This window comes from Marinobacter sp. C1S70, from assembly GCF_000475355.1.
GTDB lineage: Bacteria > Pseudomonadota > Gammaproteobacteria > Pseudomonadales > Oleiphilaceae > Marinobacter > Marinobacter nauticus.
On the sequence record NZ_AXBW01000034.1, the window covers coordinates 1 to 56,798 of the forward strand.

Sequence of the window (56,798 nt, forward strand, 5' to 3'; positions counted from 1 at the left end):
GAGCGGAGTCACTGATTCAGGAATCTGGCCAACGCTGAATTCCGGATCTGACATGTCCCCCTGAATGGGCAGATTAACTTCGATCACGCCGTCACGATCCGTGAGCAGAGCCAGACCCAGTTTGACCGGAGCGTTAATGGCCTGTTCGCTGGCCACCGCAGAGCCCAGTTGCATTCGATCCAGGATCACTTCGTTGGATGCCTCAAGCCGGGTACCGGTTATCTGGTAGTCCAGTGCCATTTCCAGCTTGCCGCTGTCGACTGAATAACCCAGATAGCGGCCAAAATAGGGCGATAGTAATGGCAACGCCATGTCTCTCATGGTGAGTTTCAGGTTACTGGGCTCTTCGGTACCCAGAGCACCCAAAGTACCGTCAAACCGCACCGGTGCCACACCCGCCAGCTGGCCGCTTATCGCCACCCGGCCCTGTTGCGGAGGAACATTGCTGATGCCGGTTACCGACCCGGTCAGTTCCCGGAACGCGGTGCTGAAGGCCGGCTCCAGCGTGCGGTCGGTATAGGCCATGGAACCTTGTTCCACCACCAGTTCACCAATGCGGAAAATAAAGCCCGGCTCGGAGGCTTCCGACGACTCGGTTGGGCTGGTTTCTGCCTCGGAGGCCCCGCCATCCTGAATAATCTGCTGCAGATTGTGCAGTCCGTCGGCGGCCCGGATGACATTAACCGCCGGGCTGTTCAGGGTCACGGTGCCGATTTCCAGCCGGGCGGGATTAAGGTTGAACTCCACCGGGGCCAGGCGCAGCAACTCCCAGGACACCAGCTCCCCGCCATTGCCCGGTAGCCGCGTGGCCAACCCGGCAATTTCAGCCGTGCCGCTGAAGGTGCCGGTCAGGGGGTCATCCTGGCCATCCAGATCCAGATTGCCATCGAAACCCAGGCGCCCGTCCACCAGCTCCAGGTTTGCGGCATCGGCAACATAGGGTTGGATAACGGGCAACAGGATTTCGCTGCCGGACAACGCGCCCTCAAAGGTAAACGGCGCCGGAGTCATCTGGCCAATGGCGGTAATCCGGCCACCGGCGCCGAGTTCCGCGGAGACATCGTAGGAAACCGGTTCATCCAGGCGGTGGGAGAGGCCACCCATGGTAATGGCCAGATTATTCACGGCAATGTCGGCGTCCTTTTCCGGCACCTGATCCCACCAGCGCACCTGGCCACCGGAAAGCTCGACGCCTTGAACCGACCAGCGGAATGGCTCGCCCGAACCAGATGCCGGCTCCGAAGCTTCGGATTGATCGGTTCCAGCGGTTGCCAGAGACGCCTGCCAATCCACCTCGCCCTCGGCATTCCGGGACGCAGCCAGCGACGGTTGCTGGATCGACACCATACCAACGGTGGCCTCGCGGGCCGTCAGGTCGAAGCCAATGCCCTGAATGGCAATCGTCTCTGTAGCAAGGGCGGGCTGGTCATCGGAAGGCGAGAGCGCCAGCGCCAGTTGCTGGATAGTGAGGTTGCCATCGGAGGTGATCAGTTCAAAGCGATCGCCACCGGCCAGTTCATAGCGGGATTCCAGGGTCACGGTGCCAGCGCGCAGCTGCCACGGCAGATAGGGAGCCAGGAAGTGGGCGAGGGTATCGTGACGAAGCCCTGAAAGCCGGAGCCGGCCTGCGGAGTACAGCGGGGTAACGCTCAGATCCCCCTCCCATTCAATCACCTGCTCACCCAGAGCAGCCATCACGGAATACTGACTGTCGCTGCCATCCCGGGGCCAGGTGGCCAGATCGTTCAGGGTAAGATCCAGCGGCGCAACCCGAAACTCGGCAGGGTCGCCACCCTGGGAGAAGTCACGGAACAGCAGCTCACCACCATCGATGGTCACCTGCTGGAAATACAACCTGGGCGGATTACTCGACTCAGCGGTTTCAGGCCGGGTCGTGTCCTCTTTCTCGGGATTGGCACTGCGCCAGTCCCGGGCAAAATTGATGTCATGGTCCTGCAGCAAATCCAGGCGAACGTCCGGCTCCACCAGACGGATTTCCTCAAACCCGATGATACCGCGGAGCAAACTGAGGAAACTGAGATTCACCCGCAGGTGATCAAACGACGTCACCGGCTCCCCATCCGCATCCTCTGCGGAAAAGGCGTCTGCTTCCAGGCTGAACGCAAACGGGTTGAACCGAACATTCTCCACCTCGGCCTGCCAGCCCATGCGCTGGTTCAGCTGTTCCGGCAGCGACCGTTCCAGCCACCAGGGCAGAATCAGGAAGCCGGCCAGGGCATACAGGCCCAGTAGCACCCCCAGTGCGATCAGCAGGTTCCTGACCAGGTGGCTCTTCCGGCGACTCGCTACTCGGTGGCTTGCTACCTGGTTATTCTCTGCCTCTTTCTCTGCCACAAGACTCTCCCTCTATCTGCCCACGGCGCCGTGGCCGGCCATGGTGCAAGCATAGCGCCCGTGTACGGTGTTTGTCAGCGAATTCACCAGACCGCACACGAAACCTGACAGCGGCCACCGAACCCGATATGCTCCGCTGACGTATGACTCCCTGTGTTGATCAACGGAGACGAGCAGTATGGATATCGGCGATATGCGTCGGGATTTCGAAAGCGAAGGGTTGGACCGGGAACACCTGAACGATGATCCGGTGCAGCAGTTCCAGGCCTGGTTTGAGGATGCCAGAACGGCGGGCATTCTGGAGCCCAATGCCATGTCACTGGCCACCACCGGTGCCGATGGCATGCCCGATCTCAGAACCGTGCTGCTGAAGTATTTCGACAACCAGGGCTTTGTGTTTTACACCAATTACGGCAGCCGCAAGGCTCAGGAGCTTCAGGAGAACCCCCGGGCGGCCCTGCTGTTTCCGTGGATTGGCCTGAACCGCCAGGTGCGTATTCAGGGTGCGGTAGAAAAGGTCAGCAAGGCGGAATCCCTGCGCTACTTTTCCTCCCGACCCCGGGGCAGCCAGATTGGCGCCTGGGTCTCGGAGCAAAGCCAGGTGATTACTTCGCGAGGCCTGCTGGAGCAAAAAGTCGCAGAGATGAAACGAAAATTCAGTTCCGGAGAAATTCCGCTCCCCAGTTTCTGGGGCGGGTACCGGGTGGTTCCGGAGCGAATCGAATTCTGGCAGGGAAGGCCGAGCCGGCTTCACGATCGATTTGAGTACGTGAGAGAAGGCGATGGCTGGACAATCCAACGACTGCAACCCTGACCGGCCGGCGATCTGGCTATGCCACCAGATCAACCGGAACCTGTCCCAGGCTCCGGCCTGGATGACAGCCGGTGAGGGCGAAACCCTGGCGCGCCTGGAAGGGCCCAGGCGACAGGAATACCTGACCAGCCGCTGGCTGATCCGCCAGGCTCTGGCCCGGGCCAGTGGCGAGACTCCGGAAAGCTGTCGCCCGGTACCGGGACGGCCGGTTGCCTCCGCCAGCCCGCAGGGTTGGCACCTGTCCCTTAGCCACAGCCAGGGGCTGACTGCCTGTGCCACCGGCCGGAGCGCCCTGGGGATTGATCTTGAACCGAGCCAGCGCCGGGCAGACTGGGCCAGAGTGACAACACGCTGGTTCACCGCCGTTGAACAGGAGTGGTTGCTAAGGGCGGACGATCCTTTCAGTTTCCTCAAGGTCTGGACTCTGAAAGAGGCCTGGCTCAAAGCGACCGGACGGGGCATCGCCGGCAACCTGCAAACTCTGGAAGTGCGCAAGAATTTCGAGCTGTACGGGGATCAGCCAGACCGACACTGGCAGGCCAGTTGTCTGTATGCCGAGGGCTTTCTGGTCACCCTGGTTTATCCCTGCGATGGCAGCCCGGATAACACCAGTCTCTGGCCGGAGATCACCTTGCTGGAACCACCGCCGGATGACTACAATCTGGAGCCGGCTCCCAGCCTCGACCTTACCTGGGAGCCACTGTTTCACCGGCTGATCAGAGCCCGACCCTAGCGAGGCCACCATGCCCCAGACCACCGGCCGTTGCCCCTGGTGCGGCACCGATCCACTGTACGTGCACTACCACGATACTGTCTGGGGGCGCCCCGAATACGACGATCAGGCGCTGTTCGAGAAACTCTGCCTGGACGGACAGCAAGCCGGTCTAAGCTGGATTACCATCCTTCGCAAGCAGGAAAGCTATCGTCAGGCCTACGCCGGATTTGATCCGGAGCAGATCGTCCGCTTTGATGATGAAGATATCGACCGCCTGCTGGCAGACCCCGGAATCATCCGGAATCGCCTGAAAGTCCATTCCATTATCCGCAATGCCCGAGGCTTCCTGGCTCTGCGGGATCAGGGCATCTCGTTCTCGGAGTTTCTCTGGCAATTCGTCGACGGCCGGCCGATCCAGAATCGGTGGCAGGCACTGGCCGAGGTCCCCGTCACCACCCCGGAATCTGAAGCCATGTCCAAGGCCCTGAAGAAAGCGGGCTTTAATTTTGTGGGCCCCACCATTGTCTACGCCTTCATGCAGGCCACCGGCATGGTCAATGATCATCTGGTGACCTGCCATGCCCACGCCGAGTGCCAACAACTGGCACAATGATCTTACCGGGCCGGTTGGTCGTAAGTTCCCCAGACACGCCATTTCGGGAGCTTTACGGTGCGCATTACCCTCGACGAACTCAAAAACCTGGAACAACCGGTGATCGACCTTCTGGAGATCCTCTCCCTGGAGGGGCAGCAATACATGGCACGGCTACACGGCCCGGAAGGCATGAAGGTGCTGTCCGATCATAAGGGGCAGACCCGGCTGTTCCGAAGTGCCTGGCAGATTCAGGACACGCTTTCTGGCTACACCATCCGGGAAACCCAGGTGGTGCATCCCTCGGCGTACCACGAAATGGTTGGTATGGCGCCGGCAGACATCGAACCCATGCGGATACAGGTACAGAGGCAGAAGTCGTGATCTCAGTTGCTCGCCTGGCCGTTCTGGTCGGCATTGCCGGCCTGATTCCATTCATTCTTGGCACCGCTGGCCTGTTCCTGATGCCAGCCAACAGCGTTGCCATTCTGGCGTGGTTCTATATTTACAGCGCCGGTATTCTCGCTTTTATGGGCGGAATCTACTGGACCATTGCCATGCAGCTGGAAAACCGCTCCTACCCGCAATCGCCCCTGGTGACCATGCTGCTGAGCCAGTTGTTCTTCGTTGCCGCCGGTATCGGGCTATTACTGCAGACGCCACAGAAAATCCCGCTCTACATCGTCGCGTTCCTGTTGCTGTATCTGGTGGACGCCCGCTGGATGCGTACCTACTGGCCGGCCTGGTATCTGAAGATGCGATTGGTGCTGACCACCGTGGTACTGGCCTGCCAGCTAACGGTCGCTGCCTGGTTTTTCCTGCTGCACGGTGCCTGATTCAGGCACCGTCAGGATCTGTTCCAAACAGCGCCTGCAGTTTTCTCAGGGCCCCTTTCTCGATCTGTCGCACACGCTCCCGGCTCAGGCCCATCTGCTCCGAGATGGTTTGCAGAGTCTCGGGTTCAATCAAGCCAAGCCCGTAACGCCGGGTCAGGATATCCCGCTCCCGGTCCGACAGTTCCCCCATCATGCGCTCCAGCCGAATCATCCGGTCCCGCGCCCGAAACGGCTGATCCGGGCGGGTATCGGCACCCGCATCGAGACTGTCGGCCAGGGTCACCGATCCGTCTTCAACCAGCGGAACATCGGTCGACACTTCCCTGGACGCCAGGGCTCTCAGTTCGCCAATCCTGGAGGGTGTGGCCTCCATTTCCCGAGCCAGCTCGGACTGGGTAGGCTCCCGGCCAAGGGAGTGATGCAAGCGCATGGACACCTTCTGCAACTGGCGGATCTCCTCCACCACATTCTCCGGCGTATGCACCACACGCACACCCCGCTGCAGGCAGCGGCGCACTTCTTCACTGATCCACCAGTAGGCATAGGTGGAGAACCGGAAGCCCTTGCCCGGGTCGTAGCGCTCCACAGCCTTGATCAGACCAACATTGGCATCCTGAATCAGATCCGACATGGGAATACCATGGTGGCCGTAGCGCCGGGCAATGTGCACCGCCAGTCTCAGGTTGCTCTGGATCAGGCGGTGACGGCAGGCCATGGCAAGGTGATAGGCCCGGCGACAGCGGGCCGAAAAGGCGCAGGCATCGCCCAGGCTACCCACCACATCCCGCAGGGTTTGTGGTGTATCCTCGGGTAATGCCAGTTCGGTATGAATCACCTTTAGCGACCGGATCAGCTTTCTGGCCAGACGCCGTTCATCGGTTTCGCTAAGGAGGTCATGCCGGGACGCATCCCTGAAATACAACCCGACCAGGGAATCCCTTTCACCATCGTTGGGCAGCGTCGGAAGCGGTCCCGGCCGGCTCTGTATCTGCATGGCTCGGTACCGGTTTGATATTTACAGGGAATACGCAGATCAGGCAGGCATGGATTCCCCTGCAAACAGCGGGAAACCGAAATACGGAAAGGCAGATATGACAGTGAGAGGAAGGGATCGGTCACGCCCGGCCATGAAACCTCACAGGTTGTGAGACGGCCGACCGGGCGCCCGATCTGGAGGCAAGACTCCTCCATTACCCACAGACGAAGCGACCGGTTCCGCCTGTGGGTAATTCCTAGCCGGCGGTGGTTGATGCCGCCACGATGGCATATTCGTGGTTATGGGGTTCAATCAGCGCCCCGTGCAGGGCCACAATCGCCTGGTCGTATTTGTCTTCATCAACCACGAACTGGATATCCACCTGGCGCATGCACTGGTGGATCGCCAGCACGCTGATGTCATTATCAGCCAGTGATTTTACCGAACGGGCAAGAATGCCCGGCACCTTCATATCACTGCCAATGGCAGACACCAGGGCCACTTTGCGGGTACTGATTTCGGCATTGGGGAACTCTTCCTCCAGTGCCTTGACCACCCGCTTCACGTGCTTGAGCGTGGTATCCACGTAGTGGGTAATGGTATTGGCATTGGTGTCCTTGGACATGAACCGCACTTTAAAACGGCTCAGTACATCCAGGATACGGCGGTCGGAACCCGGCTCGCCCTGCATGTCCTGGTCGAACACCTCAATGGCAAATACGCCTTTGGCACCTGCCACGATCTCCACCTGGGGTTTTTCACTGACGTAGTCGCCAGTGATCAGCGTACCAGTGTGCTCCGGCTCGAAGGTGTTCATCACCCGCAGCGGAATCTCGTTCTGGCGCAGACCTTTACCCGCACGGGGGTGAATCGCTTCCATCCCCAGGTTGGCCAACTGGTCGGCGACGTCGTAGTTGGTACGCCCTAACGGAACCACCTTGTCTTCGCCAACAATGTTCGGATCGGCAGAGCTCAAATGGTATTCCTTATGGATGATCGCTTCCCGGGCGTTGGTGATCACCGCCGTGCGGCTGAACGTCATCTCACTGTAGCCCCGGTCGAAGGTACGCATCAGACCTTCCTTGCACTGGGCATAACCGGTCACGATTGGCAGTTCCCGGCTCAGGTCGATGGCATCGAAGGCCTGCTTGAGCTTTTCATCCAGCGGCAGCAATTCACTGTCGCGCCAGCCGGTGAGATCGACAAAGCGGGCGTTAATACCTTCCTGCTGCAGCTTCAGGGCGGTATTGAAAGCACTGTGGGCCTCGCCAATCCCCGCCAGCATCTCCCGCACGGTAAGCAGATGCTCTTCAAGCTGGAACTGGCCATAGGAACACAGGCGCTGCAGGTCGATCAGGCAACCCCGGACACCTTCAATGCGATCAGTAATGAACTGGTCCGCCTGCTGCTTGAGCATCGGATCGGCAAACAGCTCACCGTTGATGTCCGTCAGCAGTTGAATCAGCTTGGTAAGGTCGTCGCCCCAGGCCCAGTCGGATTCGGCATCGGCAAACAGGGCATAGACCCCCGGCTCGCCGGTTTTCTTGTGCTCCAGCAGTTCATTGGTCACGCCGCCGTAGGCAGAGACCACAAAAATCCGCTGGTAGAGGTCGCTCTTCTTGCGCTTGCCAATAATGATATTGTCGCGCACGGCCTCATAGTTACTCATGGAAGTACCGCCGATTTTCTCGACGGTATGTTGTGCCGTTGTCATGTCGTTGCCTTTGCTATCCTGCGGAATGTAAGTGTGGGATGGCGGGCGTCTTACGACGCCTCGCTAACACCTTCCTGCATGATCTCATCGACACTCTCGGCCAGGATTTTCACACCCAGGCGCAGATCATCTTCGCTGGTGGTCAGCGGCATCAGGCACTTGATCACCTCATCGTTCGGGCCACTGGTCTCGATGATCAGACCGTGCTCGAAAGCACGCTTGGTGATCGGCCCGGTCAGATCTGCATGCTTGGCCTCGATGCCGCGCATCAGGCCCCGGCCTTTCATCTTGAACTCACCCGGATACTTGTCGCAGATGGCCTGCAGGGCATCACCCAGCACCTTGGTCTTGGCCTTCACTTCGTTGGCAAAGGTGTCGTCCTTCCAGTAGGTTTCAATGGCGGCACGGGCAGTGACAAACGCCATGTTGTTACCACGGAAGGTACCGTTGTGCTCACCGGATTCCCACACGTCCAGTTCCGGCTTGAACAGCACCAGTGCCATCGGCAGACCATAGCCGCTCAGGGACTTGGACACGGTCACAATGTCCGGCTTGATGCCGGCGAACTCAAAGCTGAAGAACTCGCCGGTACGGCCGTTGCCCGCCTGGATATCATCCACAATCAGCAGAATATCGTGCTTCTGGCACAGCTCGGACAGACCTTTGAGCCACTCGGCACGGGCGGCGTTCAGACCACCTTCGCCCTGCACGGCTTCAACAATGACGGCAGCCGGCAGCTCAACGCCGGAAGAGCTGTCTGACAGCACCTTGTCCATGATAGCCAGGGTATCAACGTCTTCGCCCAGGTAGCCGTCGTAGAACATGAAGTCGACATGCCCCAGAGGAATACCTACGCCACCACGGTGATGCTCGTTACCAGTGGCTGCTACCGCACCGGTAGTGACACCGTGAAAACCGTTGGTGAAGGAAATGATGTTGGTACGGCCTTTCACCTTACGGGCCAGCTTCATGGCCGCTTCCACACAGTTGGTACCGGTGGGACCGGTAAACTGCATCTTGTAGTCCAGACCGCGGGGATCGAGGATGTGCTTTTTGTACGATTCCATGAAGTCGTGCTTGGCGGTGGTGAACAGGTCCAGGCCCTGGCTCACACCGTCCGCTTCAATGTACTCAAGCAGCGCTTTCTTCAGGATGTCGTTATTGTGGCCGTAGTTCAGGGAACCGGCACCGGCCAGAAAGTCCAGGTATTCCTTGCCATCTTCGGTGTACAGATGCGCGTTCTTGGCGCGGTTGAAAATCACCGGAAAAGCACGGGAATAAACGCGAACTTCAGATTCAGTAGACTTGAAAATTTCCATTGTCTTGCCTCTTAGCATGTCAGGTTCGAGGTAAATGCGCGGGAGCCTGTCGGTAAAACGTGTCGGTCGCAACAGACCCGCCGAGCGTTGCTTTAAGCCGTATGGCAGGCCCACCCCGGGTGGCCTGCCGGCTACTACAATCTCGTCAGTGGTTCACGCCAGAAGGCGTGAACACAGGCTCTCAGACAGGGTTCGTGAAAGGCCCGATGCGCAGCAGGAACTCAGAATCGTGCTTGCCGCCAAAGTGGGTCTCTTTCTCGAAATGCTCGTGGTAGGTGAGCTCGGCTCCCAGGTCACGGGCGAAAGAGCGGAACAGCGCCCAGGAGGCCTCGTTGTCTTCGGTAATCGTGGTTTCCAGGTGCGTGACATTGCTGCACGCGTCCCGGCCAACGATTTCCTTCAGCATCCGCTTGGCGAGGCCCTGTCCACGACCTTTCTCGTGAACCGCCACCTGCCAGACAAACACGGTCTCGGGCTGTTGGGGAGGGATGTATCCGGAGATAAAGCCGACCAGATCGCCTTCCTTCTCCGCGGCCACGCCGGTCTCGGCAAAGTGGCTGCACTGCAACAGGTTGCAGTAAATCGAGTTGGGGTCCAGCGGTGGGCATTCCGCAACCAGCTGGTGAAGCCTGTAGCCATCATCCTTCGTGGGTTTGCGCAGGGTGATGGCGGTGGTATTCGATCCTTCTGATGTCATAACGTGATCAATTCGCTGCCAAAAGTTAGTGTTGAATTATATAGACCACAAAATATATTTCAAGTCGACCCCGGTCAGCCATCAAACACGGCCCGAGCCCGGTTATTTCAGAATAGACCGGATTGAAGCATTTGCCAGTGACAGATTGGTTACCGAGAAGACGGAAAAATGATGTCCTCCGGCGTAAGATGGGTGCCGTCAGTCAGACGTTTTCGATAGGACACAGCGGCAGGCGACCCTTCGGGCCAAAGCCGGTCAAACTGCGCCAGCCAGACCCCGATATCGTAAGCCACCGGTATCAGCGAAATATGCAGGCCGGATCCCGCAATTGCCGCCAACGGCTCCATAAAAGGGCTTGCAAAGCCAATGCGGGTAACCAGCCCCCGGGAGTCTGCGCGCAAATTACCCATCCCGGCCGCGCCGTTATTGGCCACGATCCGTTGTTTTTCATCCACTTTACTGGACCAGACCACAGGCAGGCACGTGTGGGTGCAAGCAATTAGGTCGGCACCGGTGGCGCGAAACCAGTACGCCAGCTTCTCCTCGCTACCCGAGGTAATAGATTCGTGAGCCAATCCCCACCCAGCCAGAGACTCCGGATCACCATGCAAGATCAAAATCTTTAGGCCTCCAAATATCAGGCAACGGTATCGTGGCAATAACGAGAGTTTCTTTTGAATATCGGGATGTCGGTCCGCCACCACCTGCAGGCGTTCCATGATCTGATTGGACCGTTCCACCACGCCCTGATCCACGTACTCCGGGTACGCGCAGCCACAGCCCGCTCCGGCATTGGGGATCGAGAGCTCGTAATCCACGTTGCCGAGAATCGCCGTGTGATCCAGAACCCGGCTATTGATCTCCCGGAACAGGGCGTCATCGGCGTTGAACCAGTTGAAATCACCATTGAAGACCAGCTTCACCCGGTGGCCATGGCTTTCCTCTGCTCGCACCATGGCCTCTATTTCATCAAGGGCGAAGGCGTTGCCGTAAAGACCACCAACGATGTACAGCACATCCTCAGAAACATGCGCGGGCTCTCTGCAAAGAGACTCTGGCTTGTAGCGATAGGCCAACGGGCAGCTGCGCCCCTCTGTATCAGACATGATCTGGCCCCTCCGTTTTGGTCAGGCGCCTTCGGCGGCCACCGACTTTCCAGCCAAACGCTTTAACAGCAAGGGCAGGAAGAAACACGCCGTACAGATCAGGAAACCGTAAGCATTCACTCCCAGCAACATCGCATAGGCGCCGTCGCCAATCGCCCAGCTTGATGGGATCAGGCCCACCGCCAACAGAACACCAAGACCGAGCCCGGTCCAGAAACTGAGATGGAAGCTCCAGGGCGACCACTGGGTAAAGCCGTAAAACAGGAAGACCGGCGCCAGTCCCATGACCATGGTTCCTGAGATAGTCGTGGCCTTGAGGATATCAGTGCCGGCGAACATGGGCAGGTTACCCAGGAAGGCAAAAATCACCATCACCACGGCCCCCACTCTCATGCTCGGCAGCTTGTCCGACGCACGCCGCGCCAGGCGAGGCAGATCCACCGCAAGGGACTTGGCCAGCGAGGTAAAGGTGGAATCGAGAGTGGAACCGGCCGAGGTCATCATCACCACGCTCATGAAGAACAACGCCGCAAGCCCCAGGGACTGGCCCACTGCTGCGGGCGCGTTACCCATGGCCTCAATGCCGTTAAGCCGGGCGTGAACGCCCACCAGACTGAAAATAAACACCGCCACAAAGCCCAACAATCCGGCGACCACAAAGCTCTTGAGCATGGTCTTTTCCTTGTTCACAAAGCCCCGGTCAGTCAGCACCGGATCGTGGAATGGATAACTGAACAGTTGCAACAGAGCCACCAACAGCAAGTCGAAACCAGCATTGAGCCGGAACTCGCCATTAGTCAACAGGGCGCTGGTGTCGTTGGCAGGGATGATCAGGAACAATACCGCCCCCACAAAGAACACAAACACGAAGGCCTGAATCACATCGGTGAAGATCGACGACCGCAGCCCACCCTTCAGACTGTAAGCCAGGGTAAACACCGTAAACAGCATCGCCGCCGCGTAATACTCCCACTCACCGGGCAACCCGAAGTAACCGCCCACCACCGCGGTGTTACTCCAGACCTCGTTATAGAGCCGGATAAGAACCGCCGCGGCAAACGCCAGACTGGCCAGCCGCCCGAAACGCGACGTCAGAAAATCCTGCAGACTCCGGGCCCCGGTCTGGGTCCGGATCAGGTAAATCACATAGCCTGCCACCGGGATGGACAGCCAGTAACTGGCATAAGCCAGACCGCCCACCACACCATAAGCCGCTCCCAGATTCGCCGCATTAGTCACCGACTTGGCAAAAATCCAGCTGATAAAAATACTCGCCGTCAGCGACCACTGACCCACCGGGTTGCCCTGATCATCGGCGCCCTTATAAAAAGAGTTTGCGTTCTTGCTCTTGGGCGACAGCGCAAACATAACCACGCCGTAGACCAACAGGAATCCCCAGAACAGGGATGCTTCGGTAAAATTCATTGTCTTGTTCCTGGTTTACTGTTTAACGAATCTACGCAGGCGCCGAACAACTCGCCCCAAAGCGGTAGCACGAGAAACACCGGTGATGCCGCAACATGATCCGCTCGTCCATACTCTCCGCCAGCGTGCCTCCGAGGTCATACTGCGGATCATCGTCCACCAGGGTGCAGGCATACACCCGCACCTGTTCGCCCTTCTTCACCAGCATCCGCGTATAGGTGCACATAAAGTGCGACCGGGATTCCTTCGTCGGATACTTCTCCATGCAGGTCTCGGTAATCTCCGGGCTGCCATCTTCCGAACCAGGCGTGCCCAGGTCCGGAAACGCGGTGAACGCGAGGTTCTCCGGAATACCCCATTCCCGGAAGATCCCACGGAACGCGGCTTCGACATCTGCAGGAATTTCCTTCGGATCGGTCTGGCGGGCAATGGATACCTTGAAACCCTGTTCGATCAGCCAACGGATGCCCTGCAAGGCCTCATCAAAGCTGCCCTCGCCGCGGTCCTTGTCGTGCCGGGCGCGGTCGGGAAAATCCAGGCTTACCCGGAAGTGGATCGGATAGGGGTTATCCAATAAGGGCAGCACCTGGTGCTGGCGCTTGTGCAGCGGCTCAGTGGCGTTGGTGAGCACAAAGCAGGGGCGGTACTGGCTCGCGTAGTCCAGGATATTGACGAAATCCCGGATCACGAAGGGCTCACCACCGGTGAAGGAAAACTGCTCCACGCCCATGTCAATGGCTTCGTGGATAAACGGTTTCACGTCAATGAGCTTCATGCCCGGGATGCGGCCATCACCGGGATGGGAACCCTCCAGGCAAAACGGGCAGGCCAGGTTGCAGGCGGTACCGGTGTGTATCCACAGCTCTTTTAGCCTGTCGGCATCGATGTATCCCCGGGGATCACCGTTGCGGGTGTGGGTCCAGCTATCACGGGCCCGGGGTTCCAGAACTTCCACGGCCGGAATGCGTTTAGCGCGGGCCGGTCGGGTTTTGGTCAGGGGCATAGTGGCTCCTTGGTGTATTCGTCTTTTTCCCACGGCGCCAGCCATGGAGCTTCTCCAGCAGCTTCAGAATGCCTTCAGGGGCATGAGAGCGCTTCCATTCACCGGCCGCGTACTTGGCCGACTCGTTCCAGGTCGGGTAGGGGTGAATGGTGCCCAGGATCTTGTTCAGGCCCAGACCGTGTTTCATCGCCAGGGTGAACTCGGCCAGGATTTCCCCGGCGTGCGTGCCCACCACCACAGCGCCAAGAATCTTGTCTTTGCCCGGCGGTGTCAGCACCTTGATAAAGCCATGGTCCTCGCTTTCGGCAATGGCCCGGTCCAGGTCATCCAGGCCATAACGAGTAACCTCGTAGGCCACGCCCTTTTCCTTTGCCTCAGCCTCACTCACCCCAACTCTGGCCACTTCCGGCGAGGTAAAGGTGACCCAGGGCATTACCCGATAATCCACCTTGAAGCGCTTGAACTGCCCGAACAGACCGTTGACGGCCGCGTACCAGGCCTGATGGGCCGCAGCGTGGGTGAACTGGTAGGGCCCCGCCACATCGCCGCAGGCGAACACGTTCGGATAACGCAGGCTCATGTCCTCGTCCACCGGCACGGTGCCATTGGGCAAGGTGTCTACGCCGATCTGCTTCAGGTTCAGGCCAGCGGTATTGGCGGCACGGCCAACCGCAACCAGCACCTGGTCGAAAGGAATGCGCACCTGATCACCCTCATGCTCGCAGTAGGCAACCTTCTCTCCATCCTCTGTACGGAATTCCACCGCAGAATGTTTCAACCGGACATCGATTCCGTCGGCTTCAAACTGCTGGAGCACCAATGCCGAGACATCGGGATCCTCTTTGGCAAGCAGCCGCTCCCCTTTTTCTACCTGGGTGACCTGACTGCCCAGCCGGGCAAACGCATGGGCCAGCTCGGAGCCAATAGGACCACCACCCAGCACCAGCAAACGTTCCGGTTGTTCCTGAAGATCCCACAGATTATCCGATGTGAGCGGCTGCATATCCTGAAGTCCGGGGATCGGCGGCACCGCCGGTTTACCCCCGGTGGCAATAATAATGCTACGGGCGGTCAGATGTTCGGTACGACCATCGTTGTGCTGCACTTCAAGCTCCCAGGGCGAAACGAAGCTGGCTTCGCCGGCAATGCAGTCCACACCCAGTTTGCGGTATCGCTCCGGGGAATCGTGGGGCTCCACTTTCGCGATGATATCCCTGACCCGGGTCATGATGTTTTTGAATGAGCCTTTCACCGGCACCGACTCCAGCCCGTAGCGGTTGGCATGACGCAGGGTATCCGCCGCCCTGGCGCTGCGGATCAAGGCTTTGGAGGGCACGCAGCCGGTATTCAGGCAATCGCCACCCATCTTGTGCTTCTCAATCAGCGCCACCTTGGATTTCACGGCAGCGGCGATATAGGCCGACACCAGCCCGGCGGAACCGCCGCCGATGACCAGCAGGTTGTAGTCAAAATGCTCAGGCTTCTGCCAGCCGGCATACACCTTGCGACGGCGAATTAAGCCCACTACAAACTTGGCAATCAGCGGGAACGTCGCCAGTAGTGCGAAAGACAGCACCAGGTTAGCCGAGAATATGTCATCGGTAGATTGGATCTGCCCCAGTTGGGTGCCCGCATTCACATATACAAAGGTACCGGGCAACATGGCGATCCAGCTCACCAGTGCATAGGTACGCAGCTTCATGGCCGTGAGGCCCATGGCCAGGTTAATCAGGAAGAACGGGAACACCGGCACCAGGCGCAGAGTTGCGAGGTAGAACGCCCCGTCTTTTTCAATGCCCCGGTCCATTTTCGACACAGTTTCCCCGTAGCGCTTGCGCAGCGTGTCCCGCATCAGAAACCGGGCCACCAGGAAGGCCAGGGAGGCACCGATGGTTGAGGCAATGGAGACGGCAGCCAAGCCATAAAGATTTCCGAAGAAAGCGCCGCCCGCCAGGGTCATGATCGTAGCACCGGGCAGGGACAGGGCTGTTACCGCCACATAGATCAATGCATAGCCCGTTACTGCTAACACCAGGTTGCGGTCAATCCACTGTTCGATTGCACTCTGATGGGACTGCAGATTTTCCAGGGTAAGCAGTTTATGCCCGTCGAAACCCAGGAAGATCCCTACGAGAGCGGCGATGACCAGAAGAAGTAATAACTTGCTGCGATTCATATCCATGCCTGTCTTTGGTGTATAGACCATACGCTGTTATAGCAAAGACACGATCACACGCTGGATGTTACAGCGCTTCTGAACTATTATTTTTGAGCAGTCGCTACAGAATGCCGGAACTTTTGCAGGTTCCGAAACACTTATAGAAAGACAAACAGCCAGGCTTATTTCGACGAGGGACGGAAACCCATGGATACAGCGGTACGCCCGGAATCTGAGACATCAATGATTGAAGACCTGAAGCGGGGCGACGCCACGGCATACCATCGGGCTGTGCGAGACTATTCACCCGGCATGCTGGCGGTAGCCCGGTTTTATCTCGACCATTCAAGCGCAGAAGAAATCGTCCAGGACTGCTGGGTGACGGTGATTGATGCAATCCAGAAGTTCGAAGGGCGGTCCGGCCTGAAAACCTGGCTACACCGTATTGTGGCCAATCGCTGCAAAAACCGGCTTCGAACGGCTAACCGGGAGGTGGCCATGGACTTCTCCGAGACCCTGGAGCCGGAACTGGCCAACCGTTTCAATTCCACAGGACGCTGGGATCTGCCCCCCAAGCTGCAATTCCATGATTCCGCAGACACACTGATGGAAAACGGCGCCCTCAGCAATTGCCTGGATAAACACCTCTCTGCGCTGCCCGAAACCCAGCGTTCCGCCCTGATTCTCTATGAAGCCCACCAGCACAAATCGGACGATGTCTGTAACATTCTGGATGTCAGTGCCTCTAACCTCCGTGTACTTTTACACCGTGCGAGGCAAAAGATCTTTCTCATGGTAGAGACCTTCCAGGAGACAGGCGAATGTTAATGTGCAGGGACCTGGCCGAAATCGCCGGTGACTACATCGATGGCGAACTCAGCGGTCGGCAGAATCTGTCTGTGAAAATGCACCTGATGATGTGCAAGGACTGCCGGACATTTATCGGTAACCTTCGCGCGAGCAGTGAACTAATGAGGGCTCACTCTTCCGGCAAGGCCGATGACGAGTTTATACGCAGGATTGATGAACGGGTCGCCGAAGCGCTGAACACCCGTAAAACCAAAGGTAATGATTCAGACTGAACAGGATCTGCAATGATCAATCAGAAACCCGTCCTCGTCTTCGACGTTATCGAAACCATTTTCTCGCTGGAAGCGCTGGCCAAGGCCTTTATGGCCGAAGGCCTTCCCGAACACGCAAAAGATCTTTTCTTCGCACAGTTGCTGAGAGATGCCTTCGCCACATCAGCAACCGGAACCTATGTCCCTTTCGTCGACTTGGCCCGGGGAACATTACAGGTCTTGCTGGCCAACTACGGGGTTGTTAACCGAGAAGCTGCAGCTGACCCCATTGTCGATCGCATATTGCCGATGTTCGGTCAGTTGGATGCCCATCCGGATGTCAAAGAAGCACTGACCCTGGCGAAAGACAAAGGAGTGCAGGTGTTGTTCTTCACCAACGGTTCGGAACGCAACACACAAGCACTTATCGCCCGGAATGGCCTGGAACTCCTGGTTGATCACGTGGTTTCAATCGATGCCTTCGGGCAATGGAAACCGGCAAAAACGGCTTACCAGAACGCCGTTCAGCATATCGGCAGCACACCTGAACACTGCGCCATGATTGCCGCCCACGCCTGGGATACCTTAGGAGCACAGAACGCGGGCATGGTGACCGGCTGGATAAGCCGACAGGACCGCGTGTTCCATCCCGCGATGAAGGCACCCTTCTGTCAGTCGGATAATCTTGTCACATTGGTTGATGAGATTTCCGAGCGCCTAAGTCCGACAGGCTACTAGCGTCCTTCAAAGATGGTTGTTTCAGGGTAGAACGTATACCAAGCGAACCAAAACGCTCGCGTTGCCGGAATCAAGGTTCCATCTGTTGTTCTGAGCTCGGCAGAGGGTACCTCTGGGTTATAAGTCAAGATCACATCCATACCCCCAATCTCATCATAGATCGGCTCGGACTGATCGGCGACTTCCGGAAACGGCCAGGCCCGGGCCTCCCCGTTGTATGTCCAGCCCAACACCCAGGTTTTCGGGTGGTATTTCCGGCTGGTATGGGTGACCGGAAAATAGAGCCGCTCGGAGTGGTCGTAATCGCCATAGGGCGACATTCGATAATTGCGGCGATGGCCGGTATCGGCCGAAAGCACTTTTCCGCTTCCTTCAACGCGCTCCCGCCAGCGGTGCCAGAGTTCATGGCGGATGGCGACGGGCTTCAGCTCCGTTCCAGCGAGAGGACCCGAAACCGCCCGCCCTTCAATCTGCGACCACAGGGATTCGGTCTGATGGTCGTACATGAGCAGATCACTGTTATACAGCAGACCCGAGACTCCGAACGTAAGAGTCCGCCCGTCTACCCTTGGATCAAAGGCCATGCCCGTGCCGCACAGCGGGCAGAAGGTGATCAGCAACGGCGTGCCGCCAAGATCATGATTCACGATCTCGTGCCAGTTCAGGATTCCAATAGGATAGGCAAAACTGACCTCTCCTTTGTCATAGGTCAGCATCAGGTCATCGGACCGCCAGAGGGATGCGTCTTCAGGGTCCTGGAACAGCGGTTCATTAATCGATGGAATGCCGTCCCGGGGCGGTCCTCCGCGGAGAATCTCCTCCACCGGCACAAGCGCATTGCCAAGCTCGAACCCATTCTTTGTTTGACTGAAAGCCGGCTGGGCGAATAGCAGCGATGCCATTGCCAGAATCACGAGATTGTTGAATCTATTCATGACTCCTCCCGGGGATGCCCAGCTCTCTGAGTCGCTGCTCGATTCTCGGTACGGAAAACCCATGCAACCGCTCGCCACCAATCAGGAAAAACGGTGTCCCTCTGCCGCCGAGTCGCTCAAACGTATCCCGTGCAGCCCGGGATGCGGTTATATCGAATTCCAGGTAGGAGATCTGGTTGTCGTGGAAATAATACTTGGCCGCCTCACAACCCGGACAGAATGGCTGCGAGAAGAGAACGACACGGGAATCCGGTGTGCCCATGCTTTTTTCAATAACTTCACCGGCCAACAACGTACTGTTCCAACTCAATAAAACGGCCACTGCGGCGGTTACTGCAAACGCCCTTGCGATTGGCATCTTCATGCTCACCTCCCAGGCAGGAGACAGGACCCTGCTTGCTGCTACGAGGGAGACACTGCACCAGCCGGTTTGTTACACCGAATCCGATTGCATCTGGATTTTTCGGGCCTCTTCATGAACCGCCTGCTCAGCTGCTTCGGCCTCCCGAAGCAGCGTCAGGTCCTTGGTCACGCTAGTGTAGGTTGATACCAGGTAGGGCACGCAGTACGTCAGCAAAACTTTCATCCAGTCCATGGATTCGACATCCGTGACCGCTTCCCATTGATTGATCAGCACCAGAAGTGTACCCACCACCACCGCCAGCTTCGCAGCACGCCGGGGCGTGCCGTGGCTTACCGCTAGTTCGCAGGCATCCCTGCAGCGGCGGGCCGGGTTCCGCAGAATATGAAAGAATGACATCAAAACCTCAGGATCAGGATGTTGTTATCTGAAGAATCCCCGAATGACTCTTTCAGCTTCAGGAGTCTTTAGATCATCAGGACGAACGATGAGAATATCAGCTTTCTGGCCTTCTGATGGAAAGCCGATTTTCTTCCCGGGAAAGACCGCCTCGAGTTCTTTACCCAGAGACTTGATGGCCATATCCGGCTTTAACAGTGTAGCCACCACCAGTGGCACGCCTGCCCAGGTTTGCTTAACCATTTGGAGAACATCCGCGAAACTGCCTGCCTCCGAGGTGACACTGCTGGAAACAATCACACCTGCAGGCTTCGGGGAGCTGCTGCCGGTGACAGGCGTAAAGCCGAGCTTGGTAAGCAGTTCGGTCATCGGCTTACGAATGAAAGGATGGGGACGGGCGAGAACAACTTCTTTGGACATAGCAGACTCCTGACTTGCTGTTTCAAACGAGTTACAACGTCAAGACACCTCCCTCTGTCCTTTGTTACAGAGCACCACTGATGTTTCTGGAACTTCCTGTGGCCACCCCTGTCTTTGGAGCCTGGCCAATGCTTGCTGCCTGCGCTGCCCTGTTCCTTTTGCGGGATTACGATACCCTGACACTCTCCCGCCAACCGGTTCCCGCCACCGCCTGATCCATCAGGGAAAGGCTGTAACATTCTTCCCGGTTGCCCGTCTCTGTTATCAACAAAAGCAGACTTGCAATCGGGGTGAACCATGCTGCTGAACTGGCTGTCGAGGCGACTGGCTGCCTATCTTTCCAAACAGATCAAATGCCACTCAGTCCGAACTTCCACCTGGGCAGCTATACAGGCGTCGATTAAACCCGGGGACGTGCTCCTGGTGGAGGGAAATACCAGAATCAGCACGGCTATCAAGTATCTAACTCAGTCAACCTGGTCCCATGCGGCGCTGTATCTCGGCCCCGAGGGGAACCTGGGTATTGATGAGGACGGAGAGGAACATGATCTGGTCGAGGCGGATCTTGAGGAAGGTATTCGATGCCTTCCGCTGTCTTTTTACCGGAACTTTCACACCCGAATCTGCCGGCCTGTCGGGCTCAGTGACCAGGATATCAGCAAGCTGATCGACTACTCGAAAAGCCGGATCGGGCACCAGTACGACCTGAAAAACGTCTGGGACCTGGCACGCTACCTTTGCCCCACACCACCGGTACCAACCCGTTACCGTCGTTCCATGCTGGCATTGGGCAGTGGCGACCCTACCCGGGCCATCTGTTCGACATTTATTGCCCAGGGCTTCCAGTCGATCCGCTATCCGATACTGCCTGAACGCCTGGCCAAATCAGACGATGACGCAGATTGGCAAGCCCAGCAACGCGAATACTTCCGGATTCGGCATCACTCCCTGTTCGCGCCTCGGGATTTTGATGCATCGCCCTATTTTGATGTAATCAAACCAACGCTGGAGCAGGGGTTTGATTACCGGCAGTTTCAGTGGGCAGATTGAGCCTCCTGTTTAATCATCGCCCTTATCTTTCGCGGCCCGGAATCCCGTTTGCGAGGGCTTGCCCAACAGATACCCCTGCAGCTCGTCGCAACCCGCCGATGCCAGCCAGCTAGCCTGTGCTTCGGTTTCAACACCCTCGGCAATAACCTCGCAGCCCATGGCATGGGCCATGGTGATTATGGTTCTGCACAGAGCCTGGTCCTGCTCGTTATCCGGAAGGCCCGTTACAAAGGTCCGGTCAATCTTGATACGGGACACAGGCATTGCCTTGAGATAAGCCAGGGAGGAATAGCCGGTGCCAAAATCGTCGACCGCAAGGGTCAGATCCAGCTCACGAAAGCGATTGAGGGTTGTCATTGCCAGTTCAATATCGTGCATCAGGGCCGTTTCGGTAATTTCCAGCTCCAACAGACGAGCGGAAACGCCACGGCTTTCAAGCAAAGCCGAAAGTCGGTCGGCAAAACCCGGATCGTGAAGCTGAAGCGCAGAGACATTCACCGCAATTCGCCCTGAAAACCCCTGTTCCGACCATTCCTTCAAAGTGGCAACCGCCTGTTCCAGGACCCAGTCGCCGATTTTTACGATCAGCCCGGTTTCCTCCGCCAACGGAATAAATTCAGCGGGTGAAACCGGGCCAAGCAGGGGATGATGCCAGCGAAGGAGCGCTTCATAACCGGTGTTCCGCCTGAGGCGATCGAACTGCGGCTGGAAATACAGCTGCAACTGCCGGTTGTCGATGGCCGTTTTGAGACTGTGAATCAATTCCTGCCTGTGGAGGACCTGATCTCCGAATTCCGTGGCAAAAAACTGCACCCTCTGGCTCGGTGACTTTTTTGCACGATGCATGGCAATTTCAGCGTGACTGAGCAGGGTTCTGGCATCCTGTCCATCCAGTCCGGAGACGGCAACGCCGGCACTGACTTCACACTCAAATGTTTTACGACCAACCTGGACTGGCCGCTGACAGGCTTCGATAACGGCAGAAATCCGGACTTCAATGTCCGTTGAAGCTCGGCCCCGATCACCGACCAGCAGCCCGAACACATCGCCTCCAAGACGGGCAACCCGGCCATGATTGGTACTGAAGCCGGCGATACGACGGGCAATTTCCTGCAATACCCGATCGCCAGCCTCGTGGCCTGCCAGACCATTCAGCGTCTGGAAATCGTTCAGACCGAGCACCAGAACGGCCTCTTCCCCTCCGCCATGGTCTGGATCGCTGAAATGGCGGTCCAACTGCTCTTCGAACAGGCTTCGGTTGGCAAGGCCGGTAAGTTGATCATAAAGGGTCCGGATCTCCAGTTCCTGCTCGGTTCTTCGCAGGGTGCGGGTTCGTTCCGCAAGCAATTGGTCGAGCTCCCGGTTAAGCAGTTTCAGCCGTGACAGGTAAGCCGCGTTCTGTTTCAGCATGCTGTTGAACACTCCTTCCACTTCACCGAATTCATCACAGCGGCCGGCGGGCGTGAGGTATTTCAGGGGATGTTCGGCGTCCTCGCCAGCGCGGGATATGCGATCACGGAGTTTGAGGAGTGGGGACAGCATCATACGATCGACCACGAACATGGTCACGGCGGTCACAAAAACGGCGATCAGCAGCGACAGACCCAGTATCCGGAACACAAAGGCAACCAGCTCCGATGGCACGTCACTAACATCCACCCGGGCCAGGACCTCGTAATCCGAGAGAACCGGGTCAGCGGCCCAGGAGAGATCGAGCATTCCCTGCGGTGTCCTGGGCGCAGAACGAAGCAAGCCATTGGCGGGGTGTGGCGTTGTGATGGTTTCACCCGCTCGATACTCGGTTCCGGCTCTGCTCAGGGAGACACCAACCAACGGACTGCTGGTGATCAACGCCTCCAGCGCAGTCCCGGTTATATCGCGTCCCCGGGAGTGATTGATGAAAGTGATGATTGCCTGGCTGGCTATATCAACCCGGTCGTTCAGAAGGTCTTCCTCGTAATTGCGGTACGACGGAATAAGGATGGCGACCTCAATGGCAAGAATGGCCGTAAAGGCCGCCAGGGTGAGATTGCGGCACAACCGGCAATCCATGAGTTGTCTGGCCCACTCCCTGAAAGAACGCCTGGCAAGGGATTGATCCTCCCTGCCCAGCTCGCCGTTGGCCATGTCCAACTCTGGTTCCACCACCGATTTCATACTACCTCGCCGTTTGTGTGAGTTTTTTAGAGAGACACGCAAGGCAAAGGTAAATTACAAAAAAGGGTGGGGTTTTACCCCCACCCAAGTCCGACAGCAGACTCACTGATGCAAAGCGATATTACTACTGCTTGTCGATAAACTTTTTCTGTTCCACGCGGGAATACTCCGTTAGCGCTGCCAATTCCTCGGAACCCCATTCAAGAGGCTCCGCAGCCATCGGTGCCACCATGCAGATCTGCACCATTTCATCCAGGTGCACCATATCCATGCCGAAGTCGCGCTGCCCCATGGCCACGACATGGGGGTATTCATTCTTGAACGTGGCGTTGTAGCCAGCGCCATTGGCATGACAGGTTGCGCAGGAAAGGCCGTTGGAAGAAAGGCTGGTGTCGTTGAAAAGCTTTTCGCCCTGAGCCCGCAGATCGGCCACATTGCCCTGATAGGGCGTATAGCCATCGGGACGGCGAACCGCGTTTTTCAGCTTGGCAGACACGCCTTCGCCTTCTGCCTCACCTTCAGCTTCACCCTCGGCTTCCCCTTCGGCCTCGCCTTCACCTTCTGCGTGGCCCTCTGCTTCACCCTCGGCGCGAGCTTCTGCTTCGCCCTCTCCTTTCGCGGAACCTTCCGCCTCGCCCTTGGCCTCGCCTTCAGCCTCCCCCTGGGCGGCCTCAGCCGAAGGGATCAACCCAAGCCCGGGACCGCTGCTCGCATTGAAGCCGGCCACGGCCACCACCGTCATCATGGGAACCGATACCATGAGATTCCGGGACAGTTTTCGTAGAAGTTCCTTTCGATTTTTGTCTGTGGACATATGTGCAACCTCCGGTCGTATTTTTCCTTGTTCAGGGTGCGAGCCTGTTATCCAGGCCTTTGAAGCACGGACACCCCGGCCGCGCAATTGTTACTGCCCGGAAAACCGGGCCAGTATCTGAATGTGACATCGGTATCAGTTACCCGGATATGACTCATGCTTACCGTGGCGCGACCTTTTCGCTTCATGGCGATGGCCACGCTCTCAGGCCAGCCATGTTTGTTCTGATGCAGGTCCATGAGACGCCCGACAGCCCGGCCTGGCTCACAGTGCTTCATTGCAAGGCGAACCAGATAACGACGAAGAGCGGGAACGACGCGCGGCATAAGAGACGAAGAACTGATGGTCGTGCCTGCCAGATCACGGGTTTCTTTCAACAACTCGCCGGTCCATTCCCACTTGATAGGACCACAGGGCTGGGTGTTGAATGCCAGGAGAATAAAAGGCGGATACCGGGACAGGGTCTCACCCCAGAGAAGTTCCCGGACTTCGGCAACGGTGCGCGCTGAGCTCAGATGTCTGACCAGCAACCCGCGGCTTGTCGCCTTTACTGCAGGCACCCGGGATGGGTAACGATAGTTGTTCAAAAGGGCGACAATGAGGCCCTGGCTGTTGGCTGCGATCCAGGTGCCACCACCCAACGGATCTTTGGGCATCACCGTGCTGACCCCATCGCGACACTCAACAACGGGCGGGCCCGCTTCGGGGCGCTGCAACGACTCGTCCCTGTTGAAAAACAGGTCAAGTCCTGCCGGTGAGTATTGCCAGCTCAGGGTACACATTAGGTCAGGCGCTTTCGGCCATACCCCGGGCCTGCCGTTGCAGGTATCGCAAGGTTGAGGGATGAACCCCGAACCCGGCACCGACTTCCACGCCCGCCTGCTCGGCCAGCATGCCGATAATCGCCATGTGGTGAATGGTATGGCTGGCCAGGAACACCAGTTCCCGATCCACGCTGGTCGTGACTACCTGCCCCTGTTCGTCGCTGGTGTGCAACATGGCAAGCCCGTCGGAATGGTCCGCGCTGAATCGGCTACGCAACGTCTGCAGAATCTCTGATAATCGGTTGGCACCAGCGCGCCGATCCGTTTCCAGTGACAGCTCCCGCTCGCGGTTTTCATAGTCAAGCAACGCTCCCGGTGACCTTGTTGCCGACAGCAGGGCACTGTAATGGTCGATAATGTGACGGACGTGCTTGCCAATCACATGCTGTTTACGCTGGCCGAAGCTTCGCCGGTAAAGATTACCGGGCAAGTTTTCCAGCATTTCAATGAGCTGCCCGATTGCATGGGCGTTTTCTTCAACAATGTCGTTAATGGTGTCGTCTCGCTCAGAGCCTGATTGAGTCATGGTCTTCGTCCGCTTCTTGTGGTCCCGGGTTCTGTCGCCTTTGAAACTGGAGCAGTGAGAACGACCGCGTGGACACAAGTCTGGCTCGTGCCCACCCGATCAACGGTTCAGGCTTCGGCCTCTCCTTCGGCTTCACCTTCCGCTTCGCCTTCAGCCTTGCCTTTCGCTTCGCCTTCGGCCTCCGCCTCTCCGGCGGCGAGCATCAGGTAGCCGGGTTCAGCCGTGGCGTCGGCGGCCGATACGTTGAACGCCGAAGCGCCCATAACCACCGCAAACACGGGGCCGGTATAGGCCATGCCCCGGGCAAGCTTGCCGAGCAATCTCTGTTTCTGTGTTTCTCTGGACATGATGTGTCCCCCTTGATTTGACGTAACAACTGCCAGGCTTACACCCGGCCTCTCCGTATCCGGAGCCAGAGAGCTTTTGCGCTCAACGGCCCCCGGATGCCTTTTGCGGTGCCTTCTCAAAACACCGCCCGGACAGTGCCGCCGCGGCGGCCTCCAGATTATTCATATCCACCAGATAGCGCTCACGACCTTCCAGCCAACCGGCCAGCTTGGCGAAACCCTCGGTATCCAACGGCCGGCCGTCTTCGCCGCAACAGCTGGAAATCAGGTGTCTGAGACTCTCGTTCACGGTCAGGGTCTGCACACCGCTGTCGTCTCCCAGTGGCTCCGCACTCGGCACGAGCAGGGCGTTTACGCGCCCGGCAAAGCCTGCAATGCCTGTTTTCGCTGGCGTGAACACACTTTTTCCATCGGGGTTGTGCAGGGGCAAACCCAGCCCGGTGACGCTAGAGCCATTGGTACTTGTGAGCAGTGCGCCACGGCCATAATCCACCCGCCATTGAGTGGACAACGCCAATGTCAGCGCGTCCCGCAGCGACGGCTCAGAATGGCTGACCAGGAACACTTCGCCATCGGGGCCGGCAACAAGACCGGCGTCTATGGCGATGTCATCGTGTCTGGCGGCATGGGTGGCCAGACAGCTGGCAAGCGCCGGAACGACCGCTGCCAGTGACAGACGAGAGCGGATCACCTGGCCATCAAGAATCAATGTAAAGCCCGGGGTATCCCGAACAATTTCAAGTCTTGGCAATGAGTCCTTACCCGCCTCATCGGAAACCGCCATGGGCTCAAGCAGGCTTTCAATCCGGTTGACCAGCGGCGCGCTGTCGGTGAAGAAACGTGCCCGGAAACGACCGCAAGACAGGGCCATCGACATCATGGTGGAGGTTTCCGGGAACGGAGGCTGGCCAGACTCTGAAGCCTTCTGATCACCCGGCTGCCCCTCGGACTGAATCAGGAAACGGTTATTGACCCAGTCCGCCAGGGTATTCCAGACATCGTTCCGGATAGCCCAGGCATCCGGGGCAGAGGGCATGCTTTTCAAGGCAGACTCCACCAGCGCCGAGGCAATGTCATCCGGCCCGGCGCCCTCGGTGGCCATCAACCAGATCAGCGACGCGGTCTCGTTCAGGCTGCTCAGGTGGCCCAGGCGGGTGTCGTAGAGGTAAACCTGGTCTTCGCTGAAGGTTTCCTCTGCCACCCAGCGTTCGAGGCGGGGTTGCTTGAGGGGCCGGTCAGAGAGAGCCTGGGCGACGACCCAATCCGACAACCTCGGCAAGGCCATGAATGGCAGGTATTCCGACGGGTTCGCCCCCGGTATCAGATTCCGGAACCCGCCACTGTTGGCCAGTTCCGTCTGGGTCTCACGAACCAGTTGCTCGACAACGGAACCACGCTGCTCATTGTTCGGTGACCGGTTCAGGCCGAGCATTTCGACCATGTCAGCAACAATGGATCCTTTGATACGTTCCTCGATGTCTCCGCCGCTCTCCGGGCCGGCACAGACTTCGAGAGATGGGCTGAGGTTGCACTCGAGAACCCAGGGCTTGATGTCAGCATCGATCAGACAATCAATGCCCATCAGTTCATAGCAGCCACGGGTATCGGCGCCGACCACCCGGGAGCGCTCTCGCATGGGCTCCAGGGCAGCCAAACAGGTGAGGGCGACCATGTCCTCGATTTTGGCAAACAGGGCTTCATCATCGTGGCCCTGTTCCCGGAGCCAGGCCCGGTAACGTTCGAAATCCACGAATTCCACGGGCACGTCGGCATCCAGATTCAGCGCGTTCACATCCGGATTGGTGAGATAGCTGTAGGGGTTATTCGCGTTTTCCTCGTCGTAAGGCATAGATGCCAGCTTGGCAAAACCCTGGTGATACAGGTAAACGCGAAAGGGAGAGACGGAAGAAACCAGCACATACAGCCGCAGAACGTATTTGCGACCGTGCATGGTGTGGGGATTTTCCAGGTACTCCTGGACCATCCAGGAGGATTCCATGGGCACGTCGGCCGGATCACCCACCAGCTGAATCCCCTTGCCGCGGGCGGCATTTTTCGGCTTCAGCAACCAGCGCTTGTCCGGATTGTCCAGCGCCGCCTGCTGGAACGCGTGGTAATCCCCGGGCATCGAGAACACTTTGGGCACGAATGCCAGGCGGTCCGTCAGATGCTTGCCGCTCTTTTCCTGCCGCTCAACGCGGTCGCGCAAATCCATCAGGCTGCGGTAAAGGCGGCTTTTCACCGTGAGGGCATTGTTGCCGGGGATGTGGTTGATTTTCCGCTCCGGCCCCACCTGGCTGAAAAATTCCGGGTCCGGCATACCGGTATACCAGCAGGCATCCCAGTTTTCAGGGCCTTCAGCTTTTTGCCACAGGGATTTATCGAGAGATTCCTCGAAAAAACGATCCTGTTCATAGGACCTGTTGCCACCCATCCAATACTGACGATCCTGCCGAGTCATCTTGTCGCGCTCTCCGTTCCGGTTGTCCGTTGCCCGTCGTCGTCAGGGCATTGATTTCTCGCGTTTCACGGATACCGACACATGAGATTTGCAACTGTTACAGAGACGCGAACACTTATCTTTGAGCGCGACGAAGCAGCCGCGCTGATATCATTCACTAGGAGAGTTCGACACACTTTCGGCCCGGAACAGGTCTTGGTGAAGCAGCGCGAAAAGGAGAAGCAACCTGACAATGACTTTCAGAATTGCCGTAATCGCCATAACTCTGGCCGCCCTTGCAGGCGCTTGGTGGCTTTTACAAAGCCTGGGTATGCCAGCGGATCTCTCGCCAGACACACTGGCGGAATGGCTGAGCAGCCAGGGCGCTACAGGGCCGCTCCTGCTGATGCTATTGATGATGATTGCTGTGGTGGTGGGGCCCATTCCCACCTTACCCGTAAGCGCAACAGCAGGGCTTGCCTTCGGTATTCTCTGGGGTACGGCTATCGCAGCGACCGGCGCACTGCTGGGGGCCCTGTCTGCCTTCTGGATTGCCCGGTGCCTTGGCCGGGAAGCCATCTGCAACCGATTCCCGGACAATCCGGTACTGGCCAGAGACGGCTCTCAGCGTTTTCTGACCATTGCGGTGCTCCTGACCCGACTGATTCCCGTGTTCTCATTCGCTCTCATCAGTTACGCCGCCGGCGTTACTGCCATACAGACCTGGCGTTTCGCCATCGCGACCCTGGTCGGCATGCTGCCGATGACGGTCGTGTTCGCCGGCCTGGGAAACACATTCAAACTGAACCCGGCTCTGACAGTACTGGCCGGCCTCGCTATTCTCATCGTCATGATATGGTTGCCCTGGTCGATCAGCCGTCACCCCGGCTCAAGGCTGGCCCGCTGGCTACAACTGAATCAGCAATAAAAAAGGGTGGAGACCAGCTCCACCCAAAGGGTCTGTGACCCGACCAACGATGCAGAGGTCACACAGAGTCAACGCAGTAATTAACGTAAATCGGTTCAACGGCGCTTGCCGTTTCGAGTATTACTACACACTGACGCCCCTGCCAGCCGAATGTTAAAAACCGGGTTGAGAATGTATAGATTTAATCGCCCATTCCTGACAACGACCGATAAGGACTTGCCATGGAAAATAACGGATCCACAGAAAGAAGATACTCGATAATAGCCGCCCTCGCCGGCGGCTGGGTTGCCGATGCCGCGAGTCTTGGACTGCACTGGCTTTACGACAGCGGACGTATCCTGGAGGTCGGTGGCGAAGCACCGGAATTCCTTCCGCCAAAAGCAGAGTATTACAGTCATGGCTTTGGATATTTTGCCCATGAGGGCAAACAGCCCGGCGACATCAGCCACTACGGCGCCGCCACCGAGGTGCTGGCTGACAGCCTGCTGGCCAGCGAAGGCCGACTGGATATCCGGGACTACCAGCGGCGCTTCCGTGCCTGTTTCGGCCCCGGTGGCAACTGGTGCGGGTTCCTGGACAACCCTACCCGCATTACCCTGGAAAACCTGACAGCCATTGAACACAGGGCCATCGACCATGCCCTGTCGACGGTCACCACTGCGCTGACAGAACAGCAGCAAAAGGTGCTGATTCAGAAGGTCATGCCCTATACCCGACGCCTCACCGGCGACCAGCTGACGGAACCGGTCAAGGCAGCCATTGGCCTCACCTATCGGGAGCCGGAAATACAGGACGCCGGCCTTCACCTGGCACGGACCATAGACGAGCAGCTGGTTCTTGAAAGCGGTGCCGATGATCTTCAACTGCCGGCCGTGTCCAAACTGTCCCCACTGGTCGCCTGTTATTGCGGCAGCGAACGTATACTGGATATGGCCGAAGCTGCGGTCCGGGTCACCAACCACAGCGATGAAGCCGTCGCCTGGGCCCGCTGCGCCACTCAACTCCTGGATCATCTTTTCCAGGGCGGCTCTATCAGCGAGGCGCTTGATCTGGCCGCCCCGTTGGCACCGGATACTGATCGTCTCAGCCAGGCCCGGTCCGGTTCCAGACTCGATGCCCGGAGCGCCGGCGATACCTTCGGGCGCACCTGTTACCTCCATGAAGCCATGCCCGTGATTTTCCATATTCTCAGACACGCTGGCAGCTACACCGAAGCGATTCGCGCCAACATCCACTGCGGCGGCGACTCCTGCGGCCGGGCATGGATCATCGGTCCTGCAATGGCCGCCATTCATGGTGTGGGGAGCGAAAAGGGTATACCCCTGAGTTGGCTGACGCGCCTGACCGGTGGCTCGGATATCCTTGGCAAACTCGAGTCGCTGGTAAACGGCAACTGGCCATAAAAGGGCCCACAGAAAGAGGCGCCCGCCCTCTATCCAAAGCACTTATATTTCTCAGAAGTGTTTACCAAATATGTAACGGACCGATTTCACCAGTGTCTATACCTCGTAACCGTGAGCTCACCCGATGTCAGCAAGAGCCCACAGCGATGTCTCAAATATGAGGTACCAGAACATGAAAACCCTGACACTGATAGTCGCCACCATTGCTCTGTCATTATCAGCAACCAGTGCACTGGCCATGAACGGTCAGGCCAACAGATTCAATGAAGCAAGGAGCTTTCCAGACAAAACCATTGAACATCCAGCCGATGTAAAAGTCTCGGGAAGGTAGTGAAAGGTATATGAAAAGCCGTTACTCATGGGAGTAACGGCTTCTTTGTATCCGGTTATTCCAACTCCGGGAAGTTCTCCGGGCGATTCAGAGCCCAGTCATAGCTGATGGAGTCCACAGCGGCGGAGCCTTTCACCAATGCGGCTATCTCGACAGTCGCCCACTTTGAAATAAAGGCCTTCGCAGAACCCGCCGCCTGCCTGAAGTCTTCCTCATACCACTTGAACAACTCGGTCAGGTACAGGGTGTCGCCGCTTACCCGCAGGTGACGCGGTGTGTTAAAGGCAAGGCGGGTGTTTTCCTCTAGCAACTGTTCCAGATTATCCGCCGTATACAGCTGTGCCCGGAGTGGCGGGCAACCAACCGAGGCACAATTGACGGCAAAGTGAACCCTGGCATCTTTCCAGCCTTTATCGGCATACTCCTCACCCAACAGAATGCCTTTTTCAATGCCATCGAGGCTGTAATCACGCCCACCTACCGAAAACCGTTCTCGTTCAAATACATTATCGACGAAGGGATTCAGACGGCCTCCATAGTCCCAGACGGAAGACACCAACTCATCACCTGGTCGTTCCGTCAAGATCTGGAACACCATGAAAAAATTATAGGCGTTGATCCAGAACGCCACAGACTCTTCTCGTCCATCCAGTGTTCGCGGATCGAATTCCTGCAGCAACGTGCGCTGGCGAGCCAGTAGTTGAGGAGTGGCGTTATCATTCAGCGCCGCCAGGTAATCAAACGCAGAGACCAGGCCGCCACCCGGCAATCTCTGCTCGATGACATAGCTTGCAAGCAGGCTCTGGTAACCCTTAAACAGACTGCGGTTGGGGTCCGCCGTTGTGACACCTGACAACAGACTGAGGCCAAGCATCACCGATAATAGCCATGCAACACGCATAACCGCTCCTTCTCTCGATTCATCGGTTCATCTCTGATTGCATGTGTACAGACCCCGTTCCAACACCACTGTTACAAAGACAGCGGTACATTCACCTGGCTTGCCAAAGACCGTGCGACATATGTCGCACGGCAAGCACATCCAGTTAACTGTTCTTTTCCCACGCGAACTTCTTGAACGGCTCGTCAATCGGCGTCTCGGCGATGTGGTTGATGTAATTGCTCATAACCTTTTGTGACAAGGTCATGATGACTTCCAGCGCCTGTCTGTGGCCGTAACCCGCGTCAAAGAACGCGCTCAGGTCGTCCTTGCTGACGTTGCCCTGTTTGCGCATAACGGCAAGCGTAAAGTTACGCAGAGCCTCCAGCTTGTCACTGGGCAGTGGCGTCTCGTCTCGCAGCGCATCGATGATCTCGTCTGAGACTTTCATCATTTTTGCGATGCCCGTGTGCGCCGGCACACAGTAGTGGCAGGCATTTTCCACGTTGATGGTCTGCCAGACCACGGTCTTCTCATCGTTATCAAAACTATTGTTCAGTACCAGTTCGTGCAGCGTCTGATAGGCCTCAAGCACCTGGGGGGATTCCGCCATCACGGCATGCAGGCTGGGGATCATGCCCATGGCTTTCTGGGAGTTCTCCAACAGAGGCTTGGCACCTTCCGGTGCAGAATCGATATCGTGTAGTTTGAAATTTGCCATTGCTGTAATCCACTTATTTATGAATGATCGCTCAACTACCAACACTATCTATTTTTGAACACTCATTCAAGCTATAATTGAGCAGATACTCAACAAGCAACCAGGCGGTGACCACAATGCCCAGACCCCCAAGCTACGATCGGGAAACGGCCCTCGCCAGAGCGGTCGGTCTGTTCTGGCACAAGGGCTACCATGGCAGCTCCATGAAGCAGATTGAGCTGGCACTGGATATGCGCCCGGGCAGCATCTACGCGACATTCGGCAGTAAAGACGGGCTGTTTTCGGAAGCATTAGCAAGATATGCGCACCAGGGAGGGGAAGATCTGGCCAGGCATATGGCGGGTTACAACAGCGTGCTGGATGGCCTGCAGGCTTATCTGTTGAAGATCGCCAGGAACTGCTCTGATCCCGACTGTGCACCGGCGCGGGCCTGCCTGATTGTGAAAACGCTGCTTGAATCCAGCCATACCAACACCGCGCTGTATCAACAGGCAAAAGGCGTCCTGGCCGCCATTGAAGATGCCTTTACCGAGTTACTGGAAGACGCCAGAAAGCAGGGCGAGCTGGCACCTGCAACGGACTGCCGCCGGCTGGCGCGACTGATTCAGGGGCAGATCATGGGGCTGCGCTCCATGGCCGAGCGTGACCTTTCAGCCATGGAATTGGAACACCTGGGCCAGGATATGGCGGCCATTCTGGACGCGTATCGGGTCAGAAACTAAACACTAGCGTTCAATAGCCTGGGCCGTCATGCCCGCCAGGGCATCCACCAGGTTATTCACCACCGCACAATCGGGCACACCGTGTCTTTCCGCCAGGTATTGCGGATCGTTGTAACCCAGCCACACCTTGCCATCTTCATCTTCCCAGACCAATGCCTTCAGCGGCAGATCAATCCCGGCGGTCTGGGCGCATTGCATCAGGGGAGTACCACCTTTTGGATTGCCGAAAATCAGCAGTTCGGTTGGTCTAAGGGACTCGCCGACACTCTCGGCCCCTTGCGCGTGATCAATGCGTGCAAACACCTTCAGGCCCCTGTCCTTAACAATGGCTTCAAGCTTGTCCATGGTCTGCTTTGGGGAATGGGGACTTTCCAGCCAAATCAAACCATCGGCAGCCGTGGCCAAGACACTGCTGGCCATCAGGCAAAGAAAGGTAATTATTCGGAAGAACATATCGGGCTCCTGTTCTAGCTGAGATACTACCAGCAGGTTAGTTCACCGGGCTCGTGTTCTCCAACTGTGGCCGACAGGCTACCGGGCAGGGCCGCTGAATTGCTCCAGAAACGCCGCCGGTAGCGCATCGATTACGGGTCGGGCGTCACCGGCCAGCTCCGGGTTCGGCGCCTCCGGTTCCCGGCTCAGGGTAACCGGCGATTCAGACCAGTGCAGCAGCTCCAGCCGGCCACTCTCCTGCTCCACCAGCGCAGTGCAATGCTCCACCCAGTCACCATCATTGCAATACAGCCCATCCTCACTGCGCAGAAAGCCGGCGGAATGAATGTGACCGCAGATAAAACCGTGATAGTGGCCTTTCTCCGCCGCAGTCAGCGCCGCCAACTCGAAACGGCGGATAAAGGTTCTGGCCTTGCCAATCCGGCTTTTGATCCAGGCAGCCAGCGACCAGTAGGGCTTGCCCTGTAGCCGGCGCAGGGCGTTGAACCAACGGTTCAGACGCAACAACAACCCATGGGCGCGGTCGCCGACCAGCAGCATCAAAGGGCTGCAGCGCACCACCTGGTCAAACTGGTCGCCATGGCAGACCAGAAACTGACGACCATCGGCGGTGGTATGCACAGCCTTGTACTGCAATTCGATGCCGGAAAAGGTCTGGCCACAGAAACGCCGGAAGAATTCATCGTGATTGCCCGGGATGTACACCACCCGGGTTCCTGTTGCGGCCAACTCCAGCAGCTTGTGGATAACCTGCCGGTGGCTGTCGGGGAAATGGGCGCGCCGTTGCATGGCAATCAGGTCGACAATGTCACCCACCAGGTAGAGGGTCTGGCACTGAATGTTATTCAGGAAATCCAGCAGATAGTCCGCCTGGCAATCGGCGGTACCCAGGTGAACGTCGGATATGAATACGCTGCGATACTGTCGCATGGTGCCTCCGGTGAGATCAGGCCTGCTTTCAGGATCCTGACATCACCTTGGCAACACCCGGTGACACCGGGGTGACAGCACCAAGACAATTTGATGAAAGCGGAGCCGACGTAGCCGGCTCCGCTGGCTGCAACTACTGGCGAAGGGCGGGATTAAGCGTGTAGGTGCCGGTTACCCGAGCACTGGCCAAGACATGACCGGCCATGGCCTGACGCACGTCATTGCCGTCAAATTCACCCTCCAGGCCCAGGGTGTCTACATCCAGAGCATGCACTTCAAAGTGGTAGTGATGGATAATTTCATCATTCCAGGGCGGGCAGGGGCCGTCATAACCGGCATAGGTACCGGCCATGTCCGGATTGCCGGCCAGAAACTGGGTGTAATTGTTCACACCACGGACACCAATCGGGCCAGGTCCATAATCCTTGCCCTTGGGACTGACACCATCGCTGTCTTCACCTTCCGGGATCCGCTTTGTGCCAGCGGGAATATCCACCAGCAGCCAATGGAAGAAATCGACACGTGGCAGGTCGGCCGGTACGGTCTTGCCTTCCTGATTGACGTCGTCGGCGACGCTGGGCACATCCGGGTCAAACATCATCACCACAAAGCTTTTGGTGCCCTCCGGTGCACCGTCCCAGACCAGCTCCGGGTTCCGGTTGGGACCAAAACTCATGTGGTCCTGCTCACTGAACACACCGAACGCAAACTTCTCCGGAACCGGCTGGCCATCCTCAACACCTCGAACCTGCAGTTTCACGTTGATTTCTCCTGTCTGTTCTTCAAGTGGATGAGAAGTTTGTAGCAGCGCCAACGGCTCTGTGTCCAGCCCGGCCATACTAACGAGAGAGCCAATAGGTACTTGGGCTCAATTGTTTCGCCCCGGCATCAGCGGTAGTATACGGCGCTGTATTAGCTCCCTAATCATAGGCATTCAGGCCAGTGACGACAGCCAAGCGCTTTCATCCGAGAGCGTTTGGCTCTCATCACTTAAAGGTCTGAAACGTTATGGAAAACCTTCATCACATTGTCGTGGTCGGCGGCGGTGCCGGCGGTCTGGAACTGGTCACCAGCCTGGGCAACAAGCTTGGCAAAAAACGCAAGGCCCGTATTTCCCTGGTCGATGCCGGCCTTACCCATGTGTGGAAACCCCTGCTGCATGAAGTGGCCTCCGGCTCGCTGGACGCCAGCGCCAACGAGATCAATTACCGCGCCCACGCCCGCAAGCACCATTACGAGTTTCAGCTCGGCCGCATGAGCGGTCTGGACCGGGCCAACAAAGCCATCGTGATTGCGCCCTTCCGGGATGAAGAAGGCCAAGAAGTAGTGCCAGAACGGCGCCTTCATTACGACACCCTGGTGATCGCTGTTGGCAGTACCGCCAACGACTTCGGCACCCCCGGCGCACAGGAGCACTGCCTGTTCCTGGACAGTCTGAAGCAGGCACGCCGCTTTCATAACCTGATGCTCAATGCCTTCCTGCGCAAAAATCACGAAGCCCTTCAGGGCCAACCCCATGCCCTGAACATCAGCATCATTGGTGCCGGAGCCACGGGTGTGGAACTGGCCGCCGAGCTGCGGCTCGCATCCCGCGAATTGCCCATCTACGGCATGAACCACCTCAAATCTTCCGATGTTTCCATCAGCGTGATCGAGGCGGCCGACCGAATACTGCCTGCGCTGCCCGGGCGCCTTTCCGCCGCAGCCACCCGGGAACTGGAACGCCAGAAAGTGAAGGTACTGACCGGGCAGCCCGTGAGCGAGGTGGGCGAGAACAGCCTGGTTATGAAGGACGGCACCGAACTGCCCTCGGAAATGACCATCTGGGCCGCTGGCATCAAAGCACCGCCGTTCCTGGCGGAACTGGATGGCCTGGAGACCAATCGCGGCAATCAGCTGCTGGTGGAACAGACCCTGAAAACCACCAAAGATGCGGATATCTTCGCGTTTGGTGACTGCGCCGCCTGCCCGCAGCCGGAATCCGACCGGCCGGTGCCGCCACGTGCCCAGGCCGCGCACCAACAGGCCGACACCCTGTTCAAGACACTCTGCAACCGGCTGGAAGGCAAAGAAGCCATCCCCTTTGTGTACAACGACCATGGTTCGCTGATCAACTTCAGCAAATACACCACCGTCGGCAACCTGATGGGTAACCTGTCCGGCCGCAGTATGTATATCGAAGGGAAAGTCGCCAGACTGTTCTATGTGTCGCTGTACCGGATGCACCAGGTAGCCCTGCACGGCTTTCTGCGTACCGGCGTGATCTGGCTGATGGACAAGATCAGTCGGGCCATGCAGCCGCGGTTGAAGCTGCACTGAATCGGATAGCCCGTTCCGGCTGGTTTGGAGCGGGCGATGGGAATCGAATCTTTGTTTTAAATCAGACAGTTAAACCTGGAAACCTAGTTCGTCATACAAACTACCATACAAGCTTTGCCAGCCTACATTTTCTGTTATTTTTTGTAACAAAACCAACTCGTCTACTCAAATTAGGAGCGGATGTCATGATTTGGCCCTCTTCGGGGTGAGGGCCTGCAAGCAAAGCGAACACTCTAAACTCATTCAGATCAACTCGAATACTTGGCTCTCCACTTCGCTCTGTAACAACGGCAACCAACTCATGATCATCCAGCCTGTCGAGCATCGCCTCGTATACTGCAGCAGGAACACAGTAAAAGATGGGCTCATTCCGATTCAAAACAGCAATTGGAAATCCCGCCCCTGAATCCAGTGCCGCCATAGGATTCTTTTTCAGCTCCGAGATGCTTACAGTAGCCTCAGTGAAGGTTTGTCTGGCCATGTGAACGCCTCAATATAAAGATCTATTAACAGGCCTGAGCTCCCGAGGGCAGCATGGCTCCCTATAAGCCATCGGGGACTCCAGCGCCTAGCGCTACCTTGTATTTAGCTTAGCTCCATGAGTAGCTTTGGTCGCAAAGTGAACATTCGGATCAGAGTCCAATTTCCATAAATTGTAGTGGCATAGTGAATCTGGCCACCTGATTTTGAGTGTATGATCACTCACAGAGCAAGTCAGGTGGATACGATGACGAAGAAGAGAAATTTCAGCCCGGAATTCCGTCTTGAGGCGGCCCAACTTGTAGTTGATCAAGGGTACACCCTGAAAGCGGCCTGCGAGGCGATGGGCGTCGGTAAATCCACGATGGAGTACTGGGTACGCAGGCTTCGAGCAGAGCGATCCGGCAAGGCTCCACAGAGAGGTGAGGCGCTGACCCCGGAGCAGCGTGAGATTCAGGAACTGAAGCGCAAGCTGCGGCGGGTGGAGGAAGAGAAGGAAATATTAAAAAAGGCTACCGCTCTCTTGATGTCGGACTCCCTTAGCAATTCTCAATAATCGAGCGACTTGAAGAGAGCCATGCGGTGCAGCATCTGTGTCAGGTATTTGGGGTGCATCGCAGTAGCTACCGGGCCTGGCGCAGCCGGGACAGCAGGCCCTGTGAGGCGGAGCAGGAGCTGCTGGATCAAATTGTCGAAGCGCATACGGCCAGTAACGGTTCGGCCGGTGCTCGCAGCATCGCCCAAATGGTCACGCAGGGCGGAAAGCCGCTGAGCCGTTATCGAGCTAGCCGACGGATGAAACAGTTGGGCCTGGTGAGTACGCAACCTCCAGGCCATGCCTATAAGAAAGCGTATCAGCCGCACCTGGACATCCCGAACCATCTTGATCGGGAGTTTGACGTGAAGGAGCCCAATCAGGCCTGGACGAGCGATATTACCTATATCTGGACCGGCGTGCGCTGGGCTTACCTGGCGGTGGTTATCGATTTGTTCTCCCGTAAACCGGTGGGCTGGGCAATGTCTTTGTCGCCCAACACAGATCTGGTGAAGAAGGCTTTGACGATCGCCTACGAATCACGCGGAGAGCCTTCGGAAGTCATGTTTCATTCGGATCAGGGCTGCCAGTACACGAGCCTGGGCTTCCGACAGCTGCTCTGGCGATATCAGATGAAGCAGAGCCTCAGCCGTCGAGGGAATTGTTGGGATAATGCCCCGACAGAGCGCTTCTTCCGGAGTTTGAAAACAGAGTGGGTACCGGAAACCGGGTATACGTGCTTTGCCTCAGCAAAGCAGTCAATAACGAACTACATGATCGGTTATTACAGCGGGCTGCGACCGCATAAGCATAACGGTGGACTGCCGCCAAATATGGCGGAGAAAGCCTACTGGAAAACTCAAATGACAGTGGCCTAAATCGCTTGACCACTACAAATCTTTTTACGAGTCCGCCGAACCTATGGGATGGTTGCAGGACAAGGTAGTCGTGACAAATCGGAGTTCAATCACCCAATGCAGTATTGGCTGGCCGTTAACAAGAAAGCCGGGAAAGAAAATAATGATGGCGACGTCTATTGGTGCGAAAAGTTAACCGCGGCAGGCGTTGATCCAATCATCCCTTGCGGTTTCGATGATCTTGGTTGGACTCAATCCGTGACGGTGGGCGATTGCATTATCGCTGCGGGTGGCGATGGCTCGGTCAATCGGGCGGCGGCCATCTGCCGAGAACGCGATGCCATTCTTGCGATTTTACCCACTGGAACCGCCAATGATTTTGCGCGCAATCTGTGGTTGCCCTCTGACCCGGATCAAATCGCCCGTCTCATTGCGAGCATGCAATGGCGATGGGTAGATGTGGCAGAGCTCAATGGCTTGATCTTCCTTAACGTGGCGCATATCGGCCTGGCCACGCTGCCCGCTCGATACGTTGCACCAAGCAGCAAGCAATGGCTGGGACGATTCAGCTACGCAGCCACCCTGCTCAAGCGCCTGGGAGCACAGCGCGGGTTTCATGCCAGCATTCAGTGTGACACCGGCTACCTGAAAGGTCGCTGGCTCTCAATCTCTGTCGCCACCGGTGCATTTTACGGAGGTGGACAGCAGATTCCTCAGGCCAGTGCCAACGACGGACAGCTCGACATTGTCGCCGTTCGACCCCGTTCGTTGCTCTCGCTGGTGACTACGTTTGCAATCATGCGATTACTCCGCCGCGCCCCACGAAAACACTCAACCGTGGTTCATCTCAAAAGCAGCCATTGTCATATCCAGACCAGTAACCCAAAAACAGTCACTGCCGATGGGGAGGTGTTCGCGAAAACGCCGATAAACGTGACTTGCCTTCCCGGGTCACTTGCTGTTGTATGTGAAAAGATTGTCGAGACCTGACGAAAGTCACGCAGCAGGTATTTTTCATTTCAATCCCGGACCGACCTTCCCCTTGCGAACCATCACTGACTTGGCGGGAAATTGACAATGAAATTGGTCAAATTAAACGACTCCAGTCCCATACAAACGACAAAAATGCCGTACATGATCAGGAGGCTCCAGGATTCCTTACGGCTTAAGATCAGGTCAGTGCGCATCATCAGAAAAAGGGCCAATGTTGCGACCGTCAAAATGGCCATCATCGGCGCTGCGACCGAATAGTTGATGACAGCACTTCCGGCGATCAATACCCCAATAGGAATGCAGCAGAGTAAATCAAAAATGTTGCTTCCCAGTACATTAGCCGTGCTGGTGATGCCTTTACCACGACGGGCAGCGCGAACTGACACAAAGGCATCCGGAATTGACGTGCCAGCGGCGACGATGGTTATGCCCCAGAGGAAGCTTGGCGTATCCAGAATAGCGCCAAAGTTTATGGCGGCCCGAACCAGCCCTTCGACACCGATCAGAATCAGGATCAGCCCAGCTGCAAGTCTTGCCCACTCTTTTGCGGGTTGAACGTGTGAAACGTCTTCGTCGGATTGGTAGTCCATTGTGTCCTGGTATTGGACAAACACATAAATGGCGTAGAGGACCAGGGGTAAGATGGCGAGGCCGCGGGTGAGCTCGCCCATTAGAACGTCGTTGCCGGACTCCACCGGGTTGTAGATAACGGCGAACGAGAAAGTCAGAAGAAGCGCAGCGACCGCTATCATATAGAACTGTGCTTCTTTGTAGACCAGGTCGCGATTGGTCATTAACTGATGCTTGGCAACCAACCCGCTTAATGCCGGTATCACCATGATGTTGAACAGAGCGGAACCCACGATGGCGGCGACGCCCAACTCGAATTCTCCGTGCACCAGCGTGGACACGACGACGGTCGCCAATTCAGGAAAGCTGGAACCAATGGCAACAACGATCGCGCCCTGGACAATCTCGGGCAATCTGTAAAACAACGAGAGACTTTCGCTGGCGGATTCGAGCAGACCGCTGCCTTTCCAGACAATTCCGGTTCCAATGACAGCGACTAAAGACCATATAAGTAGTTGTAAAATATATCCTCCTGATCGCCGATTACAGGTGCCGGATGACCTCAGCAGTCAGTGATGATTCATGCCAACACTCACGCGCAGCCATGGCAGAAATTTCCAAAATGATTGCGAGATCCTTTACCCTCCAACAAATGCTCAATACATCCCGTTTACCCGGGATAGGGAGTTCGGCATGAGCCAGAAGTCTTTGGATATCCAGCGCCTTGAACGCTACAACAGCGAACAGACTCAGTACACCCTTGCCATTATTACGGACGAAGACCACGCGTCCCAGGTAACACTGGATGATGGTCAAACCGCTTGGCAGTCAACTCTTCGTTTCGACAGACTCCACCGCGACACCGATCCTGTGACCGGGAATGTCCGCTACTGCTTGGAAGAGATCCCCAAGAATGCGGGGGGTGAGCATCAGCTTATCAGCCTGATCGCCGAAGGCGGCCGCGGCGCGGAATTCTCCGAGCTTGTTCAGTTTGGCGAACGGTTGGTCAACTTTGACGACCGAACTGGTCTGGTCTGTGAAATACGCAACCGTAACCAGCTTGTACCACGTCACATCCTGATGACCGGCAGCGGCGATGAAAAGTTCAAGGGCTTCAAGAGCGAATGGGCCACGCTCAAAGGGGATCAGATGATCGTCGGCAGTCAAGGGAAGAACGCTCAGGAAGAATGGGTCAAACTTCTGAACCGCGACTACAGCCTGGAGAGCCAGGATTGGCGCCAAAACTATCAACGTATTCGGGATGCTTTGAACGTTGGCAAACAGGGGTACGTCACCCACGAGGCGACGGAATGGCACCCCTATCACGGCTGCTGGCTTTTCTTCCCACGAAAAATTTCTCACACACCGTTTGACGAAGACATTGATGAGAAAGAGAGAGGCGGTAACACGCTGGTTGTTGCAAGTTCAGACTTCACTGATATCAAAACACTTGAGGTTGGCAGAAGAATTCCAGAACGCGGAGTCTCTTCATTCAAGTTGATACCCGGTCGGACCGACGAGTGTATCGGGCTCAAAAGTGTCGAAATCGGAAATAGTACGGAAACGTATCTGTTCTGCTTTGATCTGGAGGGCAACGTTCTGCAAGACGATACATTAATAGGTCACTATAAATGCGAGGGCATCGAAATCCTGTAAAACTTCATTCGACATAAATTTTTAGGCAATCAGCATCCAGGACAAAGAGATTTCCCGAGCGTTAGAGAATGTTAATAAACCTTGTATCTGCGCGGTCTGCCACGAGACTGGTAGTAGATGATCAAGGGTGAGTGAGTAACCTGCTCACCCGGATCATCTGACTTAAGATCACATACCACAAACGGTAAGGAGATCAGACTATGAAGCGCACAGCACTCTCTATCGCTATTGCTTCAACGTTCGCACTTGCACCGGCTGCCGGGCTGGCCGCGGAAAGCCCATACCTCAAATCGGATGGTTCCTGGATCACCCTGAGCGGAACAGTGACCAGCACGACAGCAGACACGTTCAAACTGGACTATGGCGAAGGCCTGGTCACCGTTGAAATGGACGACTGGGACTGGTTCGAGGAAAGTGGCGAACTTCTTCCGGGCGACAACGTCACGGTTTACGGTGAGATTGACGACGATACCTTCGAAACTGCAAAGATCGAAGCCAGTAGTGTCTTTGTGGACAGCCTGGGCACTTACTTTTATGCCAGTGCCGCAGATGAGGAAAGCGCCACCGATTTCGATGTAGCGCCTACCATCGATCTCGGCCAGATGGTGCTCACCGGCACAGTAACAGGTGTTGACGGCACAGAGTTTACCATCGACACAGGCGCACAAAAGACGACGATCGATACGGCTCTGATGACGTACAACCCGACTGATGATGAAGGCTATCAACAGATTGAAGAAGGTGATTTGGTCACCGTGACCGGCGACGTGGACATTGATACCTTCGATGACGCTGAGCTAATGGCGGATACCGTTGTTACGCTTGATGATGAAAGCAATTCTTAAACACAACTCCCTTCAGCCCCGCGTCGGGCGGGGCTGTAATCTTCAGTAATTCGATTGCCATTGTGAACCTCCTGGTGTTTACCTCGGTCCACTCCTCACAGATAAATGACTAAAAGGCGAATGTTCGCTTTTGTTTAGCTCGGCTCGGTCGCAAAGTGAACATTCAGGCAGGTCTACCAATACCTTCCCATGAAGAAATGCAGACTCTTTTCTGAGTATGAACTGCATCGGCGACACAGTCATGGGCGGGGACCATCTGGTGGGCCGGAATAAGCCCATCAATCGTTTAAAAGAAACTCTTGAATGAAGTCCACAACCCTCCATCCCGATCGTTTATGCCTGATCCGAAGAATCGAGAAACCGATAGCCTACCCCCGGCTCGGTTTGGATATAGCGTTGTTCCGTGGGGTCATCACCGAGCTTCTGCCTCAATCTCCCAATTAGAATTCGCAGATAATGCGTGTCCGTCGTGTGAGTAGGCCCCCAAATATCCTTGAGCAACTGCGATTGTGTGACGATCTTTCCAGATGCAAGCAGCAAGACCTTCAGCACGGCAAACTCCTTCGGCGTGAGCCTGACAGGCTCACCGCTGACCGTGACTTTGTGCATAGCCAGGTCAATATTTAGTTCGCCGTTCTCGAATATCGCTGAGGTTTCAGGGGCAGCTGAGCTCTTTCCTTTCTGTTGGAGACGCAACTGGGTTCGAACTCGTGCAAGCAGCTCATCAACGCCAAACGGCTTCGTAACATAGTCGTTCGCACCGAGATCTAGGGCTTTTACTTTTTCTAGTTCTCGATCCCGCACCGAGAGAATGATAACGGGAGCTGATGACCATTCCCGCAAACCAGCAAGCACCTCAGAGCCATCCATATCCGGAAGCCCCAAATCCAGAATCACGAGATCCGGTGAATGCCTTGCGCACAACCCGAGCCCGGACTCACCATTTTCCGCTTCAAGCAATTCGTATCCTTCCGTTTTCAGGCTGATGCGCAGGAAGTGCCGTATTTGCGGTTCATCATCAATAATTAGAATACAGGGCGTTTCCCGGTTCTGTGCTGAGGCAGTCATTCACTGGTTTCCCGATTAGACTCTTGTTCAGGGGATTCTATCAGGGGCAACGCTATTTCGATGGTGGCACCGATACCATTTGGGCCAGCCAAAGCCTGAATCCGGCCACCGTGAGCCGCGACCATACCGTGACAGATCGCCAGTCCCAGTCCGCTACCGTGAGGGCCCCGGTCGCCTTCACCGCCGGTGAAGAACATATCGAAAACCTGGCCACGCTGGTCTTCCGGTATGCCTGGCCCCTCGTCTGAGATCGCAATGATCAATTCATCGCCTTTCCGTTGAGCCCGGATGGACAGGGTTGAGTCGTCGGGCGCGAACTTCGCGGCATTTTCCAGCACGTTGACCAGGGCCTGCTCAATAAGTGCCGGATGTACGAACAGCAACGGCAAGTCCTCTTCCAAATCGCGCTCAACCCGGACATTCGACATGAGGTTTCTTGTGCGCCTGAGAGCAGAAGAGAGGATATCGGTGAACGCGATCCAGTCCCTCTCGATCTTGAGCGTGCCATGGCCCAGCTTCGTCATGTCCAGCAGGTTTCGGATGTAGCGATCCAGGCGCTCGCCCTCACCGAGCACTGAATCCAGAAGGCTATCGCGATCCTCATCTGAGAGCCGGTCGAACATCGATTTCAGCGTGCTGGCAGAGCCAATCATGGAGGATAACGGTGTTCTCAAGTCATGGGAGATGGAAGAGAGCAGCGCGGAGCGAAGCCGCTCAGTTTCCTCTGCCACCCGTGATGCTGACAGATTGGCCGCCAGGCGGGTACGAAACCATGCCAATCCCAGTTGATGAACGTAAACATTGATGGCCAGGCCCCGGTAATACTCCGGGGTCATATCGCCGACTCGAATACCTAGTACGCCGTAGATTTCACCATCGGCCTCAATAGGTTCAAAGCGCCACGGAAGGCTGTTCAACGTGTCGGAAAATGCACCGCTGGGTTTGGCGTTACGGATGCCCCAGTCGATTGCAGAGCGCGCCGCTTCATTGAGTGGGTGAGACGGGCCGCCCTTAACCACCACTTCGATTGCATCATTTTCAGGGCTCCGTTGGGCGATAATCAAAGGAAGCTTAAGTTGGGCATAGAGAGCCTCGACCGCTTCGGTCTGGACGGAGGTGATGTCGGGCGCTGACGCTAGCCGACGGGTAAACTGTAGATGAGCATCAGTGAGATCGTTCGAGGCGCGAAGCATCTGGACCTGGTCCCGCAATCGGCCGGCAAGGTTGCCTCCCGTGACTGCGATAATCAGAAAGAACACCACCGTCAGCAGCTCATCCGTATCTGCCATCTGAAAGGTAAGCCGAGGATCCGTGAAGAAAAAGTTGTAGGTCAGAAAGCTCAGAGCCGCGGCAAACAGGGCTGGACGAATCCCGGTTCGGGAGGCCACCCAAAGCACGGATGTCAGAAAGATCAGGGACAGGTTACCCAGCGGAAGAACGTTCTGCAGTCCCATGGCGATTGCGGTTGCGGCACCCACACTGCCGACGGCCCAGGCATAGTCGCTATATCTCACCGCACGGCCGGCGGCTTCAGTAAGCCGACGCCGTTGTTTTCTGGGCACGGGTATGAAAGTGACTTCAAAGGCCTCAGCGTCTTTCAGCAGTGCGCGGCTGGTGGATTTTCGGAAGTGCCACCAGCGATTGTGGGAGCGGCCGAGAATCAGCGTTGTGACGTTCTGCTCTCTCGCGAAGGCCAGGATTTCTCCGGCCACGTCGTATCCGCGAAGCGTTCTGACCTCTGCGCCCAGGCGGGTGGCCAGGTCGAACACTTTTTCCAGCCGTTGGCGTTCATCGGCGCCTGCTCGGCCATTGTCCACAGTGGCGACGGTCCAGGGTGCTTTCCGGCGCTCGGCGAGCCGCCGTGCGGCTCGAACCAGGGATTCACCCTGACCAGAGCCGTCCACCGCGACCAGCAGTCGCGATCGAATGTGCCAGGGGCCTGCGATGCCACGGGACTGCATGTTCTCTCGCACATCGGCATCCAGCCGTTCAGCGATAGCCTGGACGGCAAGCTCCCGCAAAGCAGACAGGTTGGAGGGCGAGAAATAGCCATCCATTGCGGCACGAGCCTGTTCCGGGACATACACCTTGCCTTGCCGAAGCCGTTCCAGCAGCTCAGAAGGGGTCAGGTCCACCAGAACGATGTCTCGGGCGCGCTCCAGAACAGAATCCGGGACGGTTTCCCGCATTCGCACACCGGTGATGCTGGCCACCACGTCCGAGAGGCTTTCCAGGTGTTGGATGTTAACAGCCGTCCAGACGGTAATGCCCTGATCCAGCAGTTCTTCAATATCCTGGTAACGCCGTGGGTGCCGAGTGCCCGGAATATTGCGGTGGGCAAGTTCGTCCACCAACAGGACATCCGGTCTGCGTTTCAGGGCGGCATCGACATCAAACTCCCGGAATTGCTTGCCGGCGTATTCGACTTCTTTTGCGGAGAGCTGTTCGAGGCCCTCACACAATGAGAGCGTATCGGCTCGACCATGCGTTTCCGCGACACCCACAACAACGTCCACACCCTGGCGCTTGAGTTCGTGGGCGGCTTGCAGCATCTGGTAGGTCTTGCCCACGCCCGGAGCGGCACCCAGAAAGATTTTTAGCCCCCCGGCGGACTCACGCTCCTGAGTTTTCAGGAGCGCGTCCGGGTTGGGGCGATTCGGGTCGCCTTGGTTCAATCGTTCAACTCCTTGCCATCCAGTGCCAGGTTAATTTTCAGAACGTTGACTCGCGGCTGGCCAAAGATCCCCAGGGTAGGCCCCTCCGTGTGCTCCGCAATCAGTTCATTGACTTGGGCAACCGGAATATCACGGGCCTTCGCCACACGCTCGGCCTGTATCATAGCCGATTCCGGCGAAATGTGAGGGTCTATGCCGGAACCCGAGGCCGCCAACAAGTCCGCAGGGATGGACGTCGGAGCGATATCCTCTCGCTCGGCAATGGCCGCGGAATCCTCCGCAACCCGGACCCTAAGATCCGGATTGCTGGCCGCGTAGTTCGAGCCGCCAACGGAGAAAGGATCGTAACTGGCCGCGGAAGGCCGCCCGTGGAAGTACTCGGGTGCGACGAACCGCTGCCCCACCAGTTCTGATCCGACGATCTTGTCGTCCACGATGATCATGCTCCCTAATGCCTGATGGGGAAACATGACTTTTCCGGCCGTTGTAACCAACAGGGGATACAGTCCGCCACACAGCAGGATCAGGACGACGGCCGCGCGCACCGCAGAGAGCCAGGAAGCGGACCGGGTGACGGCCCCAGTGTTTGAATCAGTCATCATGTCAGTCTCCTCAGATAACCACGGTGAGCATCAGATCCAGGGCCTTGATGGCCGCGAACGGCAGCAACAGGCCACCCAATCCGAAGATCAGAAGGTTGCGGCGCAACAGCTGTGTGGCGGTTGCCGGTTTGAATTGCACGCCTTTGAGGGCGAAGGGGATCAACGCCGGGATAATCAGCGCATTAAAGATGGTTGCGGCCAACACCGCGCTCATCGGGTTTTCAAGATCAAGTACGTTCAGGGCATCCAGGGCCGGCAGACTGGTGACAAACAGCGCTGGCAGGATAGCGAAGTACTTGGCGACGTCGTTGGCCAGGGAAAAGGTGGTCAACGAACCCCGGGTAATCAGCAGTTGTTTGCCAATCTCTACCACCTGCAGCAGTTTGCCGGGGTCGGAATCCAGATCCACCATGTTGCCGGCTTCCCGCGCGGCCTGGGTGCCCGAGTTCATGGCCAAACCAAGGTCGGCCTGAGCCAAGGCAGGAGCATCGTTGGTGCCATCCCCCATCATGGCCACCATGCGGCCTTCCGCCTGCTCCTTGCGAATGATGTCGAGCTTCTGTTCCGGTGTGGCTTCGGCGATGAAATCATCCACACCCGCCTCGGCGGCAATCGCCGCAGCAGTTATCGGGTTGTCACCGGTAATCATCACCGTCTTCACACCCATGTCCCGAAGCTTGGCGAAACGTTCCTTGATGCCGGACTTGATGACATCCGACAGGGCGATCACACCCAGTACCCGATTACCCTCGGCGACCACCAGCGGTGTAGCGCCGTTCTTGGCAACCCGGTCAACCAGAGTGTCTGTTTCCTGCGGATAGTTGCCGCCGTTTTCCGTAACGAATTTGCGAATGGCATCCGTTGCGCCCTTGCGCAGAATCCGCCCATCCGGCAGGTCCACCCCGGACATACGGGTGTTGGCAGAGAACGCAATGAATTCTGTGCCATCGGCTGCCTCGGCGTCCGAGCCCTTATCCCGAGCCAGAGCGACAACGGATTTGCCCTCGGGGGTGGGATCTGCCAGGGAAGTGAGCAGTGCGGCGTCCCTCAAGGTGCCCGGCGCCACGCCCCGAACCGGTTCAAAGCCCGTTGCTCTGCGATCACCCAGGGTGATGGTGCCGGTTTTATCCAGCAACAGGGTGTCGATAGAGCCGGCCACTTCCACCGCCTTACCAGACTTGGCAATGACGTTGGCACGCATGGCACGGTCCATACCGGCGATGCCGATAGCCGGCAACAGGCCCCCGATGGTCGTCGGGATCAGGCACACTAACAGGGCCACCAGAACCGAGTAGGATGGGGTAGCGCCCACAAACCCGCCAAACGGCACCAGGGTAACGACCACAATCAGGAAGACCAGCGTCATGGCGGCCAGGAGCACGGACAACGCCAGTTCATTCGGTGTCTTCTGGCGTTGCGCGCCTTCAACGAGGGCGATCATGCGGTCCAGCAGGGAGTTGCCCGGATCGACGGTGACTTCGATCACGATCTCATCGGACAACACTTTGGTGCCCGCGCTGACACCGCTGTTGTCGGTACCGGCTTCCCGGAGCACCGGCGCAGATTCACCGGTGACCGCCGACTCATTGATGGTCGCGGCGCCCTGAACAATCTCGCCATCCGCGGGAATCAGTTCGTTCGGTTTTACCAGCACCCGGTCGCCCTTGCGAAGGTCTGTGGCGGGCACTTCCTTGTGCTGCTCGCCATCGAGTTTGCGGGCTTTCAGGTCTTTCCTTGTAGCCCGGAGCGCACCGGCCTGAGCCTTGCCGCGGGCTTCCGCGACAGACTCGGCACCATTGGCGAAGAGGACGGTGAATAGCAGGATCGCACTGATCGCGAAATCCAGGCCAGCCGGGGCACCCTGGGCGAGGTGGCTCAAGCCCAGCAGAAAGGTGATCACCGTTCCGATACCGACGACCATCATGACCGGGTTGCGGGCCAGATCCTTTGGCGTCAGCCGCTTGATGGATTGGCCGACAACTGTGCCCAGATCAAGTGAGTCAGTCATTTTGGGGGTTCTCTTGGACATCATCATTCTCCACTCAGGACATCAGACTCAGGGCTTCAGCGATCGGGCCGAGAATCAGCACCGGCATAAAGCTCAGCAGGGTAAACATCACAATCACCGCCAGGGTCATCAGCCCAAAGGTGGGCGTGTCGATGCTCAGGCTGCCCCGACCTTCCGGCGCGGAACGCTTGGCGGCCAGTGATGCGGCGATTGCCAGCGGTGCGAGAATCGGGATGAAACGACCCAGCGCCAGGTTGACGGCACAGGTCACGTTCCACCACACGGTGTTGTCGCCAAGCCCTTCAAAGCCGGAACCGTTGTTGGCAAAGGCGGAGGTGTACTCGTAAATCACCTGGCTGATGCCGTGGAAGCCCGGATTGGAGTTGCCGGTCAACGATGGGAAGGCAACGGTGATAGCGCTGAAGCCAAGGATCAACAGGGGCTGGATCAACAGGGCGATGCAGACTAGCTTCATTTCCCGGGTTTCCAGTGCCTTGCCGGCAATTTCCGGTGCCCGGCCGATCATCAGCGAGCCCAGAAACGCCGCCAACAGCAGGAACAGCAGGTAGCCAATCAGCCCCACACCGATACCGCCAAAGGTGACGTTGATGAACATGTCGATCATCGGGATCATGCCGCCAATGGGGTTAAAGCTGTCGTGCATACCGTTGACTGACCCGTTCGAGGTCTGGGTGGTCCAGCTGCCCCAGAGTGCGGTTGCGGTGGCACCAAACCGGACTTCCTTGCCTTCCAGGTTTTCACCCTCAGCCGCAAGGCCGGAGAAGGCCGCGTTAGGCTGGTTTTCGGACCATATCGCCACCGACGTCAGCGACACCGACATCACCACCATCACGCCCATTACCACCATGGCCAGGCGCCGCCGGCCGGTCATGAAGCCCAGGGCAAACACCAGGGCGGCGGGAATCAGCACAAGCGAGACTGTCTGAACGAAGTTGCTGACCGGTGTCGGATTTTCCAGGGGAACGCTGGAGTTGGGGCCATACCAGCCACCGCCATTGGTGCCGACCTGTTTGATGGCCACCATGGGTGCCACCGGACCAATCGGAATGTTCTGCTCTTCCATACCGGCGGTCTGGTCCAAAGGAATGGCGGTGCGGGCGCCTTCGTAACTGTTCGGTACACCTTCGGCAGCAATGATCAGCGCCACCACCGCAGCGACCGGCAACATAACGCGAACAATGGCCCGGGTGATGTCCTCGTAGAAGTTACCGACAGAGACGACCCCATCGCCGACCGGTTGTTTCTTCTTGTCTGAACGGCCCAGAAGCGTGCGTACAATCGCAACCAGTGCCGCCATGCCGGCTGCGGGTGTCACCACCTGCAGGGTCACAATACCAAAGGTATGCGCCAGGTAGCTGAGCTGCGCCTGCCCTGAATAGTGCTGCTGGTTGGTATTGGTCAGGAACGAGACCGCCGTATGAAGCGCCAGGTCCCAGCTCATGCCGTCGATACCGTCCGGATTCAGGAACAGAAAGCCTTGGGCCATCAACAGGCCAAAGACGATCAAGACCAGAGCAAGGTGCAGTTTTAGCAACGCCTTGCCGTAACCCTGCCAGCTCATGCGCTGGGAAGGGTCAACGCCAAACAGCCGATACAGACCGTTTTCCACTGGCAAAAAGACGGCGCCTGCCGTCCCCTTGGCGCTGCCAAAGACGCCTGCGATGTACTTGCCCAAAGGCCACGCCAGAAGCAGCGTGACCGCATAGATTACGATGACCTCGTTCACAGCCGTTCCTCCAGATCAATGAACAGGAAACACAGGCCAAACAGCCCCAGAATCACGCCAATACCGATCAGTGCCATGGTCAGAACCTCTCGGGCCAGAGCAGGGCAGCAACCAGGTAGCCGCCGACTGCAACAGAAACAATCAATAGGAAAATAGACACGCTCAATCTCCTTCTGTGAGTTCGCCTTTCCATGGTGCTGGGGCAGGGCGTAAAAATTCGATGACCAAAACGGGGCCGGGGCGTAAAAAAGCCGTTAAAAATTCACCGGAGCGTCCCAATACTGCGGTCTAGATGGGTAGACTCCAGGCCAACGTAAGTCCCCATTTCGAGGTTACTCATGTCTGATCTCTATCGAGTCCGATGCTTTCTTTGGCGACACTGGCGCCAGTGCCGAGCGCTAGCTCTCATCCTTACAGGGCTGTTGCTGAGTGCCTGCGACCAGCCGCCCCAGCTCATGTCATTAAGAGGCCCCGCTCAGGGAACGACCTGGCATGTCACTTTCTGGAAAGCGGGTGGGGTAACCTCCAGCTCAGTACAAGGCGGTATTGTTGAGGAACTGGCACGTATTGATGCGCTCATGTCGAACTACCGGCCGGACAGCGCAATCGAGCGATTTAACCGGGCTGAGGCATCGGCCCCCACGGCGGTTGGGGAGGAAGTCGTTGCCCTGATTGCAAAGGCAAAAACGGTGAGCGAGGCCAGTCTTGGCTGCTACGACCTGACGATCAAACCCCTCTTTGATCTCTGGGGATTCAGTGGCCAGCAGCTATCGGTTCCTTCGGAGGTCGAGCTGCAACATCGGTTGGATGAGGTCGGAATGGAGTTTCTGGTACCAGGATCAAACGGCGGGCTTTCGAAGTCCCGCTCAGATCTTCAGGTCGATCTTTCATCCATCGCTCAGGGGTATACCGTTGAAAAGATGGCTGGTGTGCTGGAATCCGCCGGGATTGAACACTACCTGGTGGAGCTGGGTGGAGAAATGAAAGTTCGGGGCCACAAGCCGGGCGGCGAACCCTGGCGCGTCGCGATCGAGCGTCCAACGCCGGGCGAGCGGTCGGTTCATAAGGTGATCACGATTGCTCGTGACGCGCCCATTTCGGTCATGACATCGGGCACCTACCGCCATTACTTCGACGATCAGGGCCGGCGATACAGCCATGTGCTGGATGCCCGAACCGGCCGCCCGGTCAACCATGACACCGTGTCCGTTACCGTCCTCGACGAGGACCCCAGCCTGGCCGATGCATGGTCTACGGCCTTGCTTTGTTTGGGGGCGGACAACGGACGAACGGTCGCCGACCGGCATGGAATTTCGGCCCTGTTCATCGAAGAGGTGGAAGGAAAACTCAGTGAGGCGACATCCAGGGCATGGCGTGACATGTCGGGAATAGACATTGATTGACTAGTTTCCAGCCAAACACATCCCCCGAAGACCAATCGATGTTACGAATGTTTTACGGGAGCCGCGCTTTTTTTGCGCTTTTTTTACTGTTTCAGGCGGTGCTATGGGCTGCAAACTTATTACAGATATCCTCTGAACTCCCAGAAGTTTTCAGGGGGGCCATTCAATCTGAGGCAGGCTGAACCTTATGGCACGGAAAGATGTTGATAGAACCGGTCATACCGTTGAGAAAATCGGCGGAACCTCGATGAGCAATTTCGACGCGGTACGCAAGAACATCATCGTGGGCGAACGACGTGGAGAAGAGCTGTACAAACGAATCTTCGTTGTATCTGCTTACGGTGGCGTGACCGATCTTTTGTTGGAGCATAAGACGACGGGAAAGCCCGGCGTCTACGGGCTTTTCGCGGGCGCAGAGAATCGGTGGGCCTGGGGGGATGATCTGACCCGCCTGGAAAAATGCCTGACCGATATTAACCGGTCCTACTTTGAGGATCTGAGTCTCAGGCATCAGGCGGATCAGTTCATTCTCGATCGGGTGGAAGGGGTGAGAGAGTGCCTCATCGATCTTCAGCGGCTTTGTTCCTACGGGCACTTTCAGCTAAGCCAACATCTGGTCAAGGTTCGGGAAATGCTGGCAGGGGTTGGTGAAGCCCACAGCGCCTTCAACACCTCACTGCGCCTGCAGTCAGAGGGCATCAACGCCCGCTTCATCGACCTGACCGGTTGGCGGGAAAGTGAACGCCTGTCTATGGATGAGAAGCTGAAACGATCGCTCGAGTCCGTCGACCTGACACGCGAACTGCCAATCTGCACGGGCTATACCCAGTGCAAAGAGGGGCTCATCGAGACCTTCGACAGAGGGTACAGTGAAATGACCTTCAGCCGCATCGCGGTGGTCACCGGCGCTAGGGAAGCGATCATTCACAAAGAGTTCCACTTGAGTTCGGCAGACCCGAATATTGTGGATCCGGCCAAAGTGGTGACTCTTGGCCGAGCGAATTACGACGTTGCCGACCAACTGGCGAATTTGGGCATGGAAGCGATTCATCCCAAAGCAGCCCGTGGACTGTGCAGCGAAGGGATTCCTTTGCGAATCAAGAATTCCTTCGAGCCCGAACACCCCGGTACGTTGATCACCGGAGGCTATCAGGCTGAAACGCCTCAAACAGACATTGTGACCGGCCAGAAATCCGTCATGGCGGTATCTGTGTTCGATCAGAACGCGCCCAGCATCGCCGAGATTGAAAAGACGTTTCTCGACGTAACGTCGCGCTTTCGCGTGCATCGGATCAACCGTGAGAGCAATGCCAACACGCTCACGTTTTACCTGAGTGCGACCCTAAAGCAGGCAAAACGGATTGTGAATGAGCTTGGCAGCAACTTTCCCGGGGCTGAGATCAGCTTGCGCAAGGTAGCCGTGGTTGCCGCGATCGGAAGCTCACTCGATGTTAACAGTGTTCTGATCGCGTCACTGGTGGCGTTTGATGAAGAGTCGATTCCGGTTCTGGCGGCTCACCAAACCATGAGAGACGTGGAAGTTCAATTTATCCTGGACAGCGATCAGTTCGATCACGCTGTCCAGCTTTTGCACTCTGTGTTGATTGAGGCGCGCCCGAACAGAAAGAAGGCAGTCGCAGCCTGACCCTGAATCAACCAACCGGGAACTCGGTTTTCGCATAGCGAACATGGGATTTACGTCGCACTGTCAGGGTATAGCCCAAGGTAAGCGGGCCAAGGCGACCGATTAGCATGATTGCCATGACGACCAACTGGCCGGCGGTGCCGAGTTCGCCCGTTGTTCCCCGTGAAAGACCAACGGTGCCGAACGCGGAAACCACCTCAAACGCGATGTCCAGAAACTCATCCTCAACCAGGATGCTCAGAGACAGAACACCCAGAAAAACCAGCGCCATCCCTATGGTCGCTGTGGCAAGGGCTTTGAGGACTGTTTCACTACTGAGAGAACGCTTGAAAAAGCTCACGTTCAGATTGCCCCGCAAAAACGAACGGGTTGCGGCAAGCATAATGACGAATGTCGAGATTTTGATACCACTGGATGTGGAGTTCGGGGCACCACCGATGAACATGAGAAGCAGCATCAGCACACTGCTGCCGGCGGTTAACGATCCAATATCGAGGGTGTTGAAACCTGCGGTTCGTGGTGTCACGCCCTGAAACCAGGCAGCCAGGAGCTTGTCCCAGAAACTATCCAGTGCGCCAAGAGTCGCTGGATTGCCAAATTCCAGGATGAGGATGGCGCCGGTAGCGAACAGGTTCAGCAGTAGGGTGGCCAAAAGGATGACTTTGACGTAAACCGACAACCTCGACCAACATCGCTTATCAAAAAGCTCCATGATGACGATGTAACCCAGGCCACCTGTGATAAACAGGGCCGTGACGGACAGACTGATGCCAGGATGGTCAACGTAGGCGGAAAGGCTATCTGGTGAAAGAGCGAAGCCGGCATTGTTAAACGCTGAAATCGTGTAGAACAAGGCCTGGTAGAGACCCTCCCACCACCCCAGCTCCGGAATAAAAAACACGCCTAATAACATAACTCCGATAGCTTCTGCCGTTAAGGCGAATACGGCTATCGACCCGCTGGCTCGCCTCGCTGTCTGAAGCGAGATCTCATTAAAGGCTTCCTGCGCAACCAATTGATGCTTCAGTCGGAGCTTGAAGCCCAGGGCAAGGGCCGTGAGCACCGCGAACGTCATCAATCCTAGCCCGCCCAATTGAATCAAGGTCAGAATCACTAACTGTCCAAACAGGGTGTATTGACTCCCGGTGTCCACTACCACGAGACCGGTAACTGTGACTGCCGAGGTTGCGGTAAAAGCCGCCTCCATCCAGGTCACCGGCTCAACAGTCGCAAAGGGCAACTTGAGCAAGCAGGCGCCAAGAACTATGAGAACCAGAAACGACTCAAGCAGGAGTCTCGGTGGGTTCATGCTTCCTTTTGCGGAAGGCTCGCCTCTGGCACCGTGGGAAACCAGATCCAGAAAATGGATTTTCATAGGCGGTTAACCAGATCCCTCAAGTCTTCGAGCTGGCCACCGAGGACAATCCTGTCGCCTTTTCGGATCTTCCAGGTGTGATCCGGGTGGGGGTGCGCTTCCTTCATGCGCTTCACTACCAGTGCTTCAACTGGTTCGCCGTTGATCACCTCTCCGATGGTCTTGTCAACAAGGTCTTCTGTGGTGTGAAAATCCACGATGAAATAATCATCGTCCAGGCCCAGGTAATCATGCACCATCGGATAATTCAGTTCCTGGGAAATCCGGACACCCATCTCGAATTCCGGTGCAATGATTCGGGTCGCCCCAAGCCTTTCCAGAATGCGATGGTGCTGGTTTGTGAGCGCCTTGGCCCAGACTTTCTTTACCCCAAGTTCTCGGAGTTGCAGCGTGGCGAGCATCGTAGCTTCGACGTTCCTGCCTATGGCCACTACAGCGGTATCGTAACTGCCGGCGTTCAGTTCAATGAGCGAGTTTTCGTCTGTGACGTCCGCGATCACTGCATGAGTGATTTCATCAGCCAGTCGGTCAACTCGTTGTTCGTCCGAATCAATACCCAGCACCTCGTGGCCGAGGCGAGTTAATTCACGTGCGATCGTTGCCCCAAACACACCAAGGCCAATGACAATGAACTGTTGTTTTTCAATCATGGGTGCGATTCCGGTGTCGGTTACTGACTGGCTGAAGAAATCTTCTCATACACCTGTGATTGCGGTGCCCTCACTGCCGTAAAAATACCGTAAAAATTCGTTCTGCACCGTCCTAATTCCACCTCGAATATGATCTCCTTACGCCGTCTGATGCAAATTTGGTCGAGAGCAGGGCTTGTCGGCAATGGGATTCTATCGATTGAAACCGGGATTTCTGGGCCATGCCGTGATTGCGCTGGCTTGGCTCGGTTTTTTGGCTATAGCGAACAGACAGGCTTCCCAGCCAGTGGCGTCGATATTTCCTTATCTGGCACCCGTCGTCTTTTTTGCATGGGTATACAATGCAAGATGGGGATTCTTGTTGGCAGGCATTGCCACTCTTGCTGCACTTCCAGGTGATTATGTTGAAACTCATACCAGAGCGGAGCTGCTCTACGCAGGGTTTTCAACTTATGCGCAACTGACGGGAGCCGTCATTGGCTGCATGTTGGCGAAAATCATACGTGAACGGTCTGGGCGATCCTGATGATGGCTCTGTTTAATATCCTTCCTGTTATACAAATACTTGGCTTTCTGCTGATTCTCCTAAGTTTTTTGATGACCCTGCCTGTAAACCTGCTGATGTTCGGCGACACACCGGATTGGCTGGCTTTCGTGAAATCCGCAAGTATTTGTTTTGGCGTAGGACTGGTCTGCTTCTTCAGTGCTGGTCGAAAGCGATATGCGTTGAAACAGAGGCAGATGTTCATCCTCACAGTTTCCGCCTGGGTGTTCATTCCGTTATTTTCCAGCCTTCCGTTGCTGCTGAGCGATCTCAAACTTAGCGTGACGGACGCTTTTTTCGAAAGTATCTCCGGGGTAACAACCACCGGCTCCACAGTTATGAGTGGTCTCGACAACCTCCCGGGGGACATCTTGCTGTGGCGGTCGATCATGCAATGGATGGGCGGCATTGGAATCATCGGCATGGCGGTGGCAATCCTGCCATTCCTCAGGATTGGTGGTATGCGCCTGTTTGCCACTGAATCGTCCGAGTGGACAGAGAAGGCGGTGCCGCGCACCAATCGTTTAGCCCGTGGACTGGTGTTCAGTTACCTCGCACTGACGCTTGGTTGCATCCTGACCTACTGGGCATTGGGGATGGACCTTTTCAACGCGGTAAATCATGCCCTGACTACCGTTTCTACGGGAGGCTACTCGACGTCAGACAGCTCTATGGG

55 protein-coding genes and 2 pseudogenes (1 of these 57 running past the window's edge) are annotated in these 56,798 nt (G+C 56.9%); 23 read left to right on the plus strand and 34 right to left on the minus strand.

Features of this window, described 5'->3' with window-relative positions:
* A partial coding sequence (locus tag Q669_RS11170) for a DUF748 domain-containing protein (protein WP_022992289.1) occupies nt 1-2,355 on the minus strand: 2,355 nt, incomplete at its 3' end.
* A 178-nt stretch (nt 2,356-2,533) separates the two neighbouring features.
* Between Q669_RS11170 and pdxH the strand changes: the two genes are divergently transcribed.
* Genes pdxH through Q669_RS11195 form a run of 5 tightly spaced genes read left to right on the plus strand, consistent with a single transcriptional unit; the run spans nt 2,534 to nt 5,312 of the window.
* Nucleotides 2,534-3,169 (plus strand): pyridoxamine 5'-phosphate oxidase, encoded by a 636-nt coding sequence (pdxH, locus tag Q669_RS11175; protein ID WP_022992290.1) that lies wholly within the window; start codon nt 2,534-2,536, stop codon nt 3,167-3,169.
* Nucleotides 3,138-3,902, plus strand: coding sequence for a 4'-phosphopantetheinyl transferase family protein (locus Q669_RS11180; protein ID WP_022992291.1), 765 nt, complete (start codon nt 3,138-3,140; stop codon nt 3,900-3,902). The genes pdxH and Q669_RS11180 overlap by 32 nt, the downstream gene beginning before the upstream one ends.
* A 10-nt stretch (nt 3,903-3,912) precedes the next feature.
* The gene (locus tag Q669_RS11185) at nt 3,913-4,497 is read left to right on the plus strand and encodes a DNA-3-methyladenine glycosylase I (protein WP_022992292.1); all 585 of its coding nucleotides are present in this window, start codon (nt 3,913-3,915) and stop codon (nt 4,495-4,497) included.
* A gap of 57 nt (nt 4,498-4,554) precedes the next feature.
* The gene (locus tag Q669_RS11190) at nt 4,555-4,860 is read left to right on the plus strand and encodes a DUF6482 family protein (protein ID WP_022992293.1); all 306 of its coding nucleotides are present in this window, start codon (nt 4,555-4,557) and stop codon (nt 4,858-4,860) included.
* Nucleotides 4,857-5,312 carry a DUF3429 domain-containing protein gene (locus tag Q669_RS11195; protein ID WP_022992294.1) on the plus strand — a complete coding sequence of 152 codons (456 nt, stop codon included), beginning with the start codon at nt 4,857-4,859 and terminating at the stop codon, nt 5,310-5,312. The genes Q669_RS11190 and Q669_RS11195 overlap by 4 nt, the downstream gene beginning before the upstream one ends.
* A 1-nt stretch (nt 5,313) precedes the next feature.
* Here Q669_RS11195 and Q669_RS11200 read toward each other — a convergent pair whose 3' ends face one another.
* From Q669_RS11200 to Q669_RS11235, 8 genes are all read right to left on the minus strand, one after another.
* On the minus strand, nt 5,314-6,306 hold the full coding sequence (locus Q669_RS11200; protein ID WP_022992295.1) for an RNA polymerase sigma factor RpoD/SigA: 993 nt from the start codon (nt 6,304-6,306) through the stop codon (nt 5,314-5,316).
* Between the two features lie 238 nt (nt 6,307-6,544).
* A complete protein-coding gene (locus Q669_RS11205) occupies nt 6,545-8,002 on the minus strand; it encodes an aspartate kinase (RefSeq protein ID WP_011783729.1) in 1,458 nt (485 codons plus the stop codon).
* A 50-nt stretch (nt 8,003-8,052) separates the two neighbouring features.
* Nucleotides 8,053-9,321, minus strand: coding sequence for a diaminobutyrate--2-oxoglutarate transaminase (ectB, locus tag Q669_RS11210; protein WP_014420132.1), 1,269 nt, complete (start codon nt 9,319-9,321; stop codon nt 8,053-8,055).
* A gap of 181 nt (nt 9,322-9,502) precedes the next feature.
* Entirely contained in the window at nt 9,503-10,018 is a 516-nt protein-coding gene (gene ectA, locus Q669_RS11215; protein WP_011783727.1) for a diaminobutyrate acetyltransferase, read from the minus strand.
* Between the two features lie 149 nt (nt 10,019-10,167).
* Entirely contained in the window at nt 10,168-11,124 is a 957-nt protein-coding gene (locus Q669_RS11220) for a metallophosphoesterase family protein (protein WP_022992296.1), read from the minus strand.
* Nucleotides 11,125-11,145: 21 nt separating this feature from the next.
* On the minus strand, nt 11,146-12,549 hold the full coding sequence (locus tag Q669_RS11225; protein ID WP_022992297.1) for a sodium:solute symporter family transporter: 1,404 nt from the start codon (nt 12,547-12,549) through the stop codon (nt 11,146-11,148).
* A 31-nt stretch (nt 12,550-12,580) separates the two neighbouring features.
* Nucleotides 12,581-13,552 carry a radical SAM protein gene (locus Q669_RS11230; protein ID WP_022992298.1) on the minus strand — a complete coding sequence of 324 codons (972 nt, stop codon included), beginning with the start codon at nt 13,550-13,552 and terminating at the stop codon, nt 12,581-12,583.
* The gene (locus Q669_RS11235) at nt 13,518-15,728 is read right to left on the minus strand and encodes an FAD-dependent oxidoreductase (protein WP_022992299.1); all 2,211 of its coding nucleotides are present in this window, start codon (nt 15,726-15,728) and stop codon (nt 13,518-13,520) included. The genes Q669_RS11230 and Q669_RS11235 overlap by 35 nt, the downstream gene beginning before the upstream one ends.
* A 189-nt stretch (nt 15,729-15,917) precedes the next feature.
* On the opposite strand from Q669_RS11235, the gene Q669_RS11240 reads away from it, so the two are divergent.
* The 3 genes from Q669_RS11240 to Q669_RS11250 are packed head-to-tail and all read left to right on the plus strand — an operon-like array spanning nt 15,918 to nt 17,509.
* Complete coding sequence (locus Q669_RS11240) at nt 15,918-16,538, plus strand: RNA polymerase sigma factor (RefSeq protein WP_036149568.1); 621 nt, start codon at nt 15,918-15,920, stop codon at nt 16,536-16,538.
* Complete coding sequence (locus Q669_RS11245) at nt 16,532-16,792, plus strand: zf-HC2 domain-containing protein (protein WP_036149570.1); 261 nt, start codon at nt 16,532-16,534, stop codon at nt 16,790-16,792. The genes Q669_RS11240 and Q669_RS11245 overlap by 7 nt, the downstream gene beginning before the upstream one ends.
* A gap of 12 nt (nt 16,793-16,804) precedes the next feature.
* Nucleotides 16,805-17,509 (plus strand): haloacid dehalogenase type II, encoded by a 705-nt coding sequence (locus tag Q669_RS11250; protein ID WP_022992302.1) that lies wholly within the window; start codon nt 16,805-16,807, stop codon nt 17,507-17,509.
* On the opposite strand, the gene Q669_RS11255 is transcribed toward Q669_RS11250, so the two are convergent.
* The 4 genes from Q669_RS11255 to Q669_RS11270 all read right to left on the minus strand — a co-directional run bounded on the left by Q669_RS11255 (nt 17,506) and on the right by Q669_RS11270 (nt 19,624).
* Nucleotides 17,506-18,444 (minus strand): DUF3179 domain-containing protein, encoded by a 939-nt coding sequence (locus Q669_RS11255; RefSeq protein WP_022992303.1) that lies wholly within the window; start codon nt 18,442-18,444, stop codon nt 17,506-17,508. The two genes, Q669_RS11250 and Q669_RS11255, sit on opposite strands and share 4 nt — an antisense overlap.
* On the minus strand, nt 18,437-18,808 hold the full coding sequence (locus Q669_RS19100) for a glutaredoxin family protein (RefSeq protein WP_022992304.1): 372 nt from the start codon (nt 18,806-18,808) through the stop codon (nt 18,437-18,439). The genes Q669_RS11255 and Q669_RS19100 overlap by 8 nt, the downstream gene beginning before the upstream one ends.
* A 69-nt stretch (nt 18,809-18,877) precedes the next feature.
* Entirely contained in the window at nt 18,878-19,204 is a 327-nt protein-coding gene (gene nrtS, locus Q669_RS11265) for a nitrate/nitrite transporter NrtS (protein ID WP_022992305.1), read from the minus strand.
* Nucleotides 19,205-19,228: 24 nt separating this feature from the next.
* On the minus strand, nt 19,229-19,624 hold the full coding sequence (locus Q669_RS11270) for a hypothetical protein (protein ID WP_022992306.1): 396 nt from the start codon (nt 19,622-19,624) through the stop codon (nt 19,229-19,231).
* Nucleotides 19,625-19,704: 80 nt separating this feature from the next.
* Between Q669_RS11270 and Q669_RS20020 the strand changes: the two genes are divergently transcribed.
* Nucleotides 19,705-19,839 carry a hypothetical protein gene (locus tag Q669_RS20020; RefSeq protein WP_022992307.1) on the plus strand — a complete coding sequence of 45 codons (135 nt, stop codon included), beginning with the start codon at nt 19,705-19,707 and terminating at the stop codon, nt 19,837-19,839.
* Between the two features lie 82 nt (nt 19,840-19,921).
* Entirely contained in the window at nt 19,922-20,674 is a 753-nt protein-coding gene (locus tag Q669_RS11275; RefSeq protein WP_022992308.1) for a YiiX/YebB-like N1pC/P60 family cysteine hydrolase, read from the plus strand.
* Nucleotides 20,675-20,683: 9 nt separating this feature from the next.
* Here Q669_RS11275 and Q669_RS11280 read toward each other — a convergent pair whose 3' ends face one another.
* From Q669_RS11280 to Q669_RS11305, 6 genes are all read right to left on the minus strand, one after another.
* Entirely contained in the window at nt 20,684-22,831 is a 2,148-nt protein-coding gene (locus tag Q669_RS11280) for a putative bifunctional diguanylate cyclase/phosphodiesterase (RefSeq protein WP_022992309.1), read from the minus strand.
* A gap of 124 nt (nt 22,832-22,955) precedes the next feature.
* Nucleotides 22,956-23,645 (minus strand): cytochrome c peroxidase, encoded by a 690-nt coding sequence (locus tag Q669_RS11285; RefSeq protein ID WP_022992310.1) that lies wholly within the window; start codon nt 23,643-23,645, stop codon nt 22,956-22,958.
* Nucleotides 23,646-23,692: 47 nt separating this feature from the next.
* Nucleotides 23,693-24,427, minus strand: a complete 735-nt coding sequence (locus Q669_RS11290) for an NRDE family protein (RefSeq protein WP_022992311.1) — start codon at nt 24,425-24,427, stop codon at nt 23,693-23,695.
* Between the two features lie 4 nt (nt 24,428-24,431).
* Nucleotides 24,432-24,995, minus strand: a complete 564-nt coding sequence (locus Q669_RS11295) for a DinB family protein (protein WP_022992312.1) — start codon at nt 24,993-24,995, stop codon at nt 24,432-24,434.
* Between the two features lie 107 nt (nt 24,996-25,102).
* Entirely contained in the window at nt 25,103-25,342 is a 240-nt protein-coding gene (locus Q669_RS19635; protein ID WP_022992313.1) for a hypothetical protein, read from the minus strand.
* A gap of 82 nt (nt 25,343-25,424) precedes the next feature.
* Complete coding sequence (locus Q669_RS11305) at nt 25,425-27,803, minus strand: amylase (RefSeq protein ID WP_081699736.1); 2,379 nt, start codon at nt 27,801-27,803, stop codon at nt 25,425-25,427.
* A 232-nt stretch (nt 27,804-28,035) separates the two neighbouring features.
* On the opposite strand from Q669_RS11305, the gene Q669_RS11310 reads away from it, so the two are divergent.
* From Q669_RS11310 to Q669_RS19640, 3 genes are all read left to right on the plus strand, one after another.
* Nucleotides 28,036-28,710, plus strand: a complete 675-nt coding sequence (locus Q669_RS11310) for a TVP38/TMEM64 family protein (RefSeq protein WP_022992315.1) — start codon at nt 28,036-28,038, stop codon at nt 28,708-28,710.
* Nucleotides 28,711-28,931: 221 nt separating this feature from the next.
* On the plus strand, nt 28,932-30,113 hold the full coding sequence (locus tag Q669_RS11315; protein ID WP_022992316.1) for an ADP-ribosylglycohydrolase family protein: 1,182 nt from the start codon (nt 28,932-28,934) through the stop codon (nt 30,111-30,113).
* A gap of 172 nt (nt 30,114-30,285) precedes the next feature.
* Complete coding sequence (locus tag Q669_RS19640) at nt 30,286-30,444, plus strand: hypothetical protein (protein WP_160170562.1); 159 nt, start codon at nt 30,286-30,288, stop codon at nt 30,442-30,444.
* A gap of 55 nt (nt 30,445-30,499) precedes the next feature.
* Here Q669_RS19640 and Q669_RS11320 read toward each other — a convergent pair whose 3' ends face one another.
* Nucleotides 30,500-31,345 (minus strand): DUF547 domain-containing protein, encoded by an 846-nt coding sequence (locus Q669_RS11320; RefSeq protein WP_036149573.1) that lies wholly within the window; start codon nt 31,343-31,345, stop codon nt 30,500-30,502.
* A gap of 145 nt (nt 31,346-31,490) precedes the next feature.
* The gene (locus Q669_RS11325; RefSeq protein WP_022992319.1) at nt 31,491-32,045 is read right to left on the minus strand and encodes a carboxymuconolactone decarboxylase family protein; all 555 of its coding nucleotides are present in this window, start codon (nt 32,043-32,045) and stop codon (nt 31,491-31,493) included.
* Nucleotides 32,046-32,161: 116 nt separating this feature from the next.
* On the opposite strand from Q669_RS11325, the gene Q669_RS11330 reads away from it, so the two are divergent.
* The gene (locus tag Q669_RS11330) at nt 32,162-32,767 is read left to right on the plus strand and encodes a TetR/AcrR family transcriptional regulator (RefSeq protein WP_022992320.1); all 606 of its coding nucleotides are present in this window, start codon (nt 32,162-32,164) and stop codon (nt 32,765-32,767) included.
* A 3-nt stretch (nt 32,768-32,770) separates the two neighbouring features.
* Here Q669_RS11330 and Q669_RS11335 read toward each other — a convergent pair whose 3' ends face one another.
* The 3 genes from Q669_RS11335 to Q669_RS11345 all read right to left on the minus strand — a co-directional run bounded on the left by Q669_RS11335 (nt 32,771) and on the right by Q669_RS11345 (nt 34,910).
* Complete coding sequence (locus tag Q669_RS11335; protein ID WP_022992321.1) at nt 32,771-33,220, minus strand: DUF302 domain-containing protein; 450 nt, start codon at nt 33,218-33,220, stop codon at nt 32,771-32,773.
* 78 nt (nt 33,221-33,298) lie between these two features.
* Nucleotides 33,299-34,150 (minus strand): UDP-2,3-diacylglucosamine diphosphatase, encoded by an 852-nt coding sequence (locus Q669_RS11340; RefSeq protein ID WP_022992322.1) that lies wholly within the window; start codon nt 34,148-34,150, stop codon nt 33,299-33,301.
* 133 nt (nt 34,151-34,283) lie between these two features.
* Entirely contained in the window at nt 34,284-34,910 is a 627-nt protein-coding gene (locus Q669_RS11345) for a YbhB/YbcL family Raf kinase inhibitor-like protein (protein ID WP_036149576.1), read from the minus strand.
* Between the two features lie 248 nt (nt 34,911-35,158).
* Here Q669_RS11345 and Q669_RS11350 point away from each other — a divergent pair, with 248 nt between their 5' ends.
* Nucleotides 35,159-36,469, plus strand: a complete 1,311-nt coding sequence (locus tag Q669_RS11350) for an NAD(P)/FAD-dependent oxidoreductase (RefSeq protein WP_022992324.1) — start codon at nt 35,159-35,161, stop codon at nt 36,467-36,469.
* A gap of 238 nt (nt 36,470-36,707) precedes the next feature.
* Here the strand turns inward: Q669_RS11350 and Q669_RS11355 are convergent.
* Nucleotides 36,708-36,950 (minus strand): annotated as a pseudogene (locus tag Q669_RS11355) (type II toxin-antitoxin system Phd/YefM family antitoxin); the annotation flags it as partial.
* A gap of 246 nt (nt 36,951-37,196) precedes the next feature.
* Here Q669_RS11355 and Q669_RS11365 point away from each other — a divergent pair.
* Together Q669_RS11365 and Q669_RS11370 are read left to right on the plus strand one after the other, a co-directional pair.
* Nucleotides 37,197-38,362, plus strand: a pseudogene (locus tag Q669_RS11365) (IS3 family transposase).
* Between the two features lie 96 nt (nt 38,363-38,458).
* Nucleotides 38,459-39,331 carry a diacylglycerol/lipid kinase family protein gene (locus tag Q669_RS11370; protein WP_022992328.1) on the plus strand — a complete coding sequence of 291 codons (873 nt, stop codon included), beginning with the start codon at nt 38,459-38,461 and terminating at the stop codon, nt 39,329-39,331.
* Between the two features lie 62 nt (nt 39,332-39,393).
* On the opposite strand, the gene Q669_RS11375 is transcribed toward Q669_RS11370, so the two are convergent.
* Nucleotides 39,394-40,473: a sodium:calcium antiporter gene (locus Q669_RS11375; protein WP_319802659.1), complete on the minus strand. Its 1,080-nt coding sequence runs from the start codon at nt 40,471-40,473 to the stop codon at nt 39,394-39,396.
* A gap of 124 nt (nt 40,474-40,597) precedes the next feature.
* Between Q669_RS11375 and Q669_RS11380 the strand changes: the two genes are divergently transcribed.
* Both Q669_RS11380 and Q669_RS11385 read left to right on the plus strand, forming a co-directional pair.
* The gene (locus tag Q669_RS11380; RefSeq protein WP_022992330.1) at nt 40,598-41,560 is read left to right on the plus strand and encodes a hypothetical protein; all 963 of its coding nucleotides are present in this window, start codon (nt 40,598-40,600) and stop codon (nt 41,558-41,560) included.
* A gap of 200 nt (nt 41,561-41,760) precedes the next feature.
* A complete protein-coding gene (locus tag Q669_RS11385; protein WP_022992331.1) occupies nt 41,761-42,405 on the plus strand; it encodes a hypothetical protein in 645 nt (214 codons plus the stop codon).
* A gap of 333 nt (nt 42,406-42,738) precedes the next feature.
* Here Q669_RS11385 and Q669_RS11390 read toward each other — a convergent pair whose 3' ends face one another.
* The 6 genes from Q669_RS11390 to kdpF all read right to left on the minus strand — a co-directional run bounded on the left by Q669_RS11390 (nt 42,739) and on the right by kdpF (nt 50,698).
* Nucleotides 42,739-43,473, minus strand: coding sequence for a response regulator (locus Q669_RS11390; RefSeq protein ID WP_022992332.1), 735 nt, complete (start codon nt 43,471-43,473; stop codon nt 42,739-42,741).
* Nucleotides 43,470-46,148 carry a sensor histidine kinase gene (locus Q669_RS11395; protein WP_022992333.1) on the minus strand — a complete coding sequence of 893 codons (2,679 nt, stop codon included), beginning with the start codon at nt 46,146-46,148 and terminating at the stop codon, nt 43,470-43,472. Before Q669_RS11395 ends, Q669_RS11390 begins: the two co-directional genes overlap by 4 nt.
* The gene (kdpC, locus tag Q669_RS11400) at nt 46,145-46,750 is read right to left on the minus strand and encodes a potassium-transporting ATPase subunit KdpC (RefSeq protein ID WP_022992334.1); all 606 of its coding nucleotides are present in this window, start codon (nt 46,748-46,750) and stop codon (nt 46,145-46,147) included. Before kdpC ends, Q669_RS11395 begins: the two co-directional genes overlap by 4 nt.
* A gap of 10 nt (nt 46,751-46,760) precedes the next feature.
* The gene (kdpB, locus tag Q669_RS11405) at nt 46,761-48,779 is read right to left on the minus strand and encodes a potassium-transporting ATPase subunit KdpB (protein WP_412917497.1); all 2,019 of its coding nucleotides are present in this window, start codon (nt 48,777-48,779) and stop codon (nt 46,761-46,763) included.
* A gap of 13 nt (nt 48,780-48,792) precedes the next feature.
* Nucleotides 48,793-50,505: a potassium-transporting ATPase subunit KdpA gene (kdpA, locus tag Q669_RS11410; protein ID WP_022992336.1), complete on the minus strand. Its 1,713-nt coding sequence runs from the start codon at nt 50,503-50,505 to the stop codon at nt 48,793-48,795.
* 79 nt (nt 50,506-50,584) lie between these two features.
* Nucleotides 50,585-50,698, minus strand: coding sequence for a K(+)-transporting ATPase subunit F (gene kdpF / locus Q669_RS20110; protein WP_081698952.1), 114 nt, complete (start codon nt 50,696-50,698; stop codon nt 50,585-50,587).
* A 262-nt stretch (nt 50,699-50,960) separates the two neighbouring features.
* Here kdpF and Q669_RS11415 point away from each other — a divergent pair, with 262 nt between their 5' ends.
* Nucleotides 50,961-51,908 carry an FAD:protein FMN transferase gene (locus Q669_RS11415; protein ID WP_227501094.1) on the plus strand — a complete coding sequence of 316 codons (948 nt, stop codon included), beginning with the start codon at nt 50,961-50,963 and terminating at the stop codon, nt 51,906-51,908.
* Between the two features lie 187 nt (nt 51,909-52,095).
* Nucleotides 52,096-53,553: an aspartate kinase gene (locus Q669_RS11420; RefSeq protein ID WP_022992338.1), complete on the plus strand. Its 1,458-nt coding sequence runs from the start codon at nt 52,096-52,098 to the stop codon at nt 53,551-53,553.
* Nucleotides 53,554-53,560: 7 nt separating this feature from the next.
* Here the strand turns inward: Q669_RS11420 and Q669_RS11425 are convergent, their stop codons facing one another.
* Nucleotides 53,561-54,928 carry a TrkH family potassium uptake protein gene (locus Q669_RS11425; protein ID WP_081699738.1) on the minus strand — a complete coding sequence of 456 codons (1,368 nt, stop codon included), beginning with the start codon at nt 54,926-54,928 and terminating at the stop codon, nt 53,561-53,563.
* Nucleotides 54,925-55,578: a potassium channel family protein gene (locus tag Q669_RS11430; protein ID WP_022992340.1), complete on the minus strand. Its 654-nt coding sequence runs from the start codon at nt 55,576-55,578 to the stop codon at nt 54,925-54,927. The genes Q669_RS11425 and Q669_RS11430 overlap by 4 nt, the downstream gene beginning before the upstream one ends.
* Before the next feature lie 184 nt (nt 55,579-55,762).
* Here Q669_RS11430 and Q669_RS11435 point away from each other — a divergent pair, with 184 nt between their 5' ends.
* A complete protein-coding gene (locus Q669_RS11435; RefSeq protein WP_022992341.1) occupies nt 55,763-56,104 on the plus strand; it encodes a hypothetical protein in 342 nt (113 codons plus the stop codon).
* On the plus strand, nt 56,104-56,798 hold the beginning of the coding sequence (locus Q669_RS11440; protein WP_022992342.1) for a TrkH family potassium uptake protein. Its footprint extends 763 nt past the window's final position; only the first 695 of its 1,458 coding nucleotides appear in the window; its start codon is at nt 56,104-56,106; the stop codon falls past the right edge of the window. Before Q669_RS11435 ends, Q669_RS11440 begins: the two co-directional genes overlap by 1 nt.

What these genes read in the sequence shown, in the direction of transcription:
- pdxH (WP_022992290.1), top strand. Translation starts at nt 2,534, where the DNA reads ATGGATATCGGCGATATGCGTCGGGATTTCGAAAGCGAAGGGTTGGAC.
- Q669_RS11180 (WP_022992291.1), top strand. Translation starts at nt 3,138, where the DNA reads ATGGCTGGACAATCCAACGACTGCAACCCTGACCGGCCGGCGATCTGG.
- Q669_RS11185 (WP_022992292.1), top strand. Translation starts at nt 3,913, where the DNA reads ATGCCCCAGACCACCGGCCGTTGCCCCTGGTGCGGCACCGATCCACTG.
- Q669_RS11200 (WP_022992295.1), bottom strand. Translation starts at nt 6,306, where the DNA reads ATGCAGATACAGAGCCGGCCGGGACCGCTTCCGACGCTGCCCAACGAT.
- Q669_RS11205 (WP_011783729.1), bottom strand. Translation starts at nt 8,002, where the DNA reads ATGACAACGGCACAACATACCGTCGAGAAAATCGGCGGTACTTCCATG.
- ectB (WP_014420132.1), bottom strand. Translation starts at nt 9,321, where the DNA reads ATGGAAATTTTCAAGTCTACTGAATCTGAAGTTCGCGTTTATTCCCGT.
- ectA (WP_011783727.1), bottom strand. Translation starts at nt 10,018, where the DNA reads ATGACATCAGAAGGATCGAATACCACCGCCATCACCCTGCGCAAACCC.
- Q669_RS11220 (WP_022992296.1), bottom strand. Translation starts at nt 11,124, where the DNA reads ATGTCTGATACAGAGGGGCGCAGCTGCCCGTTGGCCTATCGCTACAAG.
- Q669_RS11225 (WP_022992297.1), bottom strand. Translation starts at nt 12,549, where the DNA reads ATGAATTTTACCGAAGCATCCCTGTTCTGGGGATTCCTGTTGGTCTAC.
- Q669_RS11230 (WP_022992298.1), bottom strand. Translation starts at nt 13,552, where the DNA reads ATGCCCCTGACCAAAACCCGACCGGCCCGCGCTAAACGCATTCCGGCC.
- Q669_RS11235 (WP_022992299.1), bottom strand. Translation starts at nt 15,728, where the DNA reads ATGAATCGCAGCAAGTTATTACTTCTTCTGGTCATCGCCGCTCTCGTA.
- Q669_RS11240 (WP_036149568.1), top strand. Translation starts at nt 15,918, where the DNA reads ATGGATACAGCGGTACGCCCGGAATCTGAGACATCAATGATTGAAGAC.
- Q669_RS11245 (WP_036149570.1), top strand. Translation starts at nt 16,532, where the DNA reads ATGTTAATGTGCAGGGACCTGGCCGAAATCGCCGGTGACTACATCGAT.
- Q669_RS11250 (WP_022992302.1), top strand. Translation starts at nt 16,805, where the DNA reads ATGATCAATCAGAAACCCGTCCTCGTCTTCGACGTTATCGAAACCATT.
- Q669_RS11255 (WP_022992303.1), bottom strand. Translation starts at nt 18,444, where the DNA reads ATGAATAGATTCAACAATCTCGTGATTCTGGCAATGGCATCGCTGCTA.
- Q669_RS19100 (WP_022992304.1), bottom strand. Translation starts at nt 18,808, where the DNA reads ATGAAGATGCCAATCGCAAGGGCGTTTGCAGTAACCGCCGCAGTGGCC.
- nrtS (WP_022992305.1), bottom strand. Translation starts at nt 19,204, where the DNA reads ATGTCATTCTTTCATATTCTGCGGAACCCGGCCCGCCGCTGCAGGGAT.
- Q669_RS11270 (WP_022992306.1), bottom strand. Translation starts at nt 19,624, where the DNA reads ATGTCCAAAGAAGTTGTTCTCGCCCGTCCCCATCCTTTCATTCGTAAG.
- Q669_RS20020 (WP_022992307.1), top strand. Translation starts at nt 19,705, where the DNA reads ATGTTTCTGGAACTTCCTGTGGCCACCCCTGTCTTTGGAGCCTGGCCA.
- Q669_RS11275 (WP_022992308.1), top strand. Translation starts at nt 19,922, where the DNA reads ATGCTGCTGAACTGGCTGTCGAGGCGACTGGCTGCCTATCTTTCCAAA.
- Q669_RS11280 (WP_022992309.1), bottom strand. Translation starts at nt 22,831, where the DNA reads ATGAAATCGGTGGTGGAACCAGAGTTGGACATGGCCAACGGCGAGCTG.
- Q669_RS11285 (WP_022992310.1), bottom strand. Translation starts at nt 23,645, where the DNA reads ATGTCCACAGACAAAAATCGAAAGGAACTTCTACGAAAACTGTCCCGG.
- Q669_RS11290 (WP_022992311.1), bottom strand. Translation starts at nt 24,427, where the DNA reads ATGTGTACCCTGAGCTGGCAATACTCACCGGCAGGACTTGACCTGTTT.
- Q669_RS11295 (WP_022992312.1), bottom strand. Translation starts at nt 24,995, where the DNA reads ATGACTCAATCAGGCTCTGAGCGAGACGACACCATTAACGACATTGTT.
- Q669_RS19635 (WP_022992313.1), bottom strand. Translation starts at nt 25,342, where the DNA reads ATGTCCAGAGAAACACAGAAACAGAGATTGCTCGGCAAGCTTGCCCGG.
- Q669_RS11305 (WP_081699736.1), bottom strand. Translation starts at nt 27,803, where the DNA reads ATGACTCGGCAGGATCGTCAGTATTGGATGGGTGGCAACAGGTCCTAT.
- Q669_RS11310 (WP_022992315.1), top strand. Translation starts at nt 28,036, where the DNA reads ATGACTTTCAGAATTGCCGTAATCGCCATAACTCTGGCCGCCCTTGCA.
- Q669_RS11315 (WP_022992316.1), top strand. Translation starts at nt 28,932, where the DNA reads ATGGAAAATAACGGATCCACAGAAAGAAGATACTCGATAATAGCCGCC.
- Q669_RS19640 (WP_160170562.1), top strand. Translation starts at nt 30,286, where the DNA reads ATGAAAACCCTGACACTGATAGTCGCCACCATTGCTCTGTCATTATCA.
- Q669_RS11320 (WP_036149573.1), bottom strand. Translation starts at nt 31,345, where the DNA reads ATGCGTGTTGCATGGCTATTATCGGTGATGCTTGGCCTCAGTCTGTTG.
- Q669_RS11325 (WP_022992319.1), bottom strand. Translation starts at nt 32,045, where the DNA reads ATGGCAAATTTCAAACTACACGATATCGATTCTGCACCGGAAGGTGCC.
- Q669_RS11330 (WP_022992320.1), top strand. Translation starts at nt 32,162, where the DNA reads ATGCCCAGACCCCCAAGCTACGATCGGGAAACGGCCCTCGCCAGAGCG.
- Q669_RS11335 (WP_022992321.1), bottom strand. Translation starts at nt 33,220, where the DNA reads ATGTTCTTCCGAATAATTACCTTTCTTTGCCTGATGGCCAGCAGTGTC.
- Q669_RS11340 (WP_022992322.1), bottom strand. Translation starts at nt 34,150, where the DNA reads ATGCGACAGTATCGCAGCGTATTCATATCCGACGTTCACCTGGGTACC.
- Q669_RS11350 (WP_022992324.1), top strand. Translation starts at nt 35,159, where the DNA reads ATGGAAAACCTTCATCACATTGTCGTGGTCGGCGGCGGTGCCGGCGGT.
- Q669_RS11370 (WP_022992328.1), top strand. Translation starts at nt 38,459, where the DNA reads ATGCAGTATTGGCTGGCCGTTAACAAGAAAGCCGGGAAAGAAAATAAT.
- Q669_RS11380 (WP_022992330.1), top strand. Translation starts at nt 40,598, where the DNA reads ATGAGCCAGAAGTCTTTGGATATCCAGCGCCTTGAACGCTACAACAGC.
- Q669_RS11385 (WP_022992331.1), top strand. Translation starts at nt 41,761, where the DNA reads ATGAAGCGCACAGCACTCTCTATCGCTATTGCTTCAACGTTCGCACTT.
- Q669_RS11390 (WP_022992332.1), bottom strand. Translation starts at nt 43,473, where the DNA reads ATGACTGCCTCAGCACAGAACCGGGAAACGCCCTGTATTCTAATTATT.
- kdpC (WP_022992334.1), bottom strand. Translation starts at nt 46,750, where the DNA reads ATGATGACTGATTCAAACACTGGGGCCGTCACCCGGTCCGCTTCCTGG.
- kdpB (WP_412917497.1), bottom strand. Translation starts at nt 48,779, where the DNA reads ATGTCCAAGAGAACCCCCAAAATGACTGACTCACTTGATCTGGGCACA.
- kdpF (WP_081698952.1), bottom strand. Translation starts at nt 50,698, where the DNA reads ATGGAAAGGCGAACTCACAGAAGGAGATTGAGCGTGTCTATTTTCCTA.
- Q669_RS11415 (WP_227501094.1), top strand. Translation starts at nt 50,961, where the DNA reads ATGTCATTAAGAGGCCCCGCTCAGGGAACGACCTGGCATGTCACTTTC.
- Q669_RS11420 (WP_022992338.1), top strand. Translation starts at nt 52,096, where the DNA reads ATGGCACGGAAAGATGTTGATAGAACCGGTCATACCGTTGAGAAAATC.
- Q669_RS11425 (WP_081699738.1), bottom strand. Translation starts at nt 54,928, where the DNA reads ATGAAAATCCATTTTCTGGATCTGGTTTCCCACGGTGCCAGAGGCGAG.
- Q669_RS11430 (WP_022992340.1), bottom strand. Translation starts at nt 55,578, where the DNA reads ATGATTGAAAAACAACAGTTCATTGTCATTGGCCTTGGTGTGTTTGGG.
- Q669_RS11435 (WP_022992341.1), top strand. Translation starts at nt 55,763, where the DNA reads ATGGGATTCTATCGATTGAAACCGGGATTTCTGGGCCATGCCGTGATT.